At 61.1% G+C, this 56,199-nt stretch carries 54 protein-coding genes and 1 tRNA gene (1 of these 55 cut by a window edge); 30 read left to right on the top strand and 25 right to left on the bottom strand.

Annotated features, from left to right (window positions below):
* The 3 genes in view from M8Q45_RS18875 to M8Q45_RS18865 are tightly spaced (each overlapping or abutting the next) and all read right to left on the bottom strand, a layout consistent with a single transcriptional unit that may run on beyond the window.
* Nucleotides 1-288, bottom strand: the 5' portion of a protein-coding gene (locus M8Q45_RS18875; protein WP_249875940.1) for a DUF4129 domain-containing protein. 1,248 nt of this gene lie to the left of the window's left edge; only the first 288 of its 1,536 coding nucleotides appear in the window; its start codon is at nt 286-288; the stop codon falls past the left edge of the window.
* Nucleotides 275-1,249, bottom strand: a complete 975-nt coding sequence (locus tag M8Q45_RS18870) for a stage II sporulation protein M (protein ID WP_249875939.1) — start codon at nt 1,247-1,249, stop codon at nt 275-277. Before M8Q45_RS18870 ends, M8Q45_RS18875 begins: the two co-directional genes overlap by 14 nt.
* Nucleotides 1,246-1,971 (bottom strand): RDD family protein, encoded by a 726-nt coding sequence (locus M8Q45_RS18865; protein ID WP_249875938.1) that lies wholly within the window; start codon nt 1,969-1,971, stop codon nt 1,246-1,248. Before M8Q45_RS18865 ends, M8Q45_RS18870 begins: the two co-directional genes overlap by 4 nt.
* A 184-nt stretch (nt 1,972-2,155) precedes the next feature.
* Between M8Q45_RS18865 and sbcB the strand changes: the two genes are divergently transcribed.
* Nucleotides 2,156-3,583 carry an exodeoxyribonuclease I gene (gene sbcB / locus M8Q45_RS18860; RefSeq protein ID WP_249875937.1) on the top strand — a complete coding sequence of 476 codons (1,428 nt, stop codon included), beginning with the start codon at nt 2,156-2,158 and terminating at the stop codon, nt 3,581-3,583.
* 119 nt (nt 3,584-3,702) lie between these two features.
* On the opposite strand, the gene mvaT is transcribed toward sbcB, so the two are convergent.
* On the bottom strand, nt 3,703-4,080 hold the full coding sequence (gene mvaT, locus M8Q45_RS18855; protein ID WP_249875936.1) for a histone-like nucleoid-structuring protein MvaT: 378 nt from the start codon (nt 4,078-4,080) through the stop codon (nt 3,703-3,705).
* Nucleotides 4,081-4,387: 307 nt separating this feature from the next.
* Between mvaT and purU the strand changes: the two genes are divergently transcribed.
* Together purU and M8Q45_RS18845 are read left to right on the top strand one after the other, a co-directional pair.
* Complete coding sequence (gene purU / locus M8Q45_RS18850) at nt 4,388-5,236, top strand: formyltetrahydrofolate deformylase (RefSeq protein WP_249875935.1); 849 nt, start codon at nt 4,388-4,390, stop codon at nt 5,234-5,236.
* 214 nt (nt 5,237-5,450) lie between these two features.
* A complete protein-coding gene (locus M8Q45_RS18845; protein ID WP_249875934.1) occupies nt 5,451-5,630 on the top strand; it encodes a hypothetical protein in 180 nt (59 codons plus the stop codon).
* A gap of 4 nt (nt 5,631-5,634) precedes the next feature.
* Here M8Q45_RS18845 and gpgF read toward each other — a convergent pair whose 3' ends face one another.
* Genes gpgF through gpgS form a run of 3 tightly spaced genes read right to left on the bottom strand, consistent with a single transcriptional unit; the run spans nt 5,635 to nt 8,532 of the window.
* On the bottom strand, nt 5,635-6,630 hold the full coding sequence (gene gpgF / locus M8Q45_RS18840; protein ID WP_249875933.1) for a glucosaminyl phosphatidylglycerol flippase: 996 nt from the start codon (nt 6,628-6,630) through the stop codon (nt 5,635-5,637).
* The gene (gene gpgD / locus M8Q45_RS18835; protein ID WP_502940357.1) at nt 6,627-7,400 is read right to left on the bottom strand and encodes an N-acetylglucosaminyl phosphatidylglycerol deacetylase; all 774 of its coding nucleotides are present in this window, start codon (nt 7,398-7,400) and stop codon (nt 6,627-6,629) included. The genes gpgF and gpgD overlap by 4 nt, the downstream gene beginning before the upstream one ends.
* A gap of 10 nt (nt 7,401-7,410) precedes the next feature.
* Nucleotides 7,411-8,532 carry an N-acetylglucosaminyl phosphatidylglycerol synthase gene (gene gpgS / locus M8Q45_RS18830; RefSeq protein WP_249875932.1) on the bottom strand — a complete coding sequence of 374 codons (1,122 nt, stop codon included), beginning with the start codon at nt 8,530-8,532 and terminating at the stop codon, nt 7,411-7,413.
* A gap of 389 nt (nt 8,533-8,921) precedes the next feature.
* Here gpgS and M8Q45_RS18825 point away from each other — a divergent pair, with 389 nt between their 5' ends.
* On the top strand, nt 8,922-10,409 hold the full coding sequence (locus M8Q45_RS18825) for a helicase HerA-like domain-containing protein (protein ID WP_249875931.1): 1,488 nt from the start codon (nt 8,922-8,924) through the stop codon (nt 10,407-10,409).
* Between the two features lie 139 nt (nt 10,410-10,548).
* Here M8Q45_RS18825 and M8Q45_RS18820 read toward each other — a convergent pair whose 3' ends face one another.
* Entirely contained in the window at nt 10,549-11,004 is a 456-nt protein-coding gene (locus M8Q45_RS18820; protein WP_249875930.1) for a DUF721 domain-containing protein, read from the bottom strand.
* A 308-nt stretch (nt 11,005-11,312) separates the two neighbouring features.
* Here M8Q45_RS18820 and secA point away from each other — a divergent pair, with 308 nt between their 5' ends.
* From secA to M8Q45_RS18805, 3 genes are all read left to right on the top strand, one after another.
* Nucleotides 11,313-14,054, top strand: coding sequence for a preprotein translocase subunit SecA (gene secA, locus M8Q45_RS18815; RefSeq protein ID WP_249875929.1), 2,742 nt, complete (start codon nt 11,313-11,315; stop codon nt 14,052-14,054).
* Between the two features lie 119 nt (nt 14,055-14,173).
* Nucleotides 14,174-15,391 carry a bifunctional glutamate N-acetyltransferase/amino-acid acetyltransferase ArgJ gene (argJ, locus tag M8Q45_RS18810; RefSeq protein ID WP_249875928.1) on the top strand — a complete coding sequence of 406 codons (1,218 nt, stop codon included), beginning with the start codon at nt 14,174-14,176 and terminating at the stop codon, nt 15,389-15,391.
* 147 nt (nt 15,392-15,538) lie between these two features.
* A complete protein-coding gene (locus M8Q45_RS18805; RefSeq protein WP_249875927.1) occupies nt 15,539-16,483 on the top strand; it encodes a Nudix family hydrolase in 945 nt (314 codons plus the stop codon).
* Nucleotides 16,484-16,599: 116 nt separating this feature from the next.
* Here M8Q45_RS18805 and M8Q45_RS18800 read toward each other — a convergent pair whose 3' ends face one another.
* The 3 genes from M8Q45_RS18800 to M8Q45_RS18790 are packed head-to-tail and all read right to left on the bottom strand — an operon-like array spanning nt 16,600 to nt 20,184.
* Nucleotides 16,600-17,181, bottom strand: coding sequence for a cob(I)yrinic acid a,c-diamide adenosyltransferase (locus tag M8Q45_RS18800; RefSeq protein ID WP_249875926.1), 582 nt, complete (start codon nt 17,179-17,181; stop codon nt 16,600-16,602).
* A gap of 2 nt (nt 17,182-17,183) precedes the next feature.
* Nucleotides 17,184-19,220 carry a sensor histidine kinase gene (locus M8Q45_RS18795; RefSeq protein WP_249875925.1) on the bottom strand — a complete coding sequence of 679 codons (2,037 nt, stop codon included), beginning with the start codon at nt 19,218-19,220 and terminating at the stop codon, nt 17,184-17,186.
* Nucleotides 19,221-19,266: 46 nt separating this feature from the next.
* Nucleotides 19,267-20,184 carry a putative 2-dehydropantoate 2-reductase gene (locus tag M8Q45_RS18790; protein ID WP_249875924.1) on the bottom strand — a complete coding sequence of 306 codons (918 nt, stop codon included), beginning with the start codon at nt 20,182-20,184 and terminating at the stop codon, nt 19,267-19,269.
* Between the two features lie 142 nt (nt 20,185-20,326).
* On the opposite strand from M8Q45_RS18790, the gene M8Q45_RS18785 reads away from it, so the two are divergent.
* Together M8Q45_RS18785 and M8Q45_RS18780 are read left to right on the top strand one after the other, a co-directional pair.
* The gene (locus tag M8Q45_RS18785) at nt 20,327-20,812 is read left to right on the top strand and encodes a YajQ family cyclic di-GMP-binding protein (RefSeq protein WP_030140812.1); all 486 of its coding nucleotides are present in this window, start codon (nt 20,327-20,329) and stop codon (nt 20,810-20,812) included.
* 287 nt (nt 20,813-21,099) lie between these two features.
* Entirely contained in the window at nt 21,100-21,942 is an 843-nt protein-coding gene (locus M8Q45_RS18780; RefSeq protein ID WP_249875923.1) for a mechanosensitive ion channel family protein, read from the top strand.
* Between the two features lie 94 nt (nt 21,943-22,036).
* Here M8Q45_RS18780 and M8Q45_RS18775 read toward each other — a convergent pair whose 3' ends face one another.
* Entirely contained in the window at nt 22,037-23,368 is a 1,332-nt protein-coding gene (locus M8Q45_RS18775; protein WP_249875922.1) for an OprD family porin, read from the bottom strand.
* Nucleotides 23,369-24,187: 819 nt separating this feature from the next.
* Here M8Q45_RS18775 and M8Q45_RS18770 point away from each other — a divergent pair.
* Together M8Q45_RS18770 and M8Q45_RS18765 are read left to right on the top strand one after the other, a co-directional pair.
* Nucleotides 24,188-24,613 carry an HIT family protein gene (locus tag M8Q45_RS18770; protein WP_249875921.1) on the top strand — a complete coding sequence of 142 codons (426 nt, stop codon included), beginning with the start codon at nt 24,188-24,190 and terminating at the stop codon, nt 24,611-24,613.
* A gap of 3 nt (nt 24,614-24,616) precedes the next feature.
* Entirely contained in the window at nt 24,617-24,823 is a 207-nt protein-coding gene (locus tag M8Q45_RS18765) for a SlyX family protein (RefSeq protein WP_249875920.1), read from the top strand.
* A gap of 69 nt (nt 24,824-24,892) precedes the next feature.
* Here M8Q45_RS18765 and M8Q45_RS28425 read toward each other — a convergent pair whose 3' ends face one another.
* Complete coding sequence (locus tag M8Q45_RS28425) at nt 24,893-25,498, bottom strand: cold-shock protein (protein ID WP_030140807.1); 606 nt, start codon at nt 25,496-25,498, stop codon at nt 24,893-24,895.
* 393 nt (nt 25,499-25,891) lie between these two features.
* Between M8Q45_RS28425 and M8Q45_RS18755 the strand changes: the two genes are divergently transcribed.
* From M8Q45_RS18755 to M8Q45_RS18670, 18 genes are all read left to right on the top strand, one after another.
* Nucleotides 25,892-26,365: a Dps family protein gene (locus tag M8Q45_RS18755; protein WP_030140806.1), complete on the top strand. Its 474-nt coding sequence runs from the start codon at nt 25,892-25,894 to the stop codon at nt 26,363-26,365.
* 205 nt (nt 26,366-26,570) lie between these two features.
* A complete protein-coding gene (locus M8Q45_RS18750; protein ID WP_249875919.1) occupies nt 26,571-26,912 on the top strand; it encodes a ribbon-helix-helix domain-containing protein in 342 nt (113 codons plus the stop codon).
* A gap of 206 nt (nt 26,913-27,118) precedes the next feature.
* Nucleotides 27,119-27,340: an FmdB family zinc ribbon protein gene (locus M8Q45_RS18745; RefSeq protein WP_003178589.1), complete on the top strand. Its 222-nt coding sequence runs from the start codon at nt 27,119-27,121 to the stop codon at nt 27,338-27,340.
* Between the two features lie 75 nt (nt 27,341-27,415).
* On the top strand, nt 27,416-29,191 hold the full coding sequence (aspS, locus tag M8Q45_RS18740; RefSeq protein ID WP_181288678.1) for an aspartate--tRNA ligase: 1,776 nt from the start codon (nt 27,416-27,418) through the stop codon (nt 29,189-29,191).
* Between the two features lie 120 nt (nt 29,192-29,311).
* On the top strand, nt 29,312-30,058 hold the full coding sequence (locus M8Q45_RS18735; RefSeq protein WP_030140803.1) for a YebC/PmpR family DNA-binding transcriptional regulator: 747 nt from the start codon (nt 29,312-29,314) through the stop codon (nt 30,056-30,058).
* 133 nt (nt 30,059-30,191) lie between these two features.
* On the top strand, nt 30,192-30,716 hold the full coding sequence (ruvC, locus tag M8Q45_RS18730) for a crossover junction endodeoxyribonuclease RuvC (RefSeq protein WP_030140802.1): 525 nt from the start codon (nt 30,192-30,194) through the stop codon (nt 30,714-30,716).
* Nucleotides 30,717-30,828: 112 nt separating this feature from the next.
* Nucleotides 30,829-31,437 carry a Holliday junction branch migration protein RuvA gene (ruvA, locus tag M8Q45_RS18725; protein WP_249875918.1) on the top strand — a complete coding sequence of 203 codons (609 nt, stop codon included), beginning with the start codon at nt 30,829-30,831 and terminating at the stop codon, nt 31,435-31,437.
* Nucleotides 31,438-32,499, top strand: coding sequence for a Holliday junction branch migration DNA helicase RuvB (ruvB, locus tag M8Q45_RS18720; protein ID WP_109753807.1), 1,062 nt, complete (start codon nt 31,438-31,440; stop codon nt 32,497-32,499).
* 127 nt (nt 32,500-32,626) lie between these two features.
* Nucleotides 32,627-33,094, top strand: a complete 468-nt coding sequence (gene ybgC / locus M8Q45_RS18715) for a tol-pal system-associated acyl-CoA thioesterase (RefSeq protein WP_030140799.1) — start codon at nt 32,627-32,629, stop codon at nt 33,092-33,094.
* Nucleotides 33,084-33,779, top strand: a complete 696-nt coding sequence (gene tolQ / locus M8Q45_RS18710) for a protein TolQ (protein WP_030140798.1) — start codon at nt 33,084-33,086, stop codon at nt 33,777-33,779. The genes ybgC and tolQ overlap by 11 nt, the downstream gene beginning before the upstream one ends.
* A 23-nt stretch (nt 33,780-33,802) precedes the next feature.
* Nucleotides 33,803-34,255: a protein TolR gene (tolR, locus tag M8Q45_RS18705; RefSeq protein ID WP_161796096.1), complete on the top strand. Its 453-nt coding sequence runs from the start codon at nt 33,803-33,805 to the stop codon at nt 34,253-34,255.
* Nucleotides 34,255-35,352, top strand: coding sequence for a cell envelope integrity protein TolA (gene tolA, locus M8Q45_RS18700; protein ID WP_249875917.1), 1,098 nt, complete (start codon nt 34,255-34,257; stop codon nt 35,350-35,352). Before tolR ends, tolA begins: the two co-directional genes overlap by 1 nt.
* A 53-nt stretch (nt 35,353-35,405) precedes the next feature.
* A complete protein-coding gene (tolB, locus tag M8Q45_RS18695; RefSeq protein ID WP_407682692.1) occupies nt 35,406-36,650 on the top strand; it encodes a Tol-Pal system beta propeller repeat protein TolB in 1,245 nt (414 codons plus the stop codon).
* Nucleotides 36,651-36,702: 52 nt separating this feature from the next.
* Entirely contained in the window at nt 36,703-37,200 is a 498-nt protein-coding gene (gene pal, locus M8Q45_RS18690) for a peptidoglycan-associated lipoprotein Pal (protein ID WP_030140795.1), read from the top strand.
* A gap of 6 nt (nt 37,201-37,206) precedes the next feature.
* Nucleotides 37,207-38,040, top strand: coding sequence for a tol-pal system protein YbgF (gene ybgF, locus M8Q45_RS18685; protein WP_030140794.1), 834 nt, complete (start codon nt 37,207-37,209; stop codon nt 38,038-38,040).
* A gap of 167 nt (nt 38,041-38,207) precedes the next feature.
* Entirely contained in the window at nt 38,208-38,855 is a 648-nt protein-coding gene (queE, locus tag M8Q45_RS18680) for a 7-carboxy-7-deazaguanine synthase QueE (RefSeq protein WP_249875915.1), read from the top strand.
* Between the two features lies 1 nt (nt 38,856).
* Nucleotides 38,857-39,549 carry a 7-cyano-7-deazaguanine synthase QueC gene (gene queC / locus M8Q45_RS18675; RefSeq protein ID WP_249875914.1) on the top strand — a complete coding sequence of 231 codons (693 nt, stop codon included), beginning with the start codon at nt 38,857-38,859 and terminating at the stop codon, nt 39,547-39,549.
* Nucleotides 39,550-39,612: 63 nt separating this feature from the next.
* Nucleotides 39,613-39,688 (top strand) — tRNA-Lys (locus tag M8Q45_RS18670).
* Between the two features lie 125 nt (nt 39,689-39,813).
* On the opposite strand, the gene M8Q45_RS18665 is transcribed toward M8Q45_RS18670, so the two are convergent.
* From M8Q45_RS18665 to M8Q45_RS18645, 5 genes are all read right to left on the bottom strand, one after another.
* Nucleotides 39,814-41,001: a cyanate transporter gene (locus M8Q45_RS18665; RefSeq protein ID WP_249875913.1), complete on the bottom strand. Its 1,188-nt coding sequence runs from the start codon at nt 40,999-41,001 to the stop codon at nt 39,814-39,816.
* 262 nt (nt 41,002-41,263) lie between these two features.
* Nucleotides 41,264-42,175: a copper homeostasis membrane protein CopD gene (gene copD, locus M8Q45_RS18660; protein ID WP_249875912.1), complete on the bottom strand. Its 912-nt coding sequence runs from the start codon at nt 42,173-42,175 to the stop codon at nt 41,264-41,266.
* A 3-nt stretch (nt 42,176-42,178) separates the two neighbouring features.
* Nucleotides 42,179-42,565, bottom strand: coding sequence for a copper homeostasis periplasmic binding protein CopC (gene copC, locus M8Q45_RS18655; protein WP_249875911.1), 387 nt, complete (start codon nt 42,563-42,565; stop codon nt 42,179-42,181).
* 59 nt (nt 42,566-42,624) lie between these two features.
* Nucleotides 42,625-43,527 (bottom strand): copper resistance protein B, encoded by a 903-nt coding sequence (locus tag M8Q45_RS18650; protein ID WP_249875910.1) that lies wholly within the window; start codon nt 43,525-43,527, stop codon nt 42,625-42,627.
* 10 nt (nt 43,528-43,537) lie between these two features.
* Nucleotides 43,538-45,391, bottom strand: a complete 1,854-nt coding sequence (locus tag M8Q45_RS18645; RefSeq protein WP_249875909.1) for a copper resistance system multicopper oxidase — start codon at nt 45,389-45,391, stop codon at nt 43,538-43,540.
* Nucleotides 45,392-45,885: 494 nt separating this feature from the next.
* Here M8Q45_RS18645 and nadA point away from each other — a divergent pair, with 494 nt between their 5' ends.
* Nucleotides 45,886-46,944, top strand: a complete 1,059-nt coding sequence (nadA, locus tag M8Q45_RS18640) for a quinolinate synthase NadA (RefSeq protein ID WP_249875908.1) — start codon at nt 45,886-45,888, stop codon at nt 46,942-46,944.
* A gap of 97 nt (nt 46,945-47,041) precedes the next feature.
* On the opposite strand, the gene M8Q45_RS18635 is transcribed toward nadA, so the two are convergent.
* From M8Q45_RS18635 to gcsR, 7 genes are all read right to left on the bottom strand, one after another.
* Nucleotides 47,042-47,530 carry an RDD family protein gene (locus M8Q45_RS18635; RefSeq protein WP_249875907.1) on the bottom strand — a complete coding sequence of 163 codons (489 nt, stop codon included), beginning with the start codon at nt 47,528-47,530 and terminating at the stop codon, nt 47,042-47,044.
* A 93-nt stretch (nt 47,531-47,623) separates the two neighbouring features.
* Nucleotides 47,624-47,836, bottom strand: coding sequence for a cold-shock protein (locus M8Q45_RS18630; RefSeq protein WP_181288664.1), 213 nt, complete (start codon nt 47,834-47,836; stop codon nt 47,624-47,626).
* A 393-nt stretch (nt 47,837-48,229) separates the two neighbouring features.
* Nucleotides 48,230-49,354 carry a glycine cleavage system aminomethyltransferase GcvT gene (gcvT, locus tag M8Q45_RS18625; RefSeq protein ID WP_249875906.1) on the bottom strand — a complete coding sequence of 375 codons (1,125 nt, stop codon included), beginning with the start codon at nt 49,352-49,354 and terminating at the stop codon, nt 48,230-48,232.
* Between the two features lie 31 nt (nt 49,355-49,385).
* A complete protein-coding gene (locus tag M8Q45_RS18620) occupies nt 49,386-50,762 on the bottom strand; it encodes an L-serine ammonia-lyase (RefSeq protein WP_249875905.1) in 1,377 nt (458 codons plus the stop codon).
* A gap of 104 nt (nt 50,763-50,866) precedes the next feature.
* Entirely contained in the window at nt 50,867-53,716 is a 2,850-nt protein-coding gene (gcvP, locus tag M8Q45_RS18615; protein WP_249875904.1) for an aminomethyl-transferring glycine dehydrogenase, read from the bottom strand.
* A gap of 10 nt (nt 53,717-53,726) precedes the next feature.
* On the bottom strand, nt 53,727-54,110 hold the full coding sequence (gcvH, locus tag M8Q45_RS18610; protein WP_181288660.1) for a glycine cleavage system protein GcvH: 384 nt from the start codon (nt 54,108-54,110) through the stop codon (nt 53,727-53,729).
* A gap of 432 nt (nt 54,111-54,542) precedes the next feature.
* Nucleotides 54,543-56,051, bottom strand: coding sequence for a transcriptional regulator GcsR (gene gcsR, locus M8Q45_RS18605; RefSeq protein ID WP_217861379.1), 1,509 nt, complete (start codon nt 56,049-56,051; stop codon nt 54,543-54,545).
* Nucleotides 56,052-56,199: the final 148 nt, after the last annotated feature.

Raw genomic sequence — 56,199 nt, 5'->3', positions numbered from 1 at the left:
CCATTGGCGCAAGGCCTGTTTCAAGGTGGGGGACTCGCCAAACAACGCCTTGGAGACGATGTACAGGGGAAGGCGGTCAAACGCTGGTTTCAGCCACCAGAACACAAACACCACCAGGGACGGTGAATCCCACAGCAGCAGGCTCAGCAGCGCATACACCGGCAGTGTGACGATGGCCCAACTGGTCATCAGCAGCCGTCGATGTTGCTGGGCCATCAGGACACCGAGGTCCATGGCTTCCCATGTGGTGCGCGGTCGGATGGTTACGGTGACGTCACTCAGGCGCATGCTGGCCTCGCCCGGCAAACAGCAGGTAACCCAGCACCAACAGCCACAACAGCGTACCGACGGTGTACTTGGTGGCGGTGGTCACTGCGCTGGAGGACCAATAGGCCTCGATGAACGCGGCGATGAGCAGGAAGAGGATCACGCCGCCGATCATCAACACGCTTTTACCGGCGGCGAGTCGCAAGGCTTCGCCCCGGGTGAGGCGCCCCGGTGCGATGAGTGACCAGCCCAATTGCAGGCCTGCGGCACCGGCCAGGACAATGGCGGTGAGTTCAAAGGCACCGTGGCCGATCACGAATGACCAGAACGTCCCGCCCGAACCGATCTGGGTCAGGTGCCCGGCCACCGCGCCAATGGTCAGGCCGTTGAAGAACAGGAAGAACGCGCTGCCCAGGCCAAACAGCAAGCCGCTGGCGAAGGTCTGAAAGGCAATGCCGATGTTGTGCATGATGTAATAGCCGAACATGACCCAGTCTTCGCTGGCGGCCCGCTCGATCGAACGCCCCAGATGCCCGGCCGCCGGGTCGTACATGCTGCGGATCTGGCTGATTTCTTCGACGCCCAGCAGGCTGTAGACCAGCTCCGGAAACAGGTAGACCAACAAGCCGATGCCGGCCAGGCTGCCCAGGAACATCAGGCCGGCCGCCAGTACGAATCGCCATTGTTCACGGACCAGGCGCGGGAAGCCTGCAAGGATGAACGCCGACAAGCTCGCCGTTGGCCGACTGCGGTCACGGTAGAGCTGTTGGTGGCCGCGCAGCGCCAGTTGTTGCAAGGTGTCCACCAGCAAGCTGCTGTAGCCCCGCGCCTGGGCCAGCGCCAGGTGATGGCAAAGCCGTCGATAGACGTGGGGGAAGTCGCTGCTGTGGGCTCCGTTGCGGCTGCGCTCCAACTGGTCGAGCAGGCGGGACAGGTGTTCCCATTCCCCTTGGTGGCGACTTTCGAACAGGCTTTGCTTCATGTCGGCCCCAGCAGGCCGCGGGCGATGCCATTCAGTTCGGCCACGGCGCCGGTGGGGTGCACCTTCAGCGGGACGGCCAGGATCGTTGCCAATTCAGTGACCCGTGCTCCGGACAGTTCGCCCTGGCGTTCGGCGAAACCCAGCACGGCGCGTTGTTCGGCCAGGCCCAGGGCAAAAGGCGGACGTATCGCTCGGGCAGTTGGCAACTCGGGGCGCTTGACCGGTTGCTCGCGATAGACCACCAGCGTGCCGGCGGCCAGGTCGCCGAGGCGTTTGAAGGTTGGATGTTGCAGGCAACTGATCGCGCCGAAGGCATAGCCAAAGGGCAGCATGTCGACGAAACGCAGCAGGTTGCGGATCAACGAGGCGGACCAGCCGATCGGCCTGCCGTCGTCCTGCACCACGCGCAACCCCATCATTTGCTTGCCCGGGGAGCGGCCCTGGTTGAACAGTTCGAACAGCACCATGTACCACCAGCTGATGACGAACAGCAGGATCGATCCCAGGCCGATGCCCAGTTCGCCGAAAAACGCCAGGACAAAAAACAGCAACCCCAGCACCAGCCCGCGTATGCCCAGGTCGATGGCGAAGGCCAGCGCACGGGGCATCAGCCCCGCCGGGCGCAGTGGCAGGTCAATGCCTTCGGGTGTTTCGACCTGGTAGCGCGTGTCCAGTGGCGGCGGCAGCGGCGCGTTCCTTTGCAGTGCTGGTGTCTCGAGCATGGGCAACCTGTGATGGGCCGTTCGAACGTTCGATCTCGGCCCAGATGCTAGCAGTCTTCGTGCGGGCGCACGATACAACTGTTTGTGTCATTTCATGCGCTGCAACAGGATCGCTGGCGGAAACGGTGGCGGGTGTCGGGTTCGAACGCCTAGACTTCGCCAGTCTTCAGCTCAGGAACCCACCGTGACTTCCATCTTCTGGTACGACTACGAGACCACCGGCATCAATCCGCGTTGCGACCGGCCCTTGCAAGTGGCGGGGATCCGTACCGATTTCGAACTCAACGAAATCGACGCGCCGGTGAACCTCTACTGCCGGCCCAGCGATGACATCCTGCCGCATCCGGCCGCCTGTGCGATCACCGGGATCACCCCGGCGCAACTGGCGGAAAAAGGCTTGAGCGAAGCCGATTTCATGACCCGCGTCCACGCGCAACTGGCTGCCCCCGGAACCTGCGGCGCGGGCTACAACACCTTGCGCTTCGACGATGAAATGACCCGCTACAGCCTGTACCGGAATTTTTTCGATCCGTACGCGCGGGAGTGGCAGGGCGGTAACAGCCGCTGGGACCTGATCGACCTGGTGCGCGCCGCCTATGCCTTGCGCCCCGAGGGCATTGCCTGGCCACAAGAGGATGGCCGCGTCACCCTCAAGCTCGAACGCCTGACCGCTGCCAACGGCATCGACCACGGCCAGGCCCATGATGCGTTGTCGGATGTGCGCGCGACGATTGCCCTGGCTCGGTTGATCCGCGAGAAACAACCACGGCTCTATGACTGGTTGTTCCAGTTGCGCAGCAAACAGAAGGTGCTGGACCAGATTCGCCTGTTGCAGCCGATGGTGCATATATCCGGGCGTTTTTCGGCGGCGCGAAACTACATCGGCGTGGTGCTGCCGCTGGCCTGGCATCCGAAGAACCGCAACGCCTTGATCGTCTGCGACTTGCACCTGGATCCCCAGGGCTTGCTGGACCATGATGCGCAGATCCTGCGTCAACGGTTGTACACCCGCCGCGAAGAGCTGCTCGACGGCGAACTGCCGGTGCCCCTCAAACTCATTCACATCAACAAGTGCCCGGTGGTTGCGCCACTGGCTGTCCTGCGCGCCGAGGACCAACTACGGCTGCAGCTGGACATGGAGGGCGTTCGGGAGCGGGCGCTGCGGCTAACTGACGCACAGCACGTCTGGCAGGGCAAACTCCAGACTATTTACGGGCAGGAAGATTTCACCGCCAGCGAAGATCCCGAGCAGCAGTTATATGCGGGGTTTCTGGGGGATAGAGATCGTCGTTTATGTGAGCAAGTTCGCATGGCGGATCCGGCTCAATTGGCACAAGGGCATTGGCCTTTTGACGATGAGCGACTGCCGGAATTATTGTTTCGATATCGTGCCCGCAATTTCCCGGACACCTTGGATCCAGAAGAGCAGGCGCGTTGGAAACTATTTTGCCAGCAACGCCTGTCGTCCCCGGAGTGGGGCGCACCTAATACGTTGAACAGTTTCGATGAGGCAATGGCAGAGTGGCTGGGGCTCTCTACATCATTGCAGCAAGAGGTACTGATGCAGTGGCAAGGCTACAGCCAACAATTACGTAAGCGTTTCAGCCTTTGAATTGCCACGCTGCGATTCAAGCCCTGGGGGGTTAAACGAAGGTATAAAAAAACGCCAGCTATGGCTGGCGTTTTTTGCTTGGTAAGCTTCGCGTAAAGCGCGATGCCGGCTGGCGAGGCTTAGCCCAGCAGGGTTGCCCAGCCTTCTACCACGTCACCGCCCCACTTGGCTTTCCACTCTTTCAGTGTCTTGTGGTTGCCACCTTTGGTTTCGATGACTTCGCCGTTATGCGGGTTTTTGTACTGCTTAACTTTGCGAGCGCGTTTGGTGCCAGTAGTTTTTGCAGCGCCACGAGGGGCTTTGCTCGATTTGGCTTCTGGGTCCAGCAGGGCAATGATATCGCGCAGGGACTTGGAGTATTCGCCCATCAGAGTGCGCAGTTTGCCTTCGAATTCCAGTTCTTTTTGCAGTTTGTCGTCTTCCGACAGATTTTTCAGGCGAGCTTGCAGTTCTTTGATGGCTTCTTCTGTAGCGCGGTATTCGTTGATCAGGGACATGGGGACTACCTTATGTAGGACGCGGGTGACAAGGACACTGTGAAGCAATAGTAATCAGACAGTTTCATCAAGTAAACATTTAACCCGTGTTTATTTAGTTAAATAGTGCAGTGTCACAAAATGGTCGGTGCAATAAGTAAGGTGATTGGCGTTCACATCTGTTCACACACATATAGCGGTGCCACCGTAGGCCAGGCCATTTCCAGCCTTGGCTGATCGCGGAGAGGGTGCTGGTGTCATCAGTACTGCAGTTTTGCCGCACAGTGGCTAGAATGGCCGCCTTTGCGAAAGTTCTGGAGTTTCCCTAATGCGCACTTTTCGGCTGGTGATCGCTTGCCCGGACCGCGTCGGTATCGTTGCTAAAGTCAGTAACTTTCTGGCGTCCCATAACGGTTGGATCACTGAGGCAAGCCATCATTCGGACAATCAGAGTGGCTGGTTCTTCATGCGTCACGAGATCCGTGCTGACTCGCTGCCCTTCGGCATCGACGCCTTTCGCGAGGCGTTCGCTCCCATCGCCGAAGAGTTTTCGATGGATTGGCGCATCACCGATACCGCACAGAAGAAACGCGTGGTGCTGATGGCCAGTCGTGAGTCTCACTGCCTGGCTGACTTGCTGCACCGCTGGCACAGCGATGAGCTCGATTGCGACATCGCCTGCGTGATTTCCAACCATGACGACTTGCGCAGCATGGTGGAGTGGCATGGCATCCCGTACTACCACGTGCCGGTCAATCCGCAGGACAAGCAACCGGCGTTCGCCGAAGTCTCGCGCCTGGTCAAGCAGCATGATGCCGAGGTGGTGGTGCTGGCACGCTACATGCAAATCCTGCCACCGTCCCTGTGCAGCGAATACGCGCACAAAGTCATCAACATCCACCACAGTTTCCTGCCGTCGTTCGTGGGTGCGAAGCCGTATCACCAGGCTTCGATGCGCGGCGTGAAGCTGATCGGCGCGACGTGCCACTACGTGACCGAGGAGCTGGACGCCGGCCCGATCATCGAGCAGGACGTGGTGCGCGTCAGCCACAGTGACAGCATTGAGGACATGGTGCGATTCGGTCGCGACGTGGAGAAGATGGTGTTGGCGCGCGGCTTGCGTTATCACCTTGAAGACCGCGTGTTGGTGCACGGCAACAAGACCGTCGTATTCTGATCCCACGCAGAACCCCGTGGCGAGGGCGCTTGCTCCCGCAGCGGTTGTAGGAGCTGGCGAAGGCTCGGGCCGCGTTCGGACGGTCTTTTGATCTTTGGTTGAGACTCAAGCGTCAGGTAAAAGATCGCAGCCTCGCTTCTCTCGGCAGCTCCTACAACAACCTCGCGGGAGCAAGCGCTCCCGCCACGATTAGCCTTGAGGAGCAAGTTAAGCCATGACCGATCCCTTGGACAAAGCCACCGCGAAAGCTCCGCCAACCGTGGGCGAGGGCTGCCTGAGCCGCTACGATCCCGAGGCGTTGAGCCCCGAGGACGGCACCGAATTTCCCGATGCCGCAAAGCTCTGGGAAGATTTGCACAAGCAATCCCAGGACGACTCCGAACCCAAGCGGTGAGCGGTCACGCCTGCCGCAGCCTGATCAGCTTCTTGATCAACGGTCGCCCGACCACCATGAAGAACACCGGCCCTCCGGCCAGCAGATAGAAGTAATACGTCACCGCCCGCCAGATCAGAATCGCCGCCGCCGCGGTGGATTTGCCCACCATGGGCGCGAGCAATGCCGCCGAAGTCAACTCCGCCGCTCCGGCGCCGCCCGGTAGCAGGCTGAACTGTCCTGCGCTCAGGGACAGCATCTGGATCAGGAAACTCCAGGCCCATTGCAAATCCGCCCCCAGCCCTTTCAATGCCAGATAGAGCACGCTGTAGCGCAGCGCCCAATGCAGGCACGTCAGGCCGAACACCTGGCACAACGTCTGTCGAGGCAGCTTCAGCGTGTCGGTAAACGCCGCCAGGAAGTGCAGGATCTTGCGTCCCCAGCGCCGGCGCGTGGTGGAGCGTACACGCAGATGGCGCAGCAACCGTGCGCCTACCAGAATCAGCCGACGATGGTAGCGCGCCACGAACCCGCAGCAGAGCAGGCCGCCGAACAATGACACGGCACTCAGCGCCAGCATCCATTCCAGGCGTTGACTGAGATTCTGGAACAGCGCGTAGAACAGGATGCCCAACAGGGCGCAGAGGAAAAACAGCAAGTCACTCAACTGATCCATGGCAAACACGGCGCTGCCATGGGCCGGGCGCACGCCGTTGCGCGCCAGCAGGGCCATCAGGGTCAACGGTCCACCGCTGCCGCCGGGCGTCGCGCACATGGCGAACTCGGTGGACATGACCACGCCCATGCTTTTGAGGCCACCGATGCGTTCGCGATGTTCCCCCAGCAACAAGCGCAGGCGCACTGAATTCAAGCCCCAGCAGAGTACGATCATGCCGAGCATGACCAGCAGCAGCGACAAGGGAAAACGCTGCACCCGCGCCCACATTTCCCCGCCGCCCACCAGCATCGGCACCAGCAACGCGATGAGCAGGGCAGCGACGAGCCAGACCAGGCGCTTCATGCGGCGTGACTGACCCGCAGGCCCTGGGTTGCCAGCCAGCCGGCCTTGGTCATGGGCACGCGGCCATCCTCGAGCAGGCGTGCCAAAGTGCGTAGCCAATAATCCCGGGAGAAGTCGTGGCGCATGTCCACCGGGTGCAGGCCCAGGCGGATCACCGGTGCCTGGCGCCAGCGCTGTTCCCGTTGGTCGCTGATGATTTTCGACAGTCCCCGGCGCCAGGCATTGCGGGCGCTCCAGACCAGCCCTGGGGCATCGATGGGAGAGAAGTCCGGCAAACGATAGAGGTGCTGGGTATCGCTGGTGTAACGCAAGGGCAACTGGCGCAAAGCCCGGCGAGTGCCTTCGCTCATCAACCAGGCTGGGGCGACGAAACCCTCCAGCGGCCATTGGTAACGCTGGAAAAGCTCGATGCCCGCATGCAGGCGGGCGAGGGCGGCCTCCTCGGACAGATCATAGAATTCGCCTTCGTGGGTGTAGACCCGGCGCATGAACCAGTCCTTGGGGTGAAGGGCGGGCGGCCCATCGTCGCAATGGTAATAACCGTGCAGGACCAGTTCGTCACCGCGCTCGACCCGGCCGTCGAGCAGGCGCCGGAAACCGGGGTGATCGTCCAGCGCATTGGTGTGGTGAAAGTCCGGCACCACCAGCCAGGTCATCGGGACCTGGCCAAGGGCGTCGACGGCCTCGACGAACGGCTGGTAATCAGGCCAGGTCTGCGGCGCGACGTCGTGAAGCACCAGCAACACGCTGGGAGAGGGATTCATCGTCATCGGTTGCGCCTCACCCATTGGCCAGCATGGGCATCTCTGCGCCAAGCACGCTGTAGTAGTGGCCCAACAGGCTGTTGACCACCGAATCCCAGGCGTAATGCCGTTCCACGTGCCGGCGTGCCCGGGTGCCGCGCTGCTGACAGCCTTCGGCGAACAGTTGCCGCACGGCGTTCGCCATCGCCTGGGGATTGTTCGGCGCGCACAACAGGCCACAGTCTTCGTGGACCAGCTCGCTGAACGCGCCCGCGGCGACCGCCACCACCGGGATGCCGCTGGCCATGGCTTCAAGGATCACCAGGCCGAACGTCTCCTGGTCGCCGGCATGCAGCAGGGCGTCGGCGCTTGCCATCAGCCGGGCGACTTGCGGCGCCGGGCAGAACTCATCGATCACGGTGACGTTGTCCGGCACCACGGCTGGCATGGAGGACCCTACCAGCAGCAGGTGGTAGCGCTCGCCCAGGCGCTTCATGCACTTGAGCAGCACCGGCAGGTTTTTTTCCTTGGAGCCGCGCCCGGCGAAAATCAGCAGGCGGGCATCTTCGGCGATGCCCAGCTCGGCGCGCAGCTCGGGGTCGCGAGCGGCGGGATTGAAGGTTTGTAGATCGACGCCCAAGGGCTGTACATAGACATTCCTGACGCCTAGCCCGGTCAACTTGTCGGCCATGACCTGACTCGGCGCCAGGACCCGGTCGAAGTTGCCGTACAGCTTGCTGACATAGGCCTCGATGTTGGGTGTGAACCAGTTGCCCATGCGGTTGCTGACCAGCAATGGAAGGTCGGAGTGATAAAAACCGATAACGGGCACATCGAGCTGGCGACGGGCATCGAGGGCGGCCCAGGCGGTGAGGTAAGGATCGCCGACTTCAATCAGGTCCGGCTGCAAGTCGCGCAGGACATTGCGCCAGGGCGCCAGGCGAAGCGGGAAGCGATAGCCCTTGCCAAAGGGAAGCGGAGGGGCTGGAACCTTGTAGATCCCGTCCTGCTCACTCATGTGAGCGCCGGGAATCAAGAGGCTGTGGCGGATACCGGGCCGATTGCCCAGGCGCCGGTGCTTGGCATCCAGATAAGTGCGCACGCCTCCACTGGCGGGGGCGTAGAACATGGTTATGTCCGCTATATGCACGATGAACATCCCTCCGGTCTGTGTTCTCCTGTGTTGACCTTTAGTAAGAATAGATGTTCGGTTGGGGTTGCGGTGGCGTAGCGGTGATGCCGAAAGATCATGTGGCTCCCGCCGGCTGTGTAGGAACTATGCAGGAGCTGTGTAGGAGCTGGTAGGAGCTGTCGAGTGAAACGAGGCTGCGATCTTTCCCAAGACACTTGAATCCCAAGCGAAAGACCAAAAGCTCAAAAAGATCGCAGGCTTCGCCAGCTCCTACAGAGTCCAGCGGGAGCAATCTCTGACCACATGAAAACGGTCAAATGCGGTTTTTATTTCCAGCGCCAGGATCTTAATACGCTGGGCATGCTTTTATATAAGCGCGCAAAATGGCGTCATATCGCAAACCCACAGGTGACCAAATGCCTGATTCATCGCAACTCATTATCGGGGCCGACCTGGCCGGCCAACCTGTCGCCCAGGCCATGCGCCTGGCGAACCGTCATGGTCTGGTGGCGGGCGCCACCGGCACAGGCAAGACCGTTACCCTGCAACGCCTGGCCGAAATGTTCAGCGATGCCGGCGTGGCGGTGTTCGCGGCGGACATCAAGGGCGACCTCTGCGGCCTCGGCGCTGCCGGCGCTCCCCAGGGCAAGATCGCCGAGCGCATCGCCGGCATGCCCTGGCTTGGCCACAAGCCCCAGGCTTATCCGGTGACCTTGTGGGACATCCACGGCCAGTCCGGTCATCCGTTGCGCACGACCTTGAGCGAAATGGGCCCGTTGTTGCTCGGCAGCCTGCTGGAGCTCACCGACAGCCAGCAGTCGGCGTTGTACGCGGCGTTCAAGGTGGCCGATCGCGAGGGCCTGTTGCTGCTGGACCTCAAGGACCTGAAGGCACTGCTCAATCACCTCAAGGACAATCCCGAACTGCTCGGCGACGATGCGGCCTTGATGACCACTGGCTCCAGCCAGGCGCTGATGCGGCGCTTGTCGACGCTGGAGCAGCAGGGCGCCGATGCCTTGTTCGGTGAGCCGGCGTTGCAGCTTGAAGACATCCTGCAACCGGCCAGCGATGGGCGTGGTCGGATTCATCTGCTGGACGCCAGCCGCCTGGTCCACGAGGCGCCGAAGGTCTACGCGACGTTCCTGCTCTGGCTGCTGGCGGAGCTGTTCGAGCAACTGCCCGAGCGCGGCGATGCGGACAAGCCTTTGCTCGCACTGTTCTTCGACGAGGCTCATCTGTTGTTCGCCGGTACGCCAAAGGCATTGCAGGATCGCCTGGAGCAAGTGGTGCGGTTGATCCGCTCCAAGGGCGTCGGGGTGTATTTCGTGACCCAGTCGCCAGGCGACCTGCCGGATGATGTGCTGGCGCAGTTGGGGTTGCGCATTCAGCACGGTTTGCGGGCTTTCACTGCCAAGGAACAAAAATCCTTGCGGGCGGTGGCAGAGGGGTTCCGGCCGAACCCGCAATTCGATGCCTTGGCGGTGCTGACGGAGCTGGGCATTGGTGAAGCCCTGGTTGGCACCTTGCAGGAAAAAGGCACGCCGGAAATGGTCCAGCGCGTGCTGGTGGCGCCGCCGCAGTCGCGCATCGGGCCGCTGAGCGAGGCCGAGCGGGCCGGGTTGATTGCCACTTCGCCGTTGCAGGGGCGCTATGACAAACCCATCGATCGCGAGTCGGCCTATGAAGTGTTGATGGGGCGCAAGGGGCTGGAACCCCAGGTGGAGGCGCCGCCGGGCAAGCCGGCGGCGCACGAGCCGAGCTTCACCGAACAGGCCGGGGAATTCCTCGGCACCGCGGCGGGCCAGGCCTTGAAGTCGGCGATGCGCCAGGCGGCCAACCAATTGGGGCGGCAGTTGGTGCGGGGGTTGATGGGGTCGTTGTTGGGGGGCAGCAAGCGGCGTTAGGTCAAGGACCGAGTCGCCCCCTTCGCGAGCAGGCTCGCTCCCACAGGAGATCTTCAGCGGACACAGATTGTGTATCCGCCACGAATCCACTGTGGGAGCGAGCTTGCTCGCGATAGCCCGTTAACAGGCGACGAGAATCTCAATCCTTGGGCCGCGCATGCGCCGCCAATCGCTCCAGCGCCGCCCGCAGGTTGGGGTCGGTGATACCTTCGGCGGTGGCCTGGATAGTCGCCGCCGCGTCAGTCGACAGGTCCAGTGTGTGCCCCTTGGCGCCGGCCTGTACGGTCGGCGGCTGGACCTTGAACAGGATGCGCGTCAGGTTGGCGAATTCTTCGAAAGCCTGCAGTTGACGCAGCAAGCGTTTTTGCTGGTAGCGCAAGCGCGTGGCCCAATGGCCGTCGGTGACGATCAGCAGCAAGCTGCCTTCGCGCCAGGACGCCACATGGCAATGCTCGCGCGCGGCGGGTTGCAACTGGCTGTCCAGCAGGCGTTGCAGATGACCGAGGCGCCGGGCGTGACCGAAGATGGCTTTCAGCGGCTTGGCTTCGCGCAGCAGAACGGCGGGTGCCTTGGCTGGAAGAGGGCGGAAGGCCATGAACTGATACCGCAAATGACAGGAGCGCCATGGTAGCAGAAAGCGCCGGATGCGCCTCGATCCGCTCGTCCCACGACTTTTTATCCACACAATCAATAGGTAACTTCTGCACCTTGTGGCTTGAAGTTCGCGCAAAAGCCCTTATTTTAGGGAGGCCCCGTCACAGCGCTGTGCCAGCATCGTGGAATAACGCCACTTTCCTCACCATCGTTTCCGGGTAGAATGCTCGTTCGCATGCGGCCATGAGGGCTGCACGGGCGACTCATGGGGCCGCCCTCCATCCCTTTAGTGTGGAAGATCCTGCCGATATGTTTGCGCCTTTGTTAAAGAAACTTTTTGGAAGCAAGAACGAGCGTGAAGTCAAGCGCATGCTCAAGACGGTACAGATCGTCAATGCCTTCGAAGAGCAAATGGTGGCCCTTTCGGACGATCAGTTACGCGCCAAGACTGCCGAATTCAAGGACCGCATCGCCAAGGGTGAAACCCTTGACCAGATCCTGCCCGAAGCCTTTGCGGTCTGCCGCGAAGCCGGCAAGCGGGTGATGGGCATGCGCCACTTCGACGTCCAGTTGATCGGTGGCATGACGCTGCACGAAGGCAAGATCGCCGAAATGCGTACCGGTGAGGGCAAGACCCTCGTGGCCACCCTGGCGGTGTACCTCAACGCATTGTCCGGCAAGGGCGTGCACGTGGTGACGGTCAACGACTACCTGGCCCGCCGCGACGCCAACTGGATGCGCCCGCTCTACGAATTCCTCGGCCTGACGGTCGGCGTGGTCACGCCGTTCCAGCCGCCGGAAGAAAAGCGTTCCGCCTACGCTTCCGACATCACCTACGGCACCAACAACGAATTCGGTTTCGACTACCTGCGCGACAACATGGCGTTCAGCATGGAAGAAAAATTCCAGCGTGAACTCAACTTTGCCGTGATCGACGAAGTCGACTCCATCCTCATCGACGAAGCCCGTACCCCGCTGATCATTTCCGGTCAGGCCGAGGACAGTTCCAAGCTGTACATCGAGATCAACAAGTTGATCCCGCAGCTCAAGCTGCACGTCGAGGAAGTCGAAGGCGAAGTGACCCAGGCCGGCCACTACACCGTCGACGAGAAGACCCGCCAGGTCGAGCTCAACGAATCCGGTCACCAGTTCATCGAAGAAATGCTGACCCGCGTCGGCCTGCTGGCTGAAGGCGAAAGCTTGTACTCGGCCCATAACCTGGGCTTGCTGACCCACGTCTATGCCGGCCTGCGTGCCCACAAGCTGTTCCATCGCAACGTCGAATACATCGTGCAGGACGGCCAGGTCGTGCTGGTGGACGAGCACACCGGCCGTACCATGCCGGGCCGCCGCCTGTCCGAAGGCCTGCACCAGGCCATCGAAGCCAAGGAAGGCCTGAACATCCAGGCCGAGAGCCAGACCCTGGCCTCGACCACCTTCCAGAACTACTTCCGCCTGTACAACAAGCTGTCCGGCATGACCGGTACCGCTGACACCGAAGCGTTCGAATTCCACCAGATCTATGGCCTGCAAGTGGTGGTGATCCCGCCGAACAAGCCGCTGGCGCGCAAAGACTACAACGACCTGGTGTTCCTGACCGCCGAAGAGAAATACGCGGCGATCATCAACGACATCAAGGAAGGCATGGCCCAGGGCCGTCCGATCCTGGTGGGTACCGCCACCATCGAGACCTCCGAGCACATGTCCAACCTGCTCTCCAAGGAAGGCATCGAGCACAAGGTCTTGAACGCCAAGTTCCACGAGAAGGAAGCCGAGATCATCGCCCAGGCCGGTCGCCCGGGTGCACTGACCATCGCCACCAACATGGCCGGCCGTGGTACCGACATCCTGCTGGGCGGCAACTGGGAAGTGGAAGTCGCCTCCCTGGAAAACCCGACCCCCGAGCAGATCGCGCAGATCAAGGCCGACTGGCAGAAACGTCACCAGCAAGTGCTGGAATCCGGCGGTTTGCAGGTGATCGCTTCCGAGCGCCACGAATCCCGTCGTATCGACAACCAGCTGCGTGGCCGTGCCGGTCGCCAGGGCGACGCCGGCTCCAGCCGCTTCTACCTGTCGCTGGAAGACAGCCTGATGCGCATCTTCGCTTCCGACCGGGTGAAGAACTTCATGAAAGCCCTGGGCATGCAGCCGGGCGAGGCGATCGAGCACCGCATGGTGACCAACGCCATCGAAAAGGCCCAGCGCAAGGTCGAAGGCCGCAACTTCGATATCCGCAAGCAATTGCTGGAGTTCGACGACGTCAACAACGAGCAGCGTAAAGTGATCTATCACATGCGCAACAGCTTGTTGGCCGCCGACGATATTGGCGAAACCATCGCCGATTTCCGCCGCGAAGTGCTCGACGCCACCGTCAGCGCCCACATTCCGCCGCAGTCGTTGCCGGAACAGTGGGATATCGCGGGTCTGGAAGCTTCCCTGCGCAGCGATTTCGGCGTGTCCTTGCCGATCCAGCAGTGGCTCGACGAAGACGATCACCTGTACGAAGAAACCCTTCGGGAAAAACTGCTGGCCGAGCTGATCGCCGCGTACAACGAGAAAGAAGACCAGGCCGGTGCCGAAGCGCTGCGCTCCTTCGAGAAGCAGATCGTCCTGCGCGTGCTGGACGACCTGTGGAAAGACCATCTGTCGACCATGGATCACCTGCGCCACGGCATCCACCTGCGAGGCTACGCCCAGAAGAATCCGAAGCAGGAATACAAGCGCGAGTCCTTCACGCTGTTCTCCGAGCTGCTCGATTCGATCAAGCGCGACTCGATCCGCGTGCTGTCCCACGTCCAGGTTCGCCGCGAAGACCCGGCCGAAGAAGAAGCTCGCCTGCGTCAGGAAGCCGAAGCCCTGGCTGCGCGCATGCAGTTCGAACACGCCGAAGCGCCAGGATTGGAAGTGGCCCAGGCGATCGAGGAGGGTGTCGACGTGGATGTTGCCTTGGCCACCGCCCCGGTGCGCAATGAGCAGAAGCTGGGCCGTAACGAACTGTGCTATTGCGGCTCGGGCAAGAAATACAAGCATTGCCACGGGCAGATCCAATAATCCCGTTTCAACGCTGAACGACCCGCGCCGCGACAGGACCTCCTGTCGCGGCGTTTTGCCATTTTGATTCGCCGTCTTGATGAAGGCGGTGCTGAAATAACTTATTAAGGAGCGCTTTCATGGCTGTTGGTCTTGGTCCGTTGCCAACGTTGCACCCGGTTGCCGGTTTTGAACTCGGTATTGCCTCGGCCGGCATCAAGCGTCCTGGGCGCAAGGATGTCGTGGTCATGCGTTGCGCCGAAGGCTCGACGGTGGCCGGCGTGTTCACGCTCAACGCCTTTTGCGCCGCACCGGTCATCCTGGCCAAGCAACGCGTGCAGGGACCGGTGCGGTACCTGCTGACCAACACCGGAAACGCCAACGCCGGTACCGGCGCGCCGGGCCTGGCTGCCGCCGAGCGCACCTGCGCCAAGCTGGCTGAGCTGACTGGCGTCGATGCCAGCCAGGTGCTGCCTTACTCCACCGGTGTGATCGGCGAACCGTTGCCGGTCGAGAAGATCGAAGGCGCTTTGCAAGCCGCCCTTGATGACCTGTCGGAAAACAACTGGGCCGCCGCCGCGACCGGCATCATGACCACCGATACCTTGCCCAAGGGCGCGAGCCGCCAGTTCCAGCATGACGGCGTGACCATCACCGTCACGGGCATCAGCAAAGGTGCCGGGATGATCCGGCCGAACATGGCGACCATGCTCGGTTACATCGCCACCGACGCCAAGGTGTCGCGCCAAGTGCTGCAGGACCTGATGCTCGACGGTGCCAACAAGTCGTTCAACCGCATCACCATCGACGGCGACACCTCCACCAACGACTGCTGCATGCTGATTGCGACTGGCAAGGCCAACCTGCCGGAAATCACCGAAGCCAGCGGCCCGTTGTTTGCGGCCCTGAAGCAGGCGGTATTCGAGGTGTGCATGGACGTGGCCCAGGCCATCGTCCGTGACGGCGAAGGCGCGACCAAGTTCGTGACCGTGCAGGTCAACGGCGGTGGCAATCACCAGGAATGCCTGGACGTCGGCTACACCGTGGCGCACTCGCCGCTGATCAAGACCGCGTTGTTCGCCTCCGACCCGAACTGGGGCAGGATCCTCGCCGCTGTCGGCCGTGCCGGCGTGCCGGACTTGGACGTGAGCAAGATCGACGTGTTCCTCGGCGAAGTCTGCATCGCCAGCCAGGGCGCCCGCGCCGCGACCTACACCGAAGCCCAGGGTGCGGCAGTGATGCAGCAGGAAGAAATCACCATCCGCATCGAGCTGGGCCGGGGTGATTGCAGCGAAACCATCTGGACCACCGACCTGTCCCACGAGTACGTCAAGATCAACGCCGAGTATCGGACTTAATACCGAGTTGCTCCTATCGCGAGCAAGTTCGCTCCGCCAGTGGAACTGCGTTGTGAACACGTTTGATATCGCTCAACAAATCCCTGTGGAGCGAGCCTGCTCGCGATGGTGCCGGTACCGACTCCATGAACGCTGAGGAATAGCGCGGTGAAACGAATTCATGTGGCGGCGGCGGTCATTCGTGACGCCGCTGGTAAAATCCTGATTGCCCGTCGGGCCGACACCCAGCATCAAGGTGGCCTGTGGGAGTTTCCCGGCGGCAAGGTCGAGGCCGATGAGTCCGTCGAAACCGCCTTGGCCCGGGAGCTTCACGAGGAACTGGGCATCGTCGTCGAAGCCGCCCGGCCACTGATCAAGGTGCGTCACGACTACCCGGACAAGCAAGTGTTGCTCGACGTCTGGGAGGTTTCGGCCTTCAGCGGCGAGCCCCATGGCGCCGAAGGTCAACCGCTGGCGTGGGTGACGGCCCGCGCGTTGACCGGTTACGAGTTTCCGGCGGCCAACCAGCCGATCGTCGCGGCAGCCCGTTTGCCGGGCGAATACTTGATTACGCCCGAAGGCCTCGAGACGCCGGCCTTGCTGCGCGGCATGCAGAAGGCAATTGCTGGCGGGATCAAGTTGGTCCAGCTCCGAGCGCCCAACGGCTACGACCCGCAATACCGCGACCTGGCGGTGGACGCGGTGGGGTTGTGTGCCGGCAAGGCCCAGTTGATGCTCAAGGGGCCGTTCGAATGGCTGGGGGATTTTCCCTCCGCCGGCTGGCACATCACCGCCGCGCAACTGCGCAAGCATGCGGCGGCCGGTCGACCGTTCGGGAAGGATCGTTGGTTGGCGGCCTCGTGCCATAACGCCGAGGAGCTGTCCCTGGCGCAGCAGATGGACGTGGACTTCGTGACGCTGTCACCGGTGCAGCCGACCCAGACTCATCCCGATGCCAAGCCGTTGGGGTGGGATGAGGCGGCTCGGTTGATCGAAGGTTTCGACAGACCGGTTTATCTGTTGGGGGGGGTGGGGCCCGGCGAGCGGCAAAAAGCCTGGGAAGCCGGGGCCCAGGGCGTGGCGGGGATTCGGGCGTTCTGGCCTGAGGCTTGATTTTGTGGTGTAACCGCTGACGCCATCGCGAGCAAGCTCGCTCCCACAGGGGGTTTGTGAACGCCGAAAATCCCGTGTGGGAGCGAGCTTGCTCGCGATGGCGGCCTCAGAACGATTCAGCCCTCAGGCTTTGCCGCCGCCTCCCAAAGCACCTCCGCCACCCCCTGCCGCCGGGCAATGACCCGTGCGGCCACGAACAACAGATCCGACAACCGATTGATATAGGCCAGCCCTGGCCCGGCCAACGGCTCCACCGCGTTCAATTGCTGGCAACGACGCTCGGCACCACGGGCCAGCGCTCGGCAGACGTGCGCTTGCGCGATCAAGGAAGAGCCACCGGGCAGGATGAAGTTCTCCAGCGGTCCCAACTCCTCGTTCCACCGGTCGATCGCCGCTTCCAACCGCTCGATTTCCGCCACGTTCAAGGCTTGGTAAGCCGGCATCGCCAGTTCACCACCCAAGTCGAACAGCCGGTGCTGACAAGGCGCCAACACCGCGATGACCTCCTGTAGCGCGGGATGCCGGGCTGTTTCCTCGGCCAGACCGGCCAGCAACAACCCCAGCTGGCTGTTCAGCGTATCCACTTCGCCAATCGCTTCGACCCGCGGGTGATCCTTTGCCACGCGGCGGCCATCGCCCAGCCCGGTTTCACCTTTGTCCCCGGTGCGGGTGTAAATCTTCGACAGGCGAAAACCCATGTTCAGCGCTCCACTGGCTTGTTTTCCTGGGCCACCATCGAAGTGCCCGCCAGGGGCAGGCGCAGGGTGAAGCAAGTGCCCTGGCCTGGCGCGGATTGCACTTCCATCTGGCCCTTGTGATTGTTGGTAATGATGAAATACGAGACCGACAGCCCGAGGCCCGTGCCCTGGCCGATCTCCTTGGTGGTGAAGAATGGCTCGAAGGTGCGCTTGCGCACGTTCTCGCTCATGCCGATGCCGTTGTCCTCAACCTGGATTTCCGCCCAGGGCGGATTCAGGCGGGTACGCAGGATGATTCGGCCGGGCTCGCTATCGTCCTGGCGTTGATGAATGGCCTGGGCAGCATTTTTCAACAAGTTGAGCAGCACCTGTTCCAACTCGTTGGCCGTGCCGGGCACCGGGCCCAGGTTTGGGTCGAACTGGCGGACGATCGCCTGGCCCTTGAAGTCGAAGCCGATCGCCAGGTCGAAGTCGTTACCGGCGATTTCCACGGCCTGGTCGATCAGCGCCGGCAGGTCGCAAGGTGCCATCTGCCGCGTACTCCGCCGGCTGAAACTGAGCATGTGGGTGACGATTTTCGCCGCCCGGGCGCCGGCTTGCTGGATGCCGTCGAGCAATTGCGGGATCTCGCGGCTTGCCAGGTAACGGTTGACCACTGGCAAGTCGATGCCCAGTAGCTCGGCCTGTTCGAGGTTCTTCGGCAGTTCCGCCGACAGGCGTCGGCGGATGTTTTGCACGTTGTGCAGGATCGCGCCGAGCGGATTATTGATCTCATGGGCCATGCCCGCCGCGAGGCCACCGACCGAGAGCATTTTCTCCGATTGCACCATCATTTCCTCCAGCGACAGGCGCTGGGTGATGTCGTCGATGCGGATCACCACGCCCCGCCCGGCGCCGCCCATCAGCGGATAGAAGGTGAGGGCGTAGTGCCGGGCTTCGTCGTCCTTGGTCCAGGTGACACGCTCGATCTTCGCCACCGTGTGCTGTTCGACCGTTTGCTTGAGTTGGGGCAGGTACGGCTTCAGGGGTTCGAAAGCGAGGAAGATCGGCTGGTTCAGTGCTTCGTCCAGCCGTGTGCCGGAGAGCGCGCTGGCTTCCTGGTTCCATTGGGTGACGTAGAGCTGCTCATCGAGGGCAATCAGCGCCGATGGCATGGAGTCGATGATGCTATTGAGGTAATTCTGGAAGCCGGTGAGTTTTTTCTCGATCTTGCTGCGCACCTGGACTTCCAGCTCCAGCTTGCGGTTGGTGTGGCGGGTTTCTTCCGCCAGGCCCTGGGCCTGGTCATAGGCCGCCTGGGAGTCGTCCCGCGCACGCTTGAGTTGCTGCTCGCGGGCTTCGATCCGCGACAGCATGGTATTGAACGCCTCGGCCAGGCTGCCGATCTCGTCATGGTTGCCACGGGCGGCGCGCAGGGCGTAATTCTCCTCGCGGGTGACCTGGCGGGACAGCTCTTCGAGTTGGTGGATCGGCTGCGTGATCAGGCGTTTGATCTGCTGGGCAATGACCAGCCACAGCAGCACGCTGAAAATCAGGATGCCGAGGCTGGCGGTCAGGGTGCCGGTGTAGAACGCCGTGGGCAATTCGCTGCTGGCCACCAGCAACAGATGGCCGGGCGCAGTGCCGGGCCGGGGCAGGGTGATGATCTGGTTGCTGCGAAACTCACCGGCCTGCCAGGCCTGTATGTGGCGGAAATGGTCCGGCAGCTTGAGCTTTTCGCCCTGTTGCAACTGTGCCAGGCGTTCGCCTTGGCCGTCGTACAGCGCCGCCGCCCGCAGGGGTGCGTAGCTGTTGAGTTCGTCGAGCAGGCGCTGGGCGCTTTGGGGTGATTGCAGCGCTTCGGAGATCAGGCTCGGGTTGGCCACCAGGCGGCCGATGGTCTGCAACGCCTGGGGCGCCATGCTTTCCTGGGAAATGTAATAGGCCGCGCTGATGAAGGTCAGGTTGGCCACCAGCAGGACGGTGGTCAACAGCACCAACAGGGCCGCCAGCAGTTTCTGGCCGACCGGGAGATTTTCAAGACGCTGGCGCAATGGCATCGGACTCGTCGCTAACAAGGAACACGAGGGCCAGCGTAGCCGCTGCTCAGTCGCTGGGCAATCCGAGGTTGTCCAGGTGGGCAATCAGTCGCTGGCGCATTTGTTCAAGGTGCGGCACCGCCACGCCATGCCGCTCGGCGACCGCGCAGGCGTGGCCGAGCAGGTAGCTGATTTCGGTGCGCCGCTGGTTGGCGACGTCCTGGTACATCGAGGAATAATTGGCGGCAGTGGCCTGGATCACCCGCTCGACTTCTGTCTGCAAATCTTCGGCGGCGGCGGGCTGGCCGCAGCGTTCGAGCAGCTCGATGAGTTCGGCGCAGAGAGTCGCGACTTCGCAGCGATGCGCTTGCAACTCACCGTTCTTGCAATGATGAAGTACGGTGAGTGGATTGATCGCACAATTGAGGGCCAGTTTGCGCCACAGACGGGTGAGGATATCGGCGCTCCATTCGTGGGGGATACCTGCCGCCGCCAGGTCGTCCAGCCAGATCGGCGCGACGGGGTGGGCGGGATCTCCCAGCCAGGTGTAGCCGTGGCCGGCGAAGACCACGCGCCAGTCACCGTCGCGGAACGCGCCCTCAGTGCTGGAGGCGCTGATACAGCGCGCCCGAGGCACGCAGTTGGCCACGGCGTCCTGGCTGCCGAGGCCGTTCTGCAACAGGATCAGTTCCGAGTCGCTGTCCAGGCGATGGGCGACCGACGCAACGGCTGCTTGCGCATCGTAAGCCTTGCAGGCCAGGAGCAAGCGCTTGATTGGCTCGGAATCCTGCGCGGTTTCGCCTGGCACCGGGTAGCACTGTGCCTGGCCCTGTTCCACCAGCGTCAGGCCGCCGGCGGCGAGGTAATCCTGCAGCCGCTGTTCATTGCGCAGCACCAGCCGCACCGGCAGGCCGGCGCGGGCCAGGCGCGCGGCCCATAGCGTGCCGAGGCTGCCGGCGCCCAGGACATGCCAGGTGGTGGACATCAGTTTTTTACTCGGTTTGGTGCTGGCATCTGCGGGGCTCGCGGTAACGGCGGGGAAAGACCCGTTATAATGACCCCGATTTTAACCACAAGCCAAGTGCGCGCCGTTTCATGAGCGCGCCTTTTTATTTGGAGAACACTACATGCCGTCATTCGACGTGGTATCCGAACTGGACAAGCACGAAGTCACCAACGCCGTTGAAAACGCCGTCAAGGAACTCGACCGTCGGTATGACCTCAAGGGCAAGGGCAGTTTCGAGTTCAAGGAAAAGGACCTGACCGTCAACCTGACCGCCGAGGCCGATTTCCAACTCGAGGCAATGATCGAAATCCTCAAGCTCGCGCTGGTCAAGCGCAAGATCGACGTGCAGTGCCTTGAAGTGAAGGATGCCTACGCCTCGGGCAAGGTGATGAAGCAGGAAGCCGTGCTCAAGGAAGGCATCGACAAGGAACTGGCAAAGAAGATCGTTGCCCACATCAAGGACGCCAAGCTCAAGGTCCAGGCCGCGATCCAGGGCGAGCAAGTGCGGGTCACCGGCAAGAAGCGTGACGATTTGCAAGAAGCCATTGCAGCGCTGCGCGGCAAGGAATTCGGCATGCCGCTACAGTTCAATAACTTCCGCGACTGATACTTCAGTTTCAGAGAAATACGATGGCGAGGGAGCCCATTCCCGCAGGGCTCTGTAGGAGCTCTGTAGGAGCTGCCGAAGGCTGCGATCTTTTGATTTTTCGCTTGGAATTCAAGTGTCTTGGGAAAGATCGCAGCCTCGTTTCACTCGGCAGCTCCTACGCAGCTCCTACGCAGCTCCTATGTAGCTTCTACGTAGCTTCTACGTAGATCCTGCGCGGCTCCTACAGCCCAGCGGGAGCGAGCTCCCTCGCCACAATTGCGTGCAACGGAAACAAGGAGAACACGATGGACTTGAACGCTGAAGTGGACCACCTGGTCAAGGCTTCCCAGGCCTGGATACCGATGATCATGGAGTACGGCAGCCGTGTGCTGCTGGCGGTCGTCACCCTGGTCATTGGCTGGTGGCTGATCAACAAGGTGACGCAGAAACTCGGGGCGCTGCTGGCCCTGCGTAACGCCGACCTCGCGCTGCAAGGGTTCATCAGTACCCTGGCAAACATCATCCTGAAGATTCTACTGATCGTCAGTGTCGCTTCGATGATCGGTATTGAAACCACCTCGTTCGTCGCGGCCATCGGTGCGGCAGGCTTGGCGATCGGTCTGGCCTTGCAGGGCAGCCTGGCGAATTTCGCCGGTGGCGTGCTGATCCTGCTGTTCCGTCCGTTTCGTATCGGTGACTGGATCGAAGCCCAAGGCGTGGCCGGTACGGTCGATAGCATCCAGATCTTCCACACCGTGATTCGTACCGGTGACAACAAGACCGTCATCGTGCCCAACGGCAACCTGTCGAACGGCATCATCACCAACACCAACCGCCAGCCAACCCGCAAGGTAGTGTTCGATGTGGGCGTGGATTACCAGGCCGACCTGCAAAAGGCCCGGGAAGTGTTGTTGGCGTTGGCCAAGGACGAACGCGTATTGGCTGATCCTGCGCCTGAAGCGGTGATTTCGACCTTGGGCGACAGTTCGATCACCGTGTCGCTGCGTATCTGGGTGAAGACAGCGGATTACTGGGCCGTGATGTTCATGCTCAATGAGCATGCACGGGATCGCTTGAAGGAGTCCGGTATTGATATTCCGTTTCCGCAACGGGTGATTCGGGTCGTTCAAGAGTCGCCTACGGCCTGAAGTATTCGACCGCTTGGTCAAGTTTCAACGCAATGAAAAAAGGCCCATCCGAAGATGGGCCTTTTTTTGATTACCGCGAACAGACTTTCGGCAATTACAGAACCGAAATCGGGTAGTCGACGATCAGGCGGAACTCTTTGATATCGCCTTCAGTTTCGTCGGTGTTAGCGTGGTGCCAAGCTTGACGAACGCGGAAGGAAAGATCCTTGGCCGGGCCAGACTGAACAACGTACTTGGCTTCGAAGTTGGTTTCGTTATGTTTGCCATTGTCGCCATAATTCAAAGCAGCGTATGGGCTGCTGGCGTCCACGTTGGAACCGTCGATGTCCCAACCTTTCACGTAGCGGGTCATGAAGCTCAGACCAGGAACGCCGTACTCAGCCATCTTCAGGTCATAACGGATCTGGGCAGATTTCTCGTTAGGCGCGTTGAAGTCGGAGTACTGGATGGAGTTGGCGAGGAAAATCGAGTCGCCACCACGGTTGTTCTTGCCCACGCCGATGTAGTCGAAAGGCGTGTCGCCGTTAATCTTCTGGAAGGCCACGGTGATGGTGTGCGCTTTCAGGAAGGAGAAAGCCGCTGCCAGGGAGTACGCGGTGTTGCTGATGTCACCGGCCTTGGAGCTGCCAGTGTCGGTGGTGCGGTAGATGTTACCGTCCAGGTTCAGCGACTGATCGCCACCCATTGGGATGGTGTAGTTCAGGTTACCGTAGTACTGGTTCCAGATGTCTTCCAGCTGGGCGGCGTACAACGATGCGCTCAGTTCGTCGCTGAACGAGTATTTACCGCCAGCGTAGTCGATGGTGTTGGCTTCAACGCCAGCGTAGGTCGCGAACAGGCCGCCTTCACGAGCGTTGCGGTCCTGGCTGGTCGCCGAGTAGAAGTGACCGGCTTCGAGGTCGAGGTCTTTGACTTCGCTGCTCTGCAGTTGGAAACCGCTGGCAGTTTGAGGCAGGACGCGGGAACCACCGACAGCGAACACTGGAGCAGTGCTTGGCTGCTGGTCGCCGATTTTCAGCTCGGTCTTGGAGACGCGGAATTTGACCGCTGCGCCTGCTTTGCCTTGGCTGTCGTTGACGTCGCCATCGCCATCAACGCTCATGTTGCCGGTGCCGCGAGTGCCGTCGCCGCCGTCCAGTTTCACGGCCAGGTAGCCGAACGCATCAATGCCGACGCCTACGGTGCCTTGGGTGTAGCCGGAGTTGAAGTTGCCCCAGATGCCCTGAGTCCAGTCTTTCTGGTCAGTAAAGCCATCTTTACGGTCACGGTTGAAGTAGTAGTTGCGCAGCAGCAGTTTGGCGCTGGCATCTTCAACGAAGCCTTTGGCTTCAGACTGGTCACTTACGAAAGGTGCGGCCGAGGCCATTTGAGTACTGGCTGCTGCAGCAACGGCCAGTGCGATCATGCTCCACTTCATCACGCGCATCGTGATTTGCTCCTTTGGTTTTTAGAAGAGTACTGCCGTCCCACCGGTTTTTTTATCTGGGCGGCTCTTTCTTTTTGTGTCGGCGCAAACTTATATCACGCCGACATTCTTTGGCGATACTTGCCCATTCAACCTTTCAGCTTCTTTACGACCCTGTCGCCAATGGCTCGATCCATGTCGCATTCCAGCTGATCCGAGGTGTGCGGAATGACAACTTCAAGTTGTTCTTTGATTGCACGCTTCGGTGTAAAGAGTCCGTAAGTCAAACCTTGAAGCTCCTGAGGGCAGCCTTGCCACTTTAATTCTCAGGCCTGCAGGTTCCGCTTCCGGCGGCGCCTGTAGACGATATGGGCATGAATGCAACAAGCATGCACAAACCCGGATTTCGTTGACATTTTTTTCACAATTTAGCTGCGGTTGCGGTGAAACCTCATGAAACCGGGCTCCAAAGGCCTTGTTTTAAATGGGGTTGACTGTCAGGCAGCTGTCATGTTTGAAACCGTTGGAACTCACGCGACAACCAAAAACGTTACCGGTTCACCCCTTCGGTGGGTAAAACGCGGATGTCACGTGCACTGAGCGTAGACGCATTGTGCTGTTTTGGTGCAGAAAATCTTCAAGCTGTGCGAAAAGCGGACAGTCCTTACAGCTGCTCGATGCAAAATGCGCCGTTACGGCACTCGGTGCACGGCATTGGTGCGCAGGGGCGGTGCGCAGTGAACGTTCCGCCGTTCACGGGTATGCTGGGCGCATGTGTCCAAGGTAGGCCGGTAGCGCCACCCAATCGGCACAGTCATCAATGAGCGAGGAGTACGCGCGGTGTTTGCCTTAGATCCACGATTGCAACAAGACACATTGCCCATCGGCGATTTCCCGCTTTGCCGGTTGCTCTTGTCCAACGACTCGAACTACCCATGGTTCATCCTCGTGCCGCGGCGGGACGATATCAGTGAATTGTTTCAATTGGATGACGCTGATCAGCAGCAACTGTGGAAAGAAACCACGGCGCTGGCCGAGACGCTCAAGGACGCGTTCGACGCCGATAAACTGAACGTTGCAACCTTGGGTAACGTTGTCAGTCAATTGCACATGCATGTAATCGTGCGCAAACGGGACGATGCCGCCTGGCCGGCGCCGGTGTGGGGCAAGCATCCGGCGCAGCCTTACGATGCAGGACAGGTCGCGGCCATTCGTGAACGCTTGCGAGCGGTCCTGACCGATGATTTCAAGTTCCTGGAGGGCTGAACCATGAACCTTGAAGAGCGTGTAACCGACCTTGAAAGCCGCCTGGCATTCCAGGACGACACCATCCAGGCGCTGAACGACGTGCTGGTGGAGCAACAGCGAATCGTCGAGCGGCTGCAACTGCAGATGTCGGCGCTGCTCAAGCGCCAGGAGGAGATGGCCGGGCAGTTCGAGTCTTTCGAAGAAGAAGCGCCGCCTCCCCATTACTGACGAACCCGAACGACGGGCACAAAAAAACCGCGAGCAGCCAGGCTGCATCGCGGTTTTTTTACACTTGGATCAGCGGCGCGGCAGCGCGGCGATCACGTCTTCGGCTTGCAGGCCCTTGTCGCGATGCATGACCGAGAACTCCACGCGCTGGCCCTCGACCAGGACGCGGTGGCCCTCGCCACGAATGGCCCGGAAATGCACAAAAATATCATCGCCGGAATCACGGGAGATGAAACCGAACCCCTTGGACGTGTTGAACCACTTCACGGTGCCGGTATCGCGGTTGGACATGTCGTAGTTCTGCGGTGCGGCGGACGGCGACGACTTCTTGTAGAAGCTGACGGCCAAGTGCAGCAGTACGGCGAGCAACGCCGCAGCCAGGCTGGACAGGATGGCGGGTTGGCCGCCGATTTCCGGCATGGGCGCCAGCAGGGTCAGGGTTTGCAAGGCAACGGCCAGCACCAGCAGGGCACTGACAAGGTTTTGCAGTTGATGACGTGGACCTTTGTTCCAGTAAGGGATGACGGGTGCCAGTGTCAGGTTGAGCAGGCCGAAAAAGGCCAGGTAAAGCGCGTCGGGATGTTGCAGGTAAGGTGTGGCTTCGGAACCCAGGCTAGGGATGAAGGACAGCAGCAGGGCAGCTGCGCCCATTAGCAAGTGGACGATTTTCAACATTTTGATTGGCTCACGGTTAAGACAGGTCACAAGGAAGAGCTGATCGGGGGCGGTTCGCTCCAGAACAATGAGAGGCGTAGTAATACGTACCCGAATCAGCCTATGCGCGCCGCCCGGAAAAATAGGCGTAGCGACACACTGCCTATTTAACAGCAAAGCCCGGGCCTTCTCAAACGTGTTGCTGGCGTGCCGGACGCTGTTCGTCGGCGGAGCGGGTGCAGGCTCCTGAAGATGGCAGGTGGATAAGGATTCGATTTCAGGTTTTCCGGAACCGCCCGCCATCCCGGCTTGTCGGTTCAGGACGGCTGGCGATTTGTCGCAGGCCTCAGGCGGCGACACCCGCTAGAGTGAAACGACCGCTGTCGAATTCATCACGTCAGGAGATCAACCCACATGGCCATTGATATCGGTATCAGCGAAGAAGACCGCAAGTCTATCGTCGACGGGCTTTCGCGCTTGTTGTCAGACACCTATGTGCTGTACCTCAAGACCCACAATTTCCACTGGAACGTTACCGGTCCGATGTTCCGGACGCTGCACCTGATGTTCGAGGAGCAATACAACGAGCTGGCGCTGGCGGTTGACCTGATCGCCGAGCGAATCCGTGCGCTCGGCTTCCCGGCGCCCGGTGCTTACTCGGTCTATGCGCGCTTGTCGTCCATAAAGGAGGAAGAGGGGGTGCCTGGCGCCGAGGACATGATCCGGCAGTTGGTCGAAGGGCAGGAAGCGGTGACTCGCACGGCCCGTGGCATCTTTCCTTTATTGGACAAGGTCAGCGACGAACCCACTGCCGACCTGCTGACCCAGCGCATGCAGGTCCATGAAAAAACCGCCTGGATGCTGCGTTCGTTACTGGAGGATAAGTAAGTCACGCCCAGGCGACGGTGTTGCCGTTGGCATCGTCGCCTGACGTCAGGTTCCAGGGTTGCGTAATTTGTCGCCAGTCTTCTGTTGGCTTGTCCTACGTTGATGGTCAAAAAGTCATCTGGAACTGGTGATCCCGTTGAGCTTCCATAGAGCCACAGATCGGTTGTTCCGACTGAGGCTCGTATGGCAAAGGAGTGTCAACGGTATGATTCAAGGAAAAGAACCCTGGGAAGGCCGACGTGGACGCTTGCAGTCTATCCACATCGACCCGTTCGTCAGGGGTTTCGATATGCAACTGGCCCGCCCCCTGGCCCGCTCTGTCCGGCTCAATGGTCTCGCCACCTGCCTGCGGCTGGAGCAGGTCTATTGGGATATTCTCGGCGACATGGCGCACCTCAACAGTTGCTCCATCAGCGCCTTGTTGTCCCATGTGGACCGGGAGGTACACCTGCGCCATGGCGGTGTGCGCAATTTCAGCGGGCTGGTGCGTGTTGTCTGTGTGGTTCACAGTTTGAAGGACGCCACGATGGAGCATGGTGGGGCGTAGAAGCTGCCGAAGGCTGCGATCTTTTGATCTTGATCTTGATTTTCGCTTGCGACTCAAGTGTCTGGGGCAAGATCGCAGCCTCGTTGCACTCGTCAGCTCCTGCACGCGGCCTTACGGCTGCACAGGCAGCATTTAATGGATATAATCCCGCTCTTTGCCGCAAAGCCCCGCTTTTGCGCGAGTAACCTGATTGCCGAGACAACCCCATGCCGATGTACGACTATCAATGTGCTTCCTGTGGTCATCAGATGGAAGCCATTCAAAAGATCAGCGCGGCACCGCTGGTCGACTGCCCTGCCTGCCAGGCACCAGAACTGAAAAAGATGCTGTCCATGCCTGGTTTCCGCCTCGGTGGCACGGGCTGGTATGAAACCGACTTCAAGACCGGCGCCAAGAAGAACCTGGCCGGTGGCGACAAGGCTGATTGAGTTGAATACGCGCGAGTTCTTGCACGGGCAGGGCCTCCAACCGAATGTCGAATTACGAGAAGTGAAACCACTACCATGATGCGCAGCCATTATTGCGGCCAACTGAACGAAAGCCTGGAAGGCCAGGAAGTTACTCTTTGCGGATGGGTTCATCGTCGCCGTGACCATGGCGGGGTGATTTTCCTCGATATCCGTGATCGTGAAGGCCTGGCCCAGGTGGTGTTCGATCCGGACCGCGCCGAAACCTTCGCCACCGCCGACCGCGTGCGCAGCGAATACGTCGTCAAGATCACCGGCAAGGTGCGCCTGCGCCCAGCCGGCGCCGGCAATGCCAACATGGCGTCCGGCATGATCGAAGTGCTGGGTTATGAGCTGGAAGTGCTCAACGAAGCGGAAACCCCGCCGTTCCCGCTCAATGAATACTCCGACGTAGGTGAAGAAACGCGCCTGCGCTACCGCTTCATCGACCTGCGTCGCCCGGAAATGGCCGAGAAACTGCGCCTGCGTTCGCGCATGACCACCAGCATCCGTCGCTACCTGGACGAGAACGGTTTCCTCGACGTCGAGACGCCGATCCTGACCCGCGCGACACCGGAAGGCGCCCGCGATTACCTGGTGCCGAGTCGCACCCACCCCGGCAGTTTCTTCGCCTTGCCGCAGTCGCCGCAGCTGTTCAAGCAGCTGCTGATGGTGGCCGGGTTCGATCGCTACTACCAGATCGCCAAGTGTTTCCGCGACGAAGACCTGCGTGCCGACCGCCAGCCTGAGTTCACCCAGATCGACATCGAGACCAGCTTCCTCGATGAAAAAGACATCATGGGCCTGACCGAAGGCATGATCCGCAACCTGTTCAAGGAAGTGCTGGACCTGGAATTCGGCGAGTTCCCGCACATGACCTTCGAAGAGGCCATGCGTCGCTACGGCTCCGACAAGCCAGACCTGCGCAACCCGCTGGAACTGGTGGACGTGGCCGACCAGCTCAAGGATGTCGAATTCAAGGTGTTCAGCGGCCCGGCCAACGACCCGAAATGCCGCGTTGCCGCCCTGCGCGTACCCGGCGGTGCGAGCATGCCACGCAGCAAGATCGACGATTACACCAAGTTCGTGGGTATCTACGGTGCCCGCGGCCTGGCCTATATCAAGGTCAACGAGCGCGCCAAGGGCGTCGAAGGCCTGCAGTCGCCGATCGTGAAGAATATCCCTGAAGCCAACCTCAACGTGATCCTCGATCGCGTTGGCGCAGTCGATGGCGACATCGTGTTCTTCGGTGCCGACAAGGCCAAGATCGTCAGCGAAGCCTTGGGTGCGCTGCGGATCAAGGTCGGTCACGACCTGGAGCTGCTCACTTGCGAGTGGGCGCCGATGTGGGTCGTGGACTTCCCGATGTTCGAAGAGAACGACGACGGCAGCTTCTCCGCGCTGCACCACCCGTTCACCGCGCCGAAGTGCTCGCCTGAAGAGTTGGAGGCCAACCCGGCCGGCGCGCTTTCCCGCGCCTACGACATGGTGCTGAACGGCACCGAGCTGGGTGGCGGTTCGATCCGTATCCACCGCAAGGAAATGCAACAGGCAGTGTTCCGCCTGCTGGGCATCAGCGAAGCCGAGCAGGAAGAGAAGTTCGGCTTCCTGTTGGACGCCCTGAAATACGGCGCGCCGCCCCACGGTGGCCTGGCCTTCGGCCTGGATCGCCTGGTGATGCTGATGACCGGCGCACAGTCGATCCGCGAAGTGATCGCGTTCCCGAAAACCCAGAGCGCGGCCGATGTCATGACCCAGGCGCCGGGCGTCGTGGATGCCAAGGCGTTGCGCGAATTGCACATCCGCCTGCGTGAACAGCCAAAGGCTGAGTAAGGCTGGCACCTGAGAGGGCGCATCTTCGGATGCGCCTTTTCATTGGAGTCGATATTTCTGATTGCCGGCCACTGCGCAAGTGCGCGGCGGGCAATGTTCCAAAGCGAAACGGAGCGAGTTATGGCAGGTCATTCCAAGTGGGCGAACATCAAGCACCGCAAAGAACGTCAGGATGCCAAGAGGGGCAAGATCTTTACCAAGTGGATCCGTGAACTGACGGTCGCGGCCCGCCAGGGTGGTGGTGATCCGGGTTCCAACCCGCGCTTGCGCCTGGCGTTGGACAAGGCGCTGGGCGCGAACATGAGCCGCGACATCATCGACCGGGCCATCGCCCGTGGCGCTGGCGCCACCGAGGCCGACAACGTCGAAGAGCTGACCTATGAAGGCTACGGCCCGGGCGGCGTGGCGGTGATGGTCGAATGCATGACCGACAACCGCAACCGCACCGCGGCGGCCGTGCGCCACGCCTTCAGCAAATGCGGCGGCAACCTGGGCACCGACGGCTCGGTGGCCTACCTGTTCGAGCGCAAGGGGCAGATCAGCTTTGCGCCGGGCGTCGACGAGGATGCGCTGACCGAAGCGGCCCTGGAAGCCGACGCCGATGACGTGGTCAGCCATGAAGACGGTTCGTTCGACGTGTTCACCTCGTTCGCCAGCTTCTACGCCGTGCGCAACGCCCTGGAGGCGGCTGGTTTTGCGCCTGCGGACGCGGAAATCGTCATGCAGCCGACCACCAGCGCCGAACTGGACCTGGAAGGCGCTGAGAAGGTGTTGAAGCTGATCGATATGCTGGAAGACCTGGATGACGTGCAGAACGTTTATTCCAACGCCGATATTCCGGAGTCGGTGGCCGAACAGCTGGGCTAATCCCTGTAGGAGCTGGCGAAGCCTGCGATCTTTTGATCTTCTGGTCCACAAGGAAAAATCAAAAGCTCGCAGGCTACGCCAGCTCCTACACGGCTGTATCCTCTCGAAACCGCATTACCTTTTCGCAGGCGTTATGACTTTAATCCTTGGTATCGACCCCGGTTCGCGCATCACCGGCTACGGTGTGGTTCGCGATACCGGGCGCGGCTGCGTGTACGTCGCCTCCGGATGCATCCGCACCGGTGCGGGTGAACTGCATGAGCGCTTGCAGATCGTTTATCGCGGTGTGCGCGAAGTCATCCAGACCTACGGCCCCGTGACCATGGGCATCGAAAAGGTCTTCATGGCCCGCAACGCCGATTCGGCCCTGAAATTGGGGCAGGCCCGAGGCGCGGCGATTGTGGCTGGGGCCGAGGAAAACCTGGAGATTGCCGAGTACACCGCGACCCAGGTCAAGCAGGCGGTCGTCGGAACCGGTGCGGCGAACAAGGAACAGGTGCAAATGATGGTGATGCACTTGTTGAAATTGGTCAGCAAGCCGCAGATCGACGCCTCCGATGCCCTGGCTATCGCCATTTGCCATGCCCATACCCGCTCCAGCCTGTTGCCCCATGGCTTGGGAGCCGCACGCAGTCGTGGCGGGCGCCTGCGTCTCTGATAGCATCAGCGCTTCATTCATGAGCCCGAGCCTGTTGCGCCTGTACCGTCGGCCTTTATGCTCGGGTTGTTATTCGCCAGCCGGTGGCTGGACAACGCCAAGGATCTGAAACGTGATTGGACGCTTGCGCGGCACCCTGGCTGAAAAACAGCCGCCGCACCTGATTCTGGATGTAAACGGCCTGGGCTATGAGCTTGAAGTGCCCATGACCACGCTGTATCGCCTGCCGTCGGTCGGTGAGCCGCTGACGCTGCACACTCATTTGGTCGTGCGCGAGGATGCGCAGTTACTCTATGGCTTCGTTGGCAAGCGCGAGCGGGATTTCTTCCGCGAGCTGATCCGTCTCAATGGCGTCGGCCCGAAGCTGGCCTTGGCCTTGATGTCGAGCCTGGAAGTCGATGAACTGATTCGTTGCGTGCAGTCCCAGGACACCTCGGCGTTGACCAAGGTGCCAGGTGTCGGCAAGAAAACCGCTGAACGCCTGCTGGTAGAACTCAAGGACCGCTTCAAGGCCTGGGAGACGGTGCCGGCCATGTTTGCGCTGGTGCCAAACCAACCGGATGCGCCAGCGCCTGCGGCCAGCGCTGAAAACGATGCGGTCACGGCGCTGATCTCCCTGGGCTACAAGCCGCAGGAAGCCAGCAAGGCGATTTCCGCGATCAAGGAAAAAGGCTTGAGCACTGAAGACATGATTCGCCGCGCCCTGAAGGGAATGATTTAAGTGATTGAAGCTGATCGTCTGATCGCCGCCACGGGCGCGCCCCGTGACCGCGAGGAAATCCAGGACCGTGCGATCCGGCCTGTCAGCCTGGCCGACTATATCGGCCAGCCGACCGTGCGCGAGCAGATGGAGCTGTTCATCCAGGCGGCTCGTGGGCGCAGCGAGTCGCTGGACCACACCTTGATCTTCGGTCCGCCAGGCTTGGGCAAGACCACCCTGGCCAACATCATCGCCCAGGAAATGGGGGTGTCGATCAAGAGCACGTCCGGGCCGGTGCTTGAGCGACCGGGCGACCTGGCGGCGCTGTTGACCAACCTTGAACCCCATGACGTGCTCTTCATCGACGAAATCCACCGGCTGTCGCCGATCGTCGAGGAAGTGCTGTACCCGGCCATGGAAGATTTCCAGCTCGACATCATGATCGGTGAAGGACCGGCGGCACGCTCCATCAAGCTCGACCTGCCGCCCTTTACGCTGGTGGGTGCCACCACCCGCGCCGGCATGCTGACCAACCCGCTGCGGGACCGTTTCGGTATCGTCCAGCGCCTGGAGTTCTACAGCAATGCTGACCTGGCAACGATCGTCAGTCGCTCGGCTGGCATCCTCGGCTTGCCGCTGGACCCGGACGGCGCCTACGAAATCGCCCGTCGGGCCCGCGGTACGCCACGGATCGCCAATCGCCTGCTGCGCCGGGTCCGGGACTTTGCCGAAGTCCGGGCCAAGGGCCATATCACCAAGCCGATCGCGGACCTGGCGCTGAACCTGCTGGACATTGACGAACGCGGTTTCGATCATCAGGACCGGCGCTTGCTGTTGACCATGATCGAGAAATTCGACGGTGGCCCGGTGGGCGTGGACAGCCTGGCCGCCGCCATCAGCGAAGAGCGTCATACGATTGAAGATGTGCTGGAGCCGTACCTGATCCAGCAGGGCTATATCATGCGCACCCCTCGCGGGCGCGTGGTAACGCGGCATGCTTATCTGCACTTCGGCTTAAACATCCCGACACGAATGGGTGAGATGCCGGTGGTAGACGAGTTCCTCGATGCGGTAGACGATTGAACGCGCTTTGTACGACGACTTTTTTTCGGTTCATGCTGTCCCAGACCACGCCTGGAGCGTCAATGCGCTTGAGAATGAAAAAACAGTTGCCTGGCCGATTGGCAACCTGAGGAGTAAGCACTAGAGTATGCGCGCGCAAAACGGGCTGGAGTCGTTCGCACATCGCTGTCGCGTTTATTACGAGGACACCGATGCCGGCGGCATCGTTTACTACGTCAATTACCTCAAGTTTATGGAACGGGCTCGAACCGAACGGCTGCGGGAACTGGGTTTCGCCCAATCCGCGCTGGCAGGGGAGGACCTGTTATTCGTCGTGCATTCCAGCGAAGCGCGTTATCACGCGCCGGCGCGACTGGACGACGAGCTTGTGGTGACTGCCGATGTCATCGAGTTGAACCGCGTCAGCCTGCGCTTCAAGCAGCAGGTCAGGCGCGCTGCGGATAATGTGCTGCTCTGCGAAGGGCAGTTTTTGGTGGCCTGTGTGCGCACCCATAGTTTGAAACCCCGGGCCATTCCCGAAGCTCTACGCGCGGCCTTTGCCGGCGTGAGCGGCGCGGGTACACACTCAGAGCAGGAGATAAAGCGTGGAAGCTAACGTCGTCGACCATTCCTCCATGTGGAGCCTGGTCAGCAATGCCAGCGTCGTGGTGCAACTGGTAATGCTGACCCTGGTAGCCGCATCGGTGACCTCATGGATCATGATTTTTCAGCGCAGCAACATGCTGCGCGCCGGTCGCCGTGCCCTGGAGAGCTTCGAAGAGCGCTTCTGGTCCGGCATCGACCTGTCCAAGCTGTACCGCCAGGCCGGCAGCAACCCGGATCCGGATTCGGGCGTCGAGCAGATCTTCCGCGCCGGTTTCAAGGAATTCTCCCGTCTGCGCCAGCAGCCCGGTGTCGATCCTGAAGCGGTCATGGAAGGCGTGGCCCGTGCCATGCGCGTCGCCATTTCCCGCGAAGAAGAAAAACTCGAACAGGGCCTGCCGTTCCTGGCGACCGTCGGTTCGGTCAGCCCGTACATCGGTCTGTTCGGTACCGTGTGGGGGATCATGAACTCCTTCCGTGGCCTGGCATCCGCCCAGCAAGCGACCCTGGCCACCGTGGCCCCGGGTATCGCCGAGGCACTGATCGCCACCGCCATCGGCCTGTTCGCGGCGATCCCGGCCGTTATCGCCTACAACCGCTTCGCCGCTCGCAGCGAAACACTGACCAGCCGCTACTACACGTTCGCCGATGAATTCCAGGCGATCCTGCACCGCAAAGTGCACACCAGCGAAGAATAAGCAGGTATTTCCCGATGGCTTTAATCGCTCGAGCCCGAAACAAGCGCAAGCCGGTTGCCGAGATGAACGTGGTGCCCTACATCGACGTGATGCTGGTACTGCTGGTCATCTTCATGGTGACCGCGCCGATGCTCAATCAGGGCGTGAAGGTCGATCTGCCCAAGGTTTCCAGCGAAGCCTTGCCGCAGGACAACAACACCCAGGTCCTGACCATCTCGATCAAGGCTGACAAGACCTATTACTGGAACCTTGGCAGCGAAGTCGACACCGAGAAACAGCAGGACCGGGCCATGACCCTGCCGCAGATGACCGACGCGGTGACTAAGATCATTCGTGTCGGCAACGATGCCGGCAAGCGCACCCAGGTGTTCATTCGCGGCGACAAGACCGTCGACTACGGTGCCGTGATGGGCGCCATGGGCGGCCTTCAGAAAGCCGGGGTTGGTAACGTTGGCTTGATCACTGAGGCGCCCTGATGCAGCAACAGCGAGAGCCGTCCGCCTCGGAAAGCTACTTCTGGCCTAGTGTCCTTGCCATCGGCCTGCATGTGCTGGTGTTCGGCATGCTGTTCGTCAGCTTTGCCATGACCCCGGAGTTGCCGCCGGCCAAGCCGATCGTGCAGGCGACCCTTTACCAGCTCAAGTCGAAGAGCCAGGCCACGACGCAGACCAACCAGAAGCTTGCCGGCGAAGCGAAGAAGTCCGCCGCGCGCCAGACTGAAGTCGAGCAGATGGAGCAGAAAAAGGTCGAGCAGGAAGCGATCAGGGCTGCGGAACAAAAGAAAGAGGAAGCGGCTCAAAAGGCCGAAGAAGCGAAGAAGGCCGAAGAAGCGAAGAAGGCCGACGAGGCGAAGAAAGCGGACGAGGCTAAAAAGGCAGACGAGGCCAAGAAAGCCGACGACGCGAAGAAAGCCGCCGAAGCCAAGAAGGCAGAAGAGAAACAATTGGCTGATATAGCCAAGAAGAAAGCCGAAGAAGAAGCCAAGAAAGCCGCTGAAGAAGAGGCCAAGAAAGCGGCCGCTGAAGAAGCGAAGAAAAAGATCGTCGAGGACGCGAAGAAAAAAGCGGCCGAGGACGCCAAGAAGAAAGCTGAAGCCGAAGAGGCGAAAAAGAAAGTCGCCGAAGACGCGAAGAAGAAAGCCGCCGCCGACGCCGCCAAGAAAAAGGCCCAGGACGCAGCGCGTAAATCCGCCGAAGAGAAAAAGGCCCAGGCCTTGGCAGATTTGCTTTCCGACACGCCGGAGCGTCAGCAGGCATTGGCCGACGAGCAGGGTGATGAAGTCGCCGGCAGCTTCGACGATCTGATTCGTGCCCGTGCGGCGGAAGGCTGGGCTCGTCCACCTTCGGCGCGCAAAGGCATGACGGTAGTATTGCAAATCGGCATGTTGCCCGACGGTACGGTTACCTCGGTCAGCGTGGCCAAGTCCAGTGGCGATGGTCCGTTCGACGCTTCGGCGGTCGCGGCGGTCAAGAACATTGGACGATTGACGGAAATGCAAGGAATGAAGCCGAGCGATTTTGCTCCCTATCGTTCGTTCAAGATGACATTCACACCTGAGGATCTAGCCTTGTGAGAAACCTTCTTCGATCAATGCTTGTCGTTGTCTGCTGCCTGGCAGGGATCGCGATGGCAGAGGAAAAGAACATCCTGGTCACCAGCGGCAGCGACCGGGCTACCCCGATCGCCGTCGTACCGTTCGGTTGGCAGGGCGGTAGCGTCCTGCCGGACGACATGGCGGAAATCATCGGCAACGACCTGCGCAACTCCGGTTACTACGCGCCGATTCCGAAACAGAACATGATCGGCCTGCCAACCCAGGCCAGCGAAGTCATCTACCGTGACTGGAAGGCCCTGGGCGCCCAGTACATCATGGTCGGCAGCATCGTTCCGGCGGGCGGTCGCCTGCAGGTGCAATACGCCCTGTTCAATGTCGCCACCGAACAGCAAGTGCTGACCGGCAGCGTGTCGGGCAGCGTTGACCAGTTGCGTGACATGGCGCACTACATCGCCGACCAGTCGTTCGAAAAGCTCACCGGCATCAAGGGTGCGTTCTCTACGCGCATGCTTTACGTGACGGCTGAGCGCTTCTCCGAGAACAACACCCGCTACACCCTGCAGCGTTCCGACTATGACGGCGCCCGCGCAGTGACCCTGCTGCAATCGCGCGAGCCGATCCTGTCGCCGCGTTTTGCGCCTGACGGCAAGCGTATCGCCTATGTGTCGTTCGAGCAGAAGCGCCCGCGCATCTTCGTGCAGCACATCGACACCGGTCGCCGTGAGCAGATCACCAACTTCGAAGGCCTGAACGGCGCGCCAGCCTGGTCGCCGGACGGTTCGCGCCTGGCGTTCGTACTGTCCAAGGACGGTAACCCGGACGTCTACGTGATGAACCTGGCGTCTCGTTCGATCTCGCGCGTGACCAACGGCCCTGGTATCAACACCGAACCGTTCTGGGGCAAGGATGGCTCGACCATCTACTTCACCTCCGACCGTGGCGGCAAGCCGCAGATCTACAAGACCAGCGCCGGTGGCGGTGGTGCCGAACGCGTGACTTTCGTCGGTAACTACAACGCCAACCCTAAACTGTCGGCGGACGAAAAGACCCTGGTCATGATCCATCGCCAGGATGGTTTCACCAATTTCAAGGTGGCGGCCCAGGATTTGCAGCGCGGAAGCGTAAAAATCCTCACTGATAGCACTCTGGACGAGTCGCCTACTGTTGCGCCCAACGGCACCATGGTAATCTACGCCACCCGCCAGCAGGGCCGGGGAGTCTTGATGCTCGTGTCCATTAATGGACGCGTGAGGCTCCCGCTTCCTACCGCTCAAGGCGAAGTCAGAGAACCGTCCTGGTCCCCTTACCTGAACTGACGCGGCGCAATACGTTTTACTTAACACACTGGGGTTCATTAGGAGTTTCACGATGGAAATGCTGAAGTTTGGTAAATTTGCTGCGCTGGCTCTGGCCATGGCTGTAGCTGTAGGTTGCTCGTCCAAAGGCGGCGACAACGCCGGTGAAGGCGCTGTTGATCCAAACGCTGGTTACGGCGCTAACACCGGTGCAGTTGACGGCTCCATGAGCGAAGAAGCTGCTCTGCGCGCGATCACCACCTTCTACTTCGAATACGACAGCTCGGACCTGAAGCCAGAAGCCATGCGCGCTCTGGACGTTCACGCCAAAGACCTGAAAGCAAACGGCGCTCGCGTTGTTCTGGAAGGCAACACCGACGAACGTGGTACTCGTGAGTACAACATGGCACTGGGCGAGCGTCGTGCGAAAGCCGTTCAACGCTACCTGGTACTGCAAGGTGTTTCCCCAGCTCAGCTGGAACTGGTTTCCTACGGCGAAGAGCGTCCAGTTGCTACCGGCAACGACGAGCAGTCCTGGGCTCAAAACCGTCGCGTCGAACTGCGTAAGTAATTCGTCATGCGAACGTGCCGTCGTGCTGTAACTGTTCTGGCTCTCAGCCTCGCGCCGCTTGCGGCGTGGGCTGCGGTTCCTGTGGTCGATAACGATGCCGGCTATAACAATAGCGGGAGCAGTTATCCGCCTGCAGGTTACGGTACGAACGGCGCCTATGCCGGGGGAGGGGTTTCGGCCCCTGTCTCGGCACAGGGCCAGCTGTTCAACCAACTGCAGCAAATGCAGGATCAGATCTCGCGCCAACAGGGTGTGATTGAAGAACTGCAGAATGATATTTCGCGCATGAAGCAGGAAAACCTGGAGCGATACCAGGATCTTGATCGGCGCATAGGAACCGGTGTTGCACCTGCCGCGACTCCTGAGAATTCTCCAGCCGGTGGCGATCTGAACGCCCCCGGTGCAGCCGCAGGCGCTGGGGCGAGTGCTCCAGCAGCACCTGCTGCCGGTGGCGAGCCGGCTGATCCAGCGAAGGAAAAGCTCTACTACGATGCTGCCTTCGACTTGATCAAGGCCAAGGATTTCGACAAGGCCAGTCAGGCCTTTGCCGCTTTCCTGCGCAAATACCCAAACAGCCAGTACGCGGGCAACGCCCAATACTGGCTGGGTGAGGTGAACCTGGCCAAGGGTGACCTGCAAGGTGCCGGCCAGGCATTCGCCAAGGTTTCGCAACTGTATCCCAAGCACGCCAAGGTGCCGGATTCGCTGTACAAGCTGGCTGACGTAGAGCGCCGCCTCGGTCATACCGACAAGGTAAAGGGCATTCTGCAACAGGTGGTGGCCCAGTATCCGGGGACATCCGCCGCTCAGTTGGCCCAGCGCGATCTGCAGCGCATGTAAGGCTGTTTGAACCCGCTTGGAAGAAACCCGCGCCTGTCGCGGGTTTTTTCGTTAGAATTCACGCCCTTTTTATGAAACACGCTTCTTGGGATCTACGCGTTGGCGGGGTTCCTTGAGGTGCCTGACGGAGGCGGACAGCCTGTTTAGCTGTTACGCCCGTGGCGACTATGCAAGACACATTGAGAATTACCGAAGTTTTTTACTCGTTGCAGGGTGAAACGCGAACGGCCGGGCTGCCCACTGTTTTTGTGCGCCTTACCGGTTGCCCATTGCGTTGCCAATACTGCGACAGTGCCTATGCCTTCAACGGCGGCACCTTGCGCACCCTCGACGAACTCCTTGAACAAGTGGCCGGCTTCCGTCCGCGTTATGTTTGCGTCACCGGGGGTGAGCCATTGGCGCAGCCCAATGCCATCCCCTTGCTCAAGCAATTGTGCGATGCAGGCTATGAGGTTTCTCTGGAAACCAGTGGCGCGCTGGATATCTCGGCGGTCGATCCGCGGGTCAGCCGCGTCGTGGACCTCAAGACTCCTGGTTCGAAAGAAGCCCACCGCAACCGCTACGAGAACATCGAGCTGCTGACGCCCAACGATCAGGTCAAGTTCGTCATCTGTTCGCGGGAAGACTACGACTGGGCGGTGTCCAAGCTGATCCAGTACGGTCTCGACCAGCGGGCTGGCGAGGTGCTGTTTTCCCCCAGTCACCACGACCTGAATGCCCGGGAGCTGGCGGACTGGGTGGTGGCGGATAACTTGCCGGTGCGCCTGCAACTGCAACTGCACAAATATCTTTGGAACGACGAGCCGGGGCGCTGACATGACTGAACAATCAACCACTCCAGAAAAACGCGCGGTCATCCTGCTGTCGGGCGGCCTGGATTCGGCCACGGTCGTAGCCATGGCCCGCGCCGAAGGCTATCGCTGCTACACCATGAGTTTCGACTATGGCCAGCGCCACCGTGCCGAGCTGCACGCCGCTGAGCGGGTCGCCCGGGACCTGGGCGTTGTCGAGCACAAGGTGATCGGCCTGAACCTCAACGGCATCGGCGGTTCCGCCCTGACTGACAGTTCCATTGATGTTCCCGAGGCGCCGAGCGAAGGCATTCCGGTGACTTATGTGCCGGCGCGCAACACCGTGTTCCTGTCCCTGGCGCTGGGTTGGGCCGAAGTGCTGGGTGCCCGTGACATTTTCATTGGTGTCAACGCGGTGGATTATTCCGGCTATCCGGATTGCCGTCCGGAGTTTGTCGAGGCGTTCGAGCGCATGGCTAATCTGGCGACCAAGGCCGGTGTAGAGGGTCAGGGTTTCCGGATCCAGGCGCCTCTGCAAAACCTCAGCAAGGCTGACATCGTCAGGGCAGGCGTGAAGCTTGGGGTGGATTATGGCCTTACTGTTTCGTGTTACCAGGCCGACGATCAGGGGCGCGCTTGCGGCAAATGCGACAGCTGCCGCCTGCGTGCCGAAGGCTTCGCGGCGGCGGGTGTGAGCGATCCAACCCCTTATTTTTGATTTATTTCAAATTAAGTGTTGAATAGTCCTTAGAAATCAGTATTATACGCGCCACCACACAGCGGGTCGTTAGCTCAGTTGGTAGAGCAGTTGGCTTTTAACCAATTGGTCGTAGGTTCGAATCCCACACGACCCACCATTTTCTGTAGTTTTAAAAGTCTGGAAAGCCCACGAAAGTGAGGATTTCCGGATTTTTTTTTGCCTTCGAGAAAGTGGTCGAACGGATGCGCCTGGCGCTCCGCAGCCTGCGGGGCGCCAGTGTCGTTACTGGATGTGGTGAGCGTAGTGCCTCGGATTCAAGCGCAATACCATTCCCATCATCAACACCATGACCGCCATGAGTGACCACCAGGCCCACTCGAAGCTCCCCAACCGATCGCGGATCATTCCGGCAACCAGCGGCGAAAGCCCGGCAATGAGATAGCCAATTCCCTGCACGAACGCTGTAAGGCCACCGGCCCGGCGTGGGTTGTCCACGTGGTCGAGGGATACGATCAGGCTCATGGGGAACAGGCCGCCGATACCCAGCCCCAGCAGGCAGGGCCAGAGCAGGCTGAAGCGTTCCGGGCTGAGGATCAGGCCGCAGAAGCCGCTGATGATCAAGGCCAGCAGGACGCTCAGGACCAGGCGTTTATCCCGGCTTCGGTTGGCAATCGCGGGGGTTACCAGCCCAGAGAGCACTTCCATTGCCGTGAGGAACCCCAACAGCAGGCCAGCGTGCTGTTCGCTCCAGCCTTTTTCTACGTAGTACGGCGCCAGCCAGGCCAATACGCACGTGTAGGAGGCGGTGCCCAACCCAAAGAAAATCGCCAGGAGCCAGGCCCGGGCGTTGCTGGCAAACGCTTCGTGATGCCGGGACATTGCTTCGGGCAAAGGGATGACGCTCGCTCGCTGAGCGCACCAGCAGCCCAGGGCGACCAGTGATAACAATGCCCAAATGGCCAGGCTGATGCGCCAACTGCCGGTTTGCGTCAGGACCAAGGGGGAAAACGATGCGGCAATCGCTGCACCGCCCATGATGGAAGTGACGTACAAGCCCATGAGCAGTGATACGTGACCGGCGAAGCGCGACTTGATCAGTGCCGGCATCACAGCCTGGATCAAGGCTATCCCGAGCCCGGCCACGACCGCATTGGCGATCAACCCGGCGGCACTGGCCAGATACAGGCGCGAGGCTGTAGCGATACCAATAATCAACAGCGACAGCACGATGGTGCGGTGTTCACCGATGCGCAAGGCGATGCGCATGCCCAGGAACATTGCCAAGCCCATCGCCATGACAGGCAACATGGTCAGCAGCGACGCCGCGCTGAAACTCAAGGGGACTTCGCCGCGAATCGCTGATAACAACGGCCCGACGGCTGCCATCGAAGGCCGTAGATTCAGCGCGACCAATACGATGCTGACCATTAGCCAGGCGGCATGGGTGCTTGAGGTTCGAACGTTTTCCATAATAGAGCCTTGGTTGGAACAAAGCGCTATTTAGGCTGGGGCACGCTGCCTTGGGCAAACTGAAAACTGGCGGGGCTTATTGAATAATTAAATACCGCCCGTGAGCCTTTGTGGCGAGGGAGCTTGCTCCCGCTGGGCTGAAGCAGACCTGAAAAGCAAGGACGCCATTTGTCAGGCATGTCGAATGCTTTAGGGGGCGGCTTCGCCACCCAGCGGGAGCAAGCTCCCTCGCCACGGGGCCAGTGAGGCAGGAAAAATCTTCTTATTCCATCCCCGGGCCCAACGTCCCCAACCACGCCACCAGCCCCAGGATGATCACTGCCACGGAGAACTCCAGGACCATGCTGCGTCGCAAGGCAGTCACCGCGACGCCATGTTCGCCGGTCTGCCGGGCCTGCTCCAGCAATGGGCTCAGATGGAAGCGGTTCAGCGCGGCGAACACCAACATGGCGGCGAACAGGATGAGCTTGAGTGCCAGCAATTGACCGTAAGTGCTGTCGAGCAGCCCATCGACATTCGGGCCGACAATGAACAGGTAATTCACCACGCCGGTCACACTGATGATCGCCACGATCAGCGCCCCGGCGGTTTCGAACCCGGTCAGTGTCCGGGCCAATACCGCCAACTGCGGCTCGGCCTGGCGAAGCAGCAGAGCAAACGCAGCCAAGGCGCCCACCCAGCCACCCGCCGCCCACAGGTGCAGGAAATCGGTGATGAAGTGCCAATTGCGACGCGTGCCTTCGTCCATGGCGCCGTGGCCTGCCCAGGCGAGCGTTGCCAAGGCCACCGCACCGCCGAGCGTGGTCAGGCCGAGGCTGGCGGTCGGCCAACGTTGGCTGAACGCTACGGCGAAACCGGCCAGCAGCAGCGCTGCCATGCGCAGCATCCACGCCCAGCCGACATCCGTCTCAGACACCATCATCTCAATGTGCGGCCACAGCTCGGTCCAATCCGCGACGCCGCTCATGGCCCAAGCCATGCACGCCATCGCGGCCAGGGAAAGCAGGCCGCCAAGCAGCGCTGTGATCGCCAGCAGCGACCCGAAAGGCAACACGGCGCCCGATACCCGCTCCTGCCCCCGCAGGCTATAGAGGCCAAAGGCGGCCAGGCCGAACAGCAACATCAGGTCCACGTACAGGGCAAAGCGCAACGCAATATTGATCGAGTCGCTCACGAGTCACTTCACCTTGAACGTGACGTTGCCGGTAATCGGGTGAGTGTCGGATGACACCGCACGCCACTGGACTTGATAGGTGCCAGCGGAGAGGGGCGCGTTCGGAACGATGACCATGGTTTTCGGATCGTCGCTGCCGGACACCTTGGCCGGCATAGGCATTGGTGAATGGGCCGACATGCCGGGCATCTCGGTCATCATCAGCTTGGCGCCGGAAAACTTGGTCATCAGGTTTTCGGAAAAATGCAGCTCGATCTTTGTCGGCGCTGCCCCCTCTGCGCCTTCGGCCGGGGTTGAGGACAGCAGTTTCGGATGGGCCTGGGCCAGGCCACTGGCCAACAGGCCGGTGGACAGCGCGGCGGCGATGACAGCGTTTTTGATAAATGACATGCAAGGACTCCTACAGCACAGGTTTTCTAGGTTTTTTAAAAGGAACAATGGTGGCGCCGTCAAAACCACAGGCGCACGCCGACTATCAGGCGCGCCTCGCTGCGGTCTTCGCCTTCTTCCCGGGCATAATCGGCGGTGTTGCCATAGACGCGGTTCCAGGTGACGCCGACGTAGGGCGCGAACTCACGGCGGATTTCGTAACGCAGCCGCAGGCCGACTTCAGTCTCCGACAGGCCCGAGCCGACGCCGCGGTCGGGGTCGTTCTTGCCGTAGAAATTGGCTTCGGCGGTCGGTTGCAGGATCAGGCGATTGGTCAGCAGGATGTCGTAGTCGCCCTCCAGGCGCGCCGCACTCTGGCCGCCTTCCCCGATATAGGCGGTGGCCTGGGCTTCGAAGTTATACAGCGCCATGCCTTGGACGCCGAGCGCTGCCCAGGTCTGCGGATCACCGGGCTTGAAGTCCTGGCGCACGCCAGCCACCACGTCCCACCAAGGGCTGATGGCATGGCCCCACAAGGCCTGGAGTTCGGCCTCTTCGGTCTGGCCGTTGGTGCGTTCGCCTTCGGAGCGCAGCCACAAGCGGTCGATGTCGCCGCCGATCCAGCCAGAGGCGTCCCAGCTCAGGGCGCTGCCGTCATCGGCGTCTTGCCATTCCAGTTGGTTGACCAGGAAAAACGAATTGATGGCGCTGTCATGCACCGCATGGCCGTTGTGGTCTTCATAAACGGCGGCGCGGTCGGCAGCAGTCAGTTCAGGAATTGGCGTGCGGCTGCTGGTCGGCGCGGCTTCCATCGAATCCATGCCCTGCATCGAATCCATGCCTTGCATCTGGCTGTGGTCCATGCCCTGCATCTGGCTGTGATCCATGCCTTGCATATCATTGCTTGCGGCCGAGGCCGACAGGCTGGTGCCCAGGAAAAGAACCGCGAGGGGCACGCAACGGTATTGAAAAACAATGCTCATGGTCGGCTCCCTATTCCTGTACCCGGACTTCACGGAACATGCCCATTTCCATATGGAAGAGCAGGTGGCAGTGATAAGCCCAGCGTCCGAGTGCATCGGCGGTCACCCGGTAGCTGCGTCTGGAACCCGGTGGAACATCAATGGTGTGCTTGCGGACCATGAACTGGCCGTTCTCGTCTTCGAGGTCGCTCCACATACCGTGCAGGTGGATGGGGTGGGTCATCATGGTGTCGTTGATCAGCACGATGCGCAGACGCTCGCCGTACTTGAGCAGCAGCGGCGCGGCGTCGCTGAACTTCACGCCGTTGAACGACCAGACGAATTTCTCCATGTGCCCGGTCAGGTGCAGCTCGATGGTGCGCCCTGGCTCGCGCCCGTCGGGGTCGGCAAAGGTGCTGCGCAGATCGGCGTAGGTCAGCACCTTGCGACCGTTGTTGCGCAGGCCCATGCCCGGGTCGTCGAGCTTGGGCTTGACGCTCATGGCCTGCATGTCGACCAGCGGATTGTTTTTCTCGGTGGCCGGATGGGTTTGCATGCCAGCCATGTCGCCCATGCCTTGCATTGCGCTGTGGTCCATGCCGGTCATGTTGTCCATGCCCTGCATCTGGCTGTGATCCATGCCTTGCATGGCGTTATCGTCCATGCCCTCCATGCCCTCCATGCCCTCCATGCCTTGCATCGAGCCATGGTCCATGCCGCTCATTTCGCCCATGCCAGCCATGCCAGCCATGCCGCCGTGATCCATGCCACCCATGCCCATGTCGTCCATCGTGACCAAGGGGCGAGGATCAAGGGGCGGTACTGGCGCCGACAGTCCTGCCCGGCTGGCGAGGGTGCCACGGGCGTAGCCGGTGCGATCCATCGACTGGGCGAACAAGGTGTAGGCCTCTTGCGTCGGCTCGACGATGACGTCGTAGGTTTCAGCCACGGCGATGCGCAATTCGTCGACGCTCACGGGCTTGACGTGTTGGCCATCGGACGCCACGACGGTCATTTTCAGGCCGGGGATGCGCACGTCGAAATAGGTCATGGACGAGCCATTGATGAAGCGCAGGCGAATGCGCTCGCCAGGCTTGAACAGGCCGGTCCAGTTCATGTCCGGCGCCTGGCCGTTCATGAGATAGGTGTAGGTGGCGCCGCTGACGTCGGCCAGGTCGGTGGGGTTCATCTTCATCTCGGCCCACATTTTGCGATCGGCCACGGTGGCGCCCCAGCCGTTCTTGCCCACGTCTTCGATGAAGTCGCCGACGGTGCGTTTGTTGTAGTTGTAATAGTCCGATTGCTTCTTGAGCTTGCGGATGATGTCGGTGGGGTCTTCATCGGCCCAGTCGGTGAGCATCACCACGTAGTCCCGCTCGTACTGGAAGGGTTCGGGTTCCTTGGCGTCGATGACCAGCGGCCCATAGACGCCGGCCTGCTCCTGGAAGCCGGAGTGGCTGTGGTACCAATACGTGCCGTTTTGCCGGACCTTGAATTGATAGACGTACAGGCCGCCGGGTTCGATGCCCTTGAAGCTCAGCCCGGGCACGCCGTCCATGTTGGCCGGCAGCAAGATGCCATGCCAGTGGATAGACGTGGTGTCGTGCAGGCGGTTGCGCACCCGCAGGGTCACGGTGTCGCCTTCGCGCCAGCGCAGCAGGGGACCGGGGATGCCACCGTTGATCGTCTGGGCGGTGCGCGGATGGCCGGTGAAGTTGACCGGGCTCTCGCCGATGAACAGGTCGAATTCGGTGCCGCTCAGTACGTTGGGCTGGCCGGGGCTGGTGACGGCCCAGACAGGCGCTCGCCATAGGCCGAGTCCCCCAAGAATGCCGCCGGCGGCCAGGCCTTTCACAAAGGTTCGCCGGGAAGTTTTTGTATGCATGCGATGAAAATCCGTCAGTCGATTCGCTGCGGTCGTGGGGCAACGCCCGGTGCCGCTTTGGAAAGAAGATGACATAAGCCGGCCGGGCAAGTGATTACATTTCAGTCAGTTTTGGGCGGGGCTGGAGCGCACTGGCGCGATGCGGCTTTTGTGGCGAGGTCGCGGCTGCGCGTAGGAGCTGCCGAAGGCTGCGATCTTTTGATCTTTCGCTCAAGAATCAATTGTCAGGAACAAGATCGCAGCCTCGTTGCACTCGGCAGCTCCTACACGCGCCCCAGCGGGAGCAAGCTCCCTCGCCACGGGGGATCGCGTCCGATCCTGCGGTCGGGCACAGGTCAGAATGATCTTTTGCAACGGCGGGATATTCTGTAGCCTTGCCGGCTTCACGCTGTCCCGTGCCTGATGGACACTCACTTTCCCGGCGGTACCCGAGTGGTCCGGAGCCGGGTGTATACTCGACTTTCGCGCAAAACGCGCCCATAGGTCTTGCGAACATGACGCAAATTTCCGAACGCCTTCTGGTCCAGGCTCACCTCGACGCCAAGCAGCCCAAGCCGCTGTCGGCCGAGCAAGAGGCCTGGTACCGCGCCGCCATCGCCGCCGAGCTCAAGGCTCAGGACGCGGTGCTGGTCGCGCATTTCTACTGTGACCCGGTCATCCAGGCCTTGGCCGAAGAGACCGGAGGCTGCGTCTCCGACTCCCTGGAAATGGCCCGCTTCGGCAATGCCCATCCGGCCAAGACCGTGGTGGTGGCCGGGGTCAAGTTCATGGGCGAGACCGCCAAGATCCTCAACCCCGAAAAACGCGTGCTGATGCCGACCCTGGAAGCCACCTGCTCCCTCGACCTGGGCTGTCCGGTGGATGAGTTCTCGGCGTTCTGCGACCAACATCCGGAGCGCACCGTGGTGGTGTATGCCAACACTTCGGCGGCGGTCAAGGCCCGGGCTGACTGGGTGGTGACGTCCAGCTGCGCACTGGAAATCGTCGAAAGCCTGATGGATAACGGCGAGACGATCATCTGGGGACCGGATAAGCACCTGGGCACTTATATCCAGCGCAAGACCGGTGCTGACATGCTGCTCTGGGACGGCGCTTGCATCGTCCACGAAGAGTTCAAGTCCAAGCAGTTGGAAGACATGAAGGCGCTGTACCCGGACGCCGCGATCCTGGTTCACCCGGAGTCGCCGACCTCGGTGATTGAACTGGCCGACGCCGTGGGCTCCACCAGCCAACTGATCGCCGCCGCCCAGAGCTTGCCGAACAAGACGCTGATCGTCGCCACTGACCGCGGCATCTTCTACAAGATGCAGCAGCTGTGCCCGGACAAGGTGTTTATCGAGGCGCCTACCGCCGGCAACGGCGCGGCGTGCCGCAGTTGCGCGCATTGCCCGTGGATGGCAATGAACACCCTGGAACGTACCCTCCAGGCGTTGAAGGATGGCAGCAACGAGATATTCGTCGACCCGGCGCTGATCCCCCAGGCGATTCGGCCGCTCAAGCGCATGCTGGACTTCACCCAGGCGGCGCGGATGAAGCTGGCGGGCAATGCTTAAAGGCAGCTTCGAGCTGCGAGCTGCGAGCCGTAAGCTGCAAGCTAAGGTCACAATCGCTTAGCTTGTAGCTTGTAGCTTGCAGCTTGCAGCTTGTAGCTTATTTTTTGCTTTTTGGAATCCGCACCAGCTGCGTATCCGAGTAGATGTCATGCCAGCCGCGCTTGCGCTTGTCGAACAGTGCCCAGATAAACCCAGCGCCGACCAGCACCAGTGACGCAATCGACACCACGAACCGCAACAGTGCCTGCCACAGGCTGATGGCCGTGCCATCGGCGTTCTGCACACGGATGCACCAGACCTGCATGCCCAGGGTCTGGCCGTTGTGGGTCCAGAACTTGGCGAAGAACCCGAACAGTACGAACAGCAATACGGTGGACAGCAGCGGGTCGCCGTCCAGCGCGCCGGCCTCGGTGAGGGTGCGCATTTTTTCTTCGCCGATGATCGCCATCTGGATCATCTTGTAGGCGCCGCTGGTGACGATCAGCAGCGCCGTGCACAGCAGGAAATCATAAAACATCGCCGCCAGGCGACGGCCCAGGCCGGCGGGGGGGAAGTCACCCTGGGGGGTGAGTACGTGTTTCGACATGACGGCCTCGAACGAAAAAGAAGCCATTTTACGGATTTACGCCCATAAAAAAGCCCCTGATATCAATCAGGGGCTTTTTAGTGTGCAAAAGCCTTAGGCTTCGGCAATTACCTCGTCAGCCTGCATGCCTTTCTGGCCTTGCACAGCAACGAAAGTGACTTTCTGACCTTCTTTCAGGCTCTTGAAGCCGTTGCCCTGGATGGCGCGGAAGTGTACGAACAGATCCGGACCGCTTTCAGGGGTGATGAAACCAAAACCTTTTTCGTCGTTGAACCACTTGACGGTACCGCTCTGACGATCAGCCATTTTCTTATTTCCTTGACGCTAAATTAATGACAGCCTCTTTCCACGCGAAAGAGTACTGGGGCTGGGTTGCAGGAAAGTAAGATGACGTCGAACGGGTTGTAGCTAACTTCGTAGGCTACTGCCCAGGTCACGATCCAAGCGACCCATGCAAACACAGTGATCAAACTCTACGCCAACTTCCAACGAAAAAACAACCCCCCTCCAGAGCCCGGATTTGCTCAGCTTGCCGGTGTTTTAAATGCTTCGCCGGGGAAGGCTTATTCACAAGGCTAGTCCGATTGTTCCTTGGCGTTATAAGCCCGGTTGAACAACACTAGATGCACCTTTTTATGGCGGTTGCGTGACACATTAGTGCACGTATAACGCAACCGCGTTACTTATAGAAACAGGCAATCAACCTCGGTAGTAGCGCTGTGGAACGAATGGCATTTTGCTTACAAGCAGAGGCACTTTTTTCCCACGCACAATGGCCCAGACTGGTGTATCCAGGGCGACGTAGGCGCTGTCCAGATAACCCATCGCCAACGGACCGCCCAGTGTCGGCCCGAAGCCGCCGCTGCACACCGTACCGATGGTCTCGCCGGCTTCGTTGACGATCTCCGCGCCTTCGCGCACCGGTGTGCGTTCCTGGGGCAGCAGGCCGACGCGTTTGCGGCTTACGCCGTTCTGCTGCTGGGCAAAGACGGTTTCAGCCCCCGGGAAACCCCCGGCACGAGCGCCATCGGCGCGGCGGATCTTGGAGATCGCCCACAGCAGGCTGGCTTCAATGGGCGTGGTCTCGGTGTTCATGTCGTGGCCGTAAAGACACAGGCCGGCTTCCAGGCGCAGGGAGTCTCGTGCGCCAAGGCCGATGGCGGCCACTTCTGGTTCGGCCAGCAGGGCGCGGGCGAGCTTTTCCGCGTCGGCGGCGGGTACCGAGATTTCGAAACCGTCTTCACCGGTGTAGCCCGAACGGCTGACAAAGCAGTCCACGCCCAGCAGGGTGACGCGCTGGAATTGCATGAAGGTCATCTTCGCCACGTCCGGCGCCAGGCGCGCGAGTACGGTGACGGCGGCCGGACCTTGCAGGGCGAGCAGGGCACGGGCTTCGAACAGCGGTTCGATGCTGCACTGGCCGCCGATTTTCGCTTGCAGGTGGGCCAGGTCCTGATCCTTGCAGGCGGCGTTGACCACCAGGAACAGTTCGTCGTTGCCCAGGTTGGCGACCATCAAGTCGTCGAGGATGCCACCGTTGTCGTTGGTGAACATCGCGTAGCGCTGCATGCCCACGGGCAGGTCGATGATGTCCACCGGCACCAGGGTTTCCAGTGCCTTGGCGGCATTCGCGCCGGTCAGGCGGATCTGGCCCATGTGGGACACATCGAACAAGCCGGCCTGATCACGGGTGTGCTGGTGCTCTTTCATCACGCCCAACGGGTATTGCACCGGCATGTCATAGCCGGCAAACGGCACCATGCGGGCGCCGAGTTCGAGGTGCAGCGCGTGCAGCGGGGTTTTCAACAGTTGTTCGGTGGACATATCAGCTCCTGGAAAATGAAAGTGGCACGCATCAGCATTCGATGATGTTGACCGCCAGACCGCCGCGGGCGGTCTCCTTGTATTTGCTTTTCATGTCGGCGCCGGTCTGGCGCATGGTGCGGATGACCTTGTCGAGGGAGACGAAGTGATGGCCGTCGCCGCGCATGGCCATGCGCACCGCGTTGATGGCCTTCACCGAACCCATGGCGTTGCGCTCGATGCAGGGCACCTGGACGAGGCCGCCGATGGGGTCGCATGTCAGGCCGAGGTTGTGTTCCATACCGATTTCGGCGGCGTTTTCTACTTGCTGCACGGTACCGCCCAACACTTCGCACAATGCGCCGGCAGCCATGGAACAGGCCACGCCAACCTCGCCCTGGCAGCCGACTTCGGCGCCGGAGATGGAGGCGTTTTCCTTGTAGAGGATGCCGATGGCCGCGGCGGTCAGCAGGAATCGCACCACGCCATCTTCGTTGGCCCCGGGAATGAAGCGCATGTAGTAATGCAACACGGCGGGGATGATGCCCGCCGCACCGTTGGTGGGCGCGGTGACAACGCGTCCGCCATAGGCGTTTTCTTCGTTGACCGCCAAGGCATACAGGTTGACCCAGTCCAGTACCGACAGCGGGTCGCGCAACGCGGCTTCAGGGTTCTTGCACAATTGGCGGTGCAGCGCGGCGGCTCGTCGCTTGACCTTCAGCCCGCCCGGCAAGATCCCCTCGTTGCGACAGCCCGCCGCTACGCAATCCTGCATCACCTGCCAGATCTTCAGCAGGCCGGCGCGCGTTTCGGCTTCGGGGCGCCAGGCACTTTCGTTGGTCAGCATCACCTGGCTGATGGACAGGCCATAAGTGCTGCAATGGGCCAGCAAGTCTTTTGCGCTCTTGAGCGGGAAGGTCAGCGGCGTGGCATCTTCGACGATACGGTCGGCGCCGGCCGCGTCTTCATCGACGACAAAGCCGCCGCCCACCGAGTAGTACTCGCGGCTGCGCACTTGCAGGCCCGCCGCATCGAAGGCGCGGAAGATCATGCCGTTGGGGTGGTAGGCCAACGGTTTGCGGATCATCGCCAAGTGCAGTTTTTCGTTGAATTCGATGGTGTGTTCGCCAAGCAGGTTCAGGCGACCGCTGCTGCGAATCTCCTGGAGCCGGGCGGTCACTGTCTCGGTGTCCACGGTGTCGGGATGCTCGCCTTCGAGGCCCAGCAGCACGGCCTTGTCGCTGCCGTGGCCTTTGCCCGTGGCACCGAGGGAACCGTACAGCTCGACTTTGACGCTGGCCGTGGTATTGAGCAGCTCATCACGACGCAACCCCTCGACAAAACGGGCCGCGGCACGCATCGGGCCGACCGTGTGTGAGCTGGAAGGACCGATGCCGATCTTGAACAGGTCGAACACGCTTAATGACATGGGGAGCTCCTGGGGGAGCAGCGACAAGCTGTGAGCTACAAGCTACAAGTTAAAAGCCGAGCGGCTGTTACTTGCAGCTTGCAGCTTGAAGCTCATCGCTGCTTTTAAGCATAACTTTCGATCGACGGGCAGGCGCAAACCAGGTTGCGGTCGCCGAACACATTGTCGACCCGGCCTACTGGCGGCCAGTACTTGCCTTCGATCAACGACGCCACCGGGTACACCGCCTGTTCGCGGCTGTAGGGGTGAGTCCACTCGCCGACCAGTTCCGCCGCGGTATGCGGGGCGTTTTTCAGCGGGTTGTCGTCCTTGTCGAGGCTGCCGTTCTCCACCGCGCGGATTTCTTCGCGGATGCAGATCATGGCGTCGCAGAAGCGGTCCAGTTCTTCCTTGGATTCGCTTTCGGTCGGCTCGATCATCAACGTACCGGCCACCGGGAACGACATGGTCGGCGCGTGGAAACCGAAGTCGATCAGGCGCTTGGCGACGTCATCGACGCTGATGCCGCTGCTGTCCTTGAGCGGACGCAGGTCGAGGATGCACTCGTGGGCCACCAGGCCGTTGCTGCCGGAGTAGAGCACCGGGTAGTGCTCTTCCAGGCGACGGGCGATGTAGTTGGCGTTGAGGATCGCCAGTTGCGAGGCGCGCTTGAGGCCGGCGCCGCCCATCATGCGGATGTACATCCAGGTGATCGGCAGGATGCTCGCGCTGCCGAACGGCGCCGCGCACACTGCGCCTTCCTTGCGTTCCATGTTGGCGTGGCCTGGCAGGAATGGCGCCAGGTGTGACTTGACGCCAATCGGGCCGACGCCCGGGCCGCCACCGCCGTGGGGAATGCAGAAGGTCTTGTGCAGGTTCAGGTGCGACACGTCGCCGCCGAACTTGCCCGGGGCGCAGAGGCCGACCATCGCGTTCATGTTGGCGCCGTCGATGTACACCTGGCCGCCGTTGTCATGAATGATCCCGCAGATTTCGCGGATGCCTTCTTCGAACACCCCGTGGGTGGACGGGTAGGTGATCATCAGCGCGGCGAGGTGTTCGCGGTGCTCGATGGCCTTGGCCCGCAGGTCTTCGATGTCGACGTTGCCACGGGCGTCGCAGGCGGTCACGACCACGCGCATGCCGGCCATGTTGGCAGTGGCGGGGTTGGTGCCGTGGGCCGAGGACGGGATCAGGCAGATGTCGCGACGGTCTTCGCCACGGCTCTGGTGATAGGCACGGATCGCCAGCAGGCCGGCGTATTCACCCTGGGAGCCGGCGTTGGGTTGCAGCGACACCGCGTCATAACCGGTGGCGGCGCAGAGCATGGCTTCCAGTTCGTCGGTCAATTGCTGGTAACCGGCGCTTTGCTCGGCCGGGGCGAACGGGTGCAGGGCGCCGAATTCGGCCCAGGTCACCGGGATCATTTCGCTGGCGGCGTTGAGTTTCATGGTGCAGGAACCCAGCGGGATCATGGTGCGATCCAGGGCCAGGTCCTTGTCGGCGAGCTTGCGCAGGTAGCGCATCAGCTCGGTTTCGGAGTGGTAGCGGTTGAACACCGGATGGCTGAGGATCGCCGATTGGCGCACCAGTTCGGCCGGGATACGGCTTTGCACGCTGGCGGCCAGGGCCGCGAAGTCCGGCAGTGCCTTGCCGTCGGCCAGTACGCTCCACAGGGCTTCTATATCAGCCTGGCTCGTGGTTTCGTCCAGGGACAGGCCCAGGCGTTGAGCATCGACCACACGCAGATTGATGCGCTGGGCACGGGCCTTGTCGTGCAGGGCGGCGGTTTGCGTGCCGGTGTGCAGGGTCAGGGTGTCGAAGAAGCTCTCTTGCTCGACGCTCAGGCCCAGCGCGTCCAGGCCCTTGGCGAGGATCGCGGTCAGGTGATGGATGCGGTTGGCGATTTGCACCAGGCCCTTGGGGCCGTGGTACACGGCGTACATGCTGGCGATGTTGGCGAGCAGTACTTGGGCGGTGCAGATGTTGCTGGTGGCTTTCTCGCGGCGGATGTGTTGCTCGCGGGTCTGCATCGCCAGGCGCAGGGCCGGCTTGCCGAAGCGGTCCACGGAGACGCCGACCAGGCGGCCCGGCATGTCGCGCTTGAACGCATCCTTGGTGGAGAAGTACGCCGCATGCGGACCGCCGAAACCCAGCGGCACGCCGAAGCGCTGGGCGCTGCCGATGGCGACGTCGGCGCCGAATTCGCCCGGAGGCGTCAGCAGGGTCAGGGCCAGCAGGTCAGCGGCGACGGCCACCAGGGCGTTGGCGGCGTGGAAGCGTTCGGTCAGTTCGCGGTAGTCGAACAGGTCACCGTTGCTGGCCGGGTATTGCAACAGCGCGCCGAAGAAGCCGCTGACGTCGCTCAGTTCACGCTCATCGCCCACGACTACGTCGATGCCCAGGGGCTCGGCACGGGTGCGCAGCACATCGAGGGTCTGCGGGTGGCTGTGCACGGAGGCGAAGAAGGCGTTGCTGCCCTTGTTCTTGCTCAGGCGCTTGCAGAAGGTCATGGCTTCGGCGGCGGCGGTGGCTTCGTCGAGCAGGGAAGCGTTGGCGATCGGCAGGCCGGTGAGGTCGCTGATCAGGGTCTGGAAGTTCAGCAGGGCTTCGAGACGGCCTTGGGAGATTTCCGGCTGGTACGGGGTGTAGGCGGTGTACCAGGCCGGGTTTTCCAGCAGGTTGCGCAGGATCGGTGCCGGCGTGTGGCAGTTGTAGTAGCCCTGGCCGATGTAGGTCTTGAACAGTTGGTTCTTGGCGGCGATGGCCTTGATCGAGGCCAGTGCATCGGCTTCGCTCTGGCCGTCGCCCATGTCGAGCACGCTGGTGCCCTTGATGCTTTCCGGGATGACGCTGGCGCTCAGGGCTTCCAGGGAGTCGTAGCCCAGGCGCTCGAGCATGGCTTGCTCGTCGCTGGCACGCGGGCCGATGTGGCGGGCGATAAATTCGTTGGCGGTGCCGAGATTAACGGTCATGGTGCGCTCCTCAGGCTTCGGCGTTGGCTTTGATCAGGCGGTCGTAGGCGTCTTGATCCAACAGCTTAGCCACTGCGTCGGCGTCGGTCGGTTTAAAACGGAAGAACCAGCCTTCGCCCATCGGGTCCTCGTTGACCAGTTCCGGGCTGCCGTCGAGTTTGTCGTTCACTTCCAGCACTTCACCGTCCAGTGGCATGTACACGCCGCTGGCGGCCTTGACCGATTCCACGGTGGAGGCTTCGGCGCCTTTTTCGTAGGACTGCAATTCAGGCAGTTGCACAAAAACCACGTCGCCCAACGCGTTCTGCGCAAATGCGGTAATGCCTACGGTGACGGTGCCGTCGGCTTCGGCGCGCAGCCATTCGTGATCTTCAGTAAAACGCAACTCGCTCATGGAAACTCCTGGGGCCAGATTTCGTCTGGTGGACGCGAAGAAGGCGCGGGGCTTGGCCCGGCCGAATGGCTATACCCTTAGCAAGAACGTGGCCAATGTTTAAAAGTCTTTGTTTATCAATGGAATGGCGGTTTTTTCAAGGCGCTCGGTATTTCAAGCTGTAGCGAAATCGCTACAGCTTGAAGGCTGGAAAAAATCGTTGTGGGATCAAAGCCTTGCACAGTGCCGGTTAGCGCCGGGTGTAGCGATATCGTTCCGCTGTAGCGCTTTCAGTACAGGTGGAGGTCGTGTTTAGATGCGATTTCTTCGACCACAACCCATAACCCTGTGGGAGCGAGCTTGCTCGCGATGACGGTAGCCCAGTCAGCCATAGGGTGACTGACACACCGCCATCGCGAGCAAGCTCGCTCCCACAGAGGAATTGCGGCGGGCTTACGGCTTGTTGGAGATGCCGTACTTGCGCAACCGATGGGCAATCGCCGTATGAGAGGTTTGCAGTCGGCTGGCGAGCTGGCGGGTGGAAGGGTAGTTGGCGTAGAGACTTTCGAGCAGGTGCTTCTCGAAGTTCTCGACGGCCTGCTCCAGGCTCTCGACCTCCACATCGCCCTGGCGCGCCACGGAGGTGCCGGCGATGTCCAGGTCGCCGATGTCCACCAGGCTGCTCTCACAGATGGCGGCGGCGCGGAAGATCACGTTCTGCAATTGCCGCACGTTGCCTGGCCAGCGGTTGCCCAGCAACGCCGGGTAAGTGCCGGGCGCCAGGCGGCAGACCGGGCGCTGGATCTGTGCGCAGGCCTGCTGCATGAAATAACGCGCCAGCAGCAGGATGTCCTGGCCACGTTCACGCAGCGGCGGGACTTCGACGTTGAGCACGTTCAGGCGATAGAACAGGTCTTCGCGGAACGAGCCTTCGCTGACCATCTTCTCCAGGTTGCGGTGGGTGGCGCTGAGAATCCGCACGTTGACCTTGATCTCTCGGTCGCCACCGACCCGGCGGAAGCTGCCATCGTTCAAGAAGCGCAGCAGCTTGGCTTGCAGATACGGCGACATCTCGCCGATTTCATCGAGGAACACGGTGCCCTGGTTCGCCAGTTCCATCAGCCCCGGCTTGCCACCGCGCTGGGCTCCGGTGAAGGCGCCGGGGGCGTAGCCGAACAGTTCGCTTTCGGCCAGGTTCTCCGGCAATGCCGCGCAGTTCAAGGCTAAAAACGGTGCGCCGTGACGGGCGCTGATGGCGTGGCAAGCGCGGGCGACCAGTTCCTTGCCGGTGCCGGTCTCGCCCTGGATCAGCAACGGCGCGTCCAGCGCCGCGACCCGTTGCGCCCGGGCCTTGAGGGTGCGGATCGCCGGGGATTCGCCCAGCAATGCGTCAAAGCCTTCGGCGTGATCATGGTGCAACGCCGACAGGCGTTCACCGATGCGGTTCGGCTGGTAGAGCGTCAGCAGCGCGCCGGCATCGGTGATGGGGGTGGCGTCCAACAACAAGGTCTGGCCGTTGAGGGTGATTTCCCGCAGCGGCAAGCGAAAACCGTTCTCCAGCAGGGCGTCCAGCAGCGCGGCGTCGCCGAACAGCTCGGCCACGCTTTGCCCGGCCGGTTCGCGCCCGTACAGGGCGATCAGCGCCGGGTTGGCCAGCAGCACCTTGCCGGCACTGTCCAGGGCCAGCACCGGGTCGGTCATCGCCGCGAGCAAGGCATCGAGCTGCAAGTGCCGACGCTGGCCCGGCAGGATGTCCACCACGGTGACCGACTCCACGCCGCGCACACTGAACAGTGCCTCGCGCAATTCGTCGAGCACCTGTGGGCTGAGGGTCGGGGCGTCGATGTAGACGTTGGGCGGCACCATCTCCACCGCATCCAGATTGAGATTGCGCCCACCGAGCAAGGCCAGGACTTCCTGGGTGATGCCGACGCGGTCGATGAAGCTGACGTGGATACGCATGGGGCGGTTCTGGGTTCTTGCGTGCGGAGGGTGGCCAGTATGCCTTGGGGCGGGCTATTGGTGAAATCCCGGCGCAGCCTTGAGGCTGTACAGAGATCCCCTGTGGGAGCGAGCTTGCTCGCGATGGCTGAGTGTCAGCCACCCTTTT

The sequence above is a fragment of the Pseudomonas sp. T1.Ur genome, assembly GCF_023516725.1.
Classification (GTDB): domain Bacteria; phylum Pseudomonadota; class Gammaproteobacteria; order Pseudomonadales; family Pseudomonadaceae; genus Aquipseudomonas; species Aquipseudomonas alvandae.
This window is presented reverse-complemented; position numbering and strand designations above follow the sequence as displayed.

Excerpts from the sequence above, each read along its gene's own strand:
- M8Q45_RS18870 (WP_249875939.1), bottom strand. The coding sequence starts at position 1,249 with ATGAAGCAAAGCCTGTTCGAAAGTCGCCACCAAGGGGAATGGGAACAC.
- M8Q45_RS18865 (WP_249875938.1), bottom strand. The coding sequence starts at position 1,971 with ATGCTCGAGACACCAGCACTGCAAAGGAACGCGCCGCTGCCGCCGCCA.
- mvaT (WP_249875936.1), bottom strand. The coding sequence starts at position 4,080 with ATGTCCCTGATCAACGAATACCGCGCTACAGAAGAAGCCATCAAAGAA.
- purU (WP_249875935.1), top strand. The coding sequence starts at position 4,388 with ATGCGCACTTTTCGGCTGGTGATCGCTTGCCCGGACCGCGTCGGTATC.
- M8Q45_RS18845 (WP_249875934.1), top strand. The coding sequence starts at position 5,451 with ATGACCGATCCCTTGGACAAAGCCACCGCGAAAGCTCCGCCAACCGTG.
- gpgF (WP_249875933.1), bottom strand. The coding sequence starts at position 6,630 with ATGAAGCGCCTGGTCTGGCTCGTCGCTGCCCTGCTCATCGCGTTGCTG.
- gpgD (WP_502940357.1), bottom strand. The coding sequence starts at position 7,400 with ATGACGATGAATCCCTCTCCCAGCGTGTTGCTGGTGCTTCACGACGTC.
- gpgS (WP_249875932.1), bottom strand. The coding sequence starts at position 8,532 with ATGTTCATCGTGCATATAGCGGACATAACCATGTTCTACGCCCCCGCC.
- M8Q45_RS18825 (WP_249875931.1), top strand. The coding sequence starts at position 8,922 with ATGCCTGATTCATCGCAACTCATTATCGGGGCCGACCTGGCCGGCCAA.
- M8Q45_RS18820 (WP_249875930.1), bottom strand. The coding sequence starts at position 11,004 with ATGGCCTTCCGCCCTCTTCCAGCCAAGGCACCCGCCGTTCTGCTGCGC.
- secA (WP_249875929.1), top strand. The coding sequence starts at position 11,313 with ATGTTTGCGCCTTTGTTAAAGAAACTTTTTGGAAGCAAGAACGAGCGT.
- argJ (WP_249875928.1), top strand. The coding sequence starts at position 14,174 with ATGGCTGTTGGTCTTGGTCCGTTGCCAACGTTGCACCCGGTTGCCGGT.
- M8Q45_RS18800 (WP_249875926.1), bottom strand. The coding sequence starts at position 17,181 with ATGGGTTTTCGCCTGTCGAAGATTTACACCCGCACCGGGGACAAAGGT.
- M8Q45_RS18795 (WP_249875925.1), bottom strand. The coding sequence starts at position 19,220 with ATGCCATTGCGCCAGCGTCTTGAAAATCTCCCGGTCGGCCAGAAACTG.
- M8Q45_RS18790 (WP_249875924.1), bottom strand. The coding sequence starts at position 20,184 with ATGTCCACCACCTGGCATGTCCTGGGCGCCGGCAGCCTCGGCACGCTA.
- M8Q45_RS18785 (WP_030140812.1), top strand. The coding sequence starts at position 20,327 with ATGCCGTCATTCGACGTGGTATCCGAACTGGACAAGCACGAAGTCACC.
- M8Q45_RS18780 (WP_249875923.1), top strand. The coding sequence starts at position 21,100 with ATGGACTTGAACGCTGAAGTGGACCACCTGGTCAAGGCTTCCCAGGCC.
- M8Q45_RS18775 (WP_249875922.1), bottom strand. The coding sequence starts at position 23,368 with ATGCGCGTGATGAAGTGGAGCATGATCGCACTGGCCGTTGCTGCAGCA.
- M8Q45_RS18765 (WP_249875920.1), top strand. The coding sequence starts at position 24,617 with ATGAACCTTGAAGAGCGTGTAACCGACCTTGAAAGCCGCCTGGCATTC.
- M8Q45_RS28425 (WP_030140807.1), bottom strand. The coding sequence starts at position 25,498 with ATGTTGAAAATCGTCCACTTGCTAATGGGCGCAGCTGCCCTGCTGCTG.
- M8Q45_RS18755 (WP_030140806.1), top strand. The coding sequence starts at position 25,892 with ATGGCCATTGATATCGGTATCAGCGAAGAAGACCGCAAGTCTATCGTC.
- M8Q45_RS18750 (WP_249875919.1), top strand. The coding sequence starts at position 26,571 with ATGATTCAAGGAAAAGAACCCTGGGAAGGCCGACGTGGACGCTTGCAG.
- M8Q45_RS18745 (WP_003178589.1), top strand. The coding sequence starts at position 27,119 with ATGCCGATGTACGACTATCAATGTGCTTCCTGTGGTCATCAGATGGAA.
- aspS (WP_181288678.1), top strand. The coding sequence starts at position 27,416 with ATGATGCGCAGCCATTATTGCGGCCAACTGAACGAAAGCCTGGAAGGC.
- M8Q45_RS18735 (WP_030140803.1), top strand. The coding sequence starts at position 29,312 with ATGGCAGGTCATTCCAAGTGGGCGAACATCAAGCACCGCAAAGAACGT.
- ruvC (WP_030140802.1), top strand. The coding sequence starts at position 30,192 with ATGACTTTAATCCTTGGTATCGACCCCGGTTCGCGCATCACCGGCTAC.
- ybgC (WP_030140799.1), top strand. The coding sequence starts at position 32,627 with ATGCGCGCGCAAAACGGGCTGGAGTCGTTCGCACATCGCTGTCGCGTT.
- tolA (WP_249875917.1), top strand. The coding sequence starts at position 34,255 with ATGCAGCAACAGCGAGAGCCGTCCGCCTCGGAAAGCTACTTCTGGCCT.
- tolB (WP_407682692.1), top strand. The coding sequence starts at position 35,406 with ATGGCAGAGGAAAAGAACATCCTGGTCACCAGCGGCAGCGACCGGGCT.
- pal (WP_030140795.1), top strand. The coding sequence starts at position 36,703 with ATGGAAATGCTGAAGTTTGGTAAATTTGCTGCGCTGGCTCTGGCCATG.
- ybgF (WP_030140794.1), top strand. The coding sequence starts at position 37,207 with ATGCGAACGTGCCGTCGTGCTGTAACTGTTCTGGCTCTCAGCCTCGCG.
- queE (WP_249875915.1), top strand. The coding sequence starts at position 38,208 with ATGCAAGACACATTGAGAATTACCGAAGTTTTTTACTCGTTGCAGGGT.
- queC (WP_249875914.1), top strand. The coding sequence starts at position 38,857 with ATGACTGAACAATCAACCACTCCAGAAAAACGCGCGGTCATCCTGCTG.
- M8Q45_RS18665 (WP_249875913.1), bottom strand. The coding sequence starts at position 41,001 with ATGGAAAACGTTCGAACCTCAAGCACCCATGCCGCCTGGCTAATGGTC.
- copC (WP_249875911.1), bottom strand. The coding sequence starts at position 42,565 with ATGTCATTTATCAAAAACGCTGTCATCGCCGCCGCGCTGTCCACCGGC.
- M8Q45_RS18650 (WP_249875910.1), bottom strand. The coding sequence starts at position 43,527 with ATGAGCATTGTTTTTCAATACCGTTGCGTGCCCCTCGCGGTTCTTTTC.
- M8Q45_RS18645 (WP_249875909.1), bottom strand. The coding sequence starts at position 45,391 with ATGCATACAAAAACTTCCCGGCGAACCTTTGTGAAAGGCCTGGCCGCC.
- nadA (WP_249875908.1), top strand. The coding sequence starts at position 45,886 with ATGACGCAAATTTCCGAACGCCTTCTGGTCCAGGCTCACCTCGACGCC.
- M8Q45_RS18635 (WP_249875907.1), bottom strand. The coding sequence starts at position 47,530 with ATGTCGAAACACGTACTCACCCCCCAGGGTGACTTCCCCCCCGCCGGC.
- M8Q45_RS18630 (WP_181288664.1), bottom strand. The coding sequence starts at position 47,836 with ATGGCTGATCGTCAGAGCGGTACCGTCAAGTGGTTCAACGACGAAAAA.
- gcvT (WP_249875906.1), bottom strand. The coding sequence starts at position 49,354 with ATGTCCACCGAACAACTGTTGAAAACCCCGCTGCACGCGCTGCACCTC.
- M8Q45_RS18620 (WP_249875905.1), bottom strand. The coding sequence starts at position 50,762 with ATGTCATTAAGCGTGTTCGACCTGTTCAAGATCGGCATCGGTCCTTCC.
- gcvP (WP_249875904.1), bottom strand. The coding sequence starts at position 53,716 with ATGACCGTTAATCTCGGCACCGCCAACGAATTTATCGCCCGCCACATC.
- gcvH (WP_181288660.1), bottom strand. The coding sequence starts at position 54,110 with ATGAGCGAGTTGCGTTTTACTGAAGATCACGAATGGCTGCGCGCCGAA.
- gcsR (WP_217861379.1), bottom strand. The coding sequence starts at position 56,051 with ATGCGTATCCACGTCAGCTTCATCGACCGCGTCGGCATCACCCAGGAA.